Genomic DNA, 56,545 nt, shown 5'->3' with positions numbered 1-56,545 from the left:
GCGTGGCAGCCCTAAGCTTCGGAGGTCCCGCCGGTCAGATCGCGGTCATGCACCGCATCATCGTCGAGGAGAAGCGCTGGATCGGCGAGAACCGCTTTCTTCAGGCGTTGAACTATTGCCACCTTCTGCCGGGGCCAGAGGCGCAGCAGCTCGCCATCTATATCGGCTGGCTTCTGCACAAGACAAAGGGCGGCTTGGTCGCAGGCATTCTGTTCGTAATTCCCGGTCTTATAGCCATCATGGCGCTGAGCTGGATCTACGCCATTTTCGGCAACGTTGGAGCGGTTCAGGCCCTGTTCTTCGGGCTGAAGGCAGCCGTGCTGGCGATCGTCGCCGAAGCCGTGCTCCGGATCGGCCGGCGCGCCCTGAAGAACAGCGTCCTGAGAGGACTGGCTGCGGCAGCCTTCGTGGCGCTGGCATTCTTCCACATCCCATTCCCGCTGGTCGTTTTTGCCGCCGCCATCATCGGCTACCTCGGCAATCGAGCCGGATGGGCGGCATTCGCACCAGGCGGAAGCCATGCCAAAGTCGGTGGGAAACAGGTCGCCGATGCTGACACCGCCCTTGGCGAGGAAACGCCTGCGCACGCACGGCCCTCGATAGGATGGTCTCTCAAGGTCGCCGGGGTCTGCCTGTTGCTATGGCTCGCCCCTACGCTGATTTTGTGGGCGGTGTTCGGATCCGGAAACATCTTCACGGACATCGGCTTCTTCTTTTCGAAGACGGCCGTCGTGTCGTTCGGTGGCGCCTATGCGGTCCTCTCCTACATAGCGCAGCAGGCCGTCGACCACTACGGTTGGCTGAAACCCGGAGAAATGCTCGATGGCCTCGGCATGGCCGAAACCACGCCGGGACCGTTGATCATGGTCACCCAGTTCGTTGGCTTCATGGGCGCCTATCGCGCACCCGGTTCGCTCAATCCCTTGCTTGCCGCCACGCTCGGCGGATTGCTGACCACTTGGGTGACATTCGTCCCTTGCTTCCTTTGGATCTTTCTCGGTGCGCCGTTCATCGAAAGCCTGAGAAGCAACAAGGCATTGTCGGCAGCGCTTTCAGCCATCACGGCGGCAATCGTCGGGGTGATCCTGAACCTGGCGGCGTGGTTCGCGCTCCACGTTCTGTTTTCTCAAGCATACCCAATCCATGGGTTTGGGATCAGCTTCGACGCGCCAGTCCTGAGTTCCTTGAACATCGCCTCCTTCGTGCTGACGCTCGGTGCGATGATCGCGGTGTTCCGTTTCAAGGTCGGTATGCTCACGGTGCTCGCCGCCTGCTCGACCCTTGGGCTCGTCTATGGCGTCGTCATGGGATGGGTCTAACGATCAAGGGCGGGAAAGCAGTCTCCTCGAACATCAGGAACGATTGAACCTCATGACATCGGCGCAAGGCATCCGCCCCGCCACATATCTGTTTGCGGCGCGGGCGTTACGCGACTTCAGCGATGGCTTCGTGGCAATCCTGTTGCCGGTCTATCTGCTCGCCCTGGGATTCTCGCCATTGCAGGTCGGCGTCATCGCCACGGCGTCCCTCTTCGGCTCGGCACTCCTGACGATCGTCATCGGATTCCTTGGCGCGCGCCACGATCTGCGCAATCTCCTCTTGGCCGCCGCCACTCTGATGGTTGCGACCGGCGTGCTCATGTCCATGATAAGCGATTATGCGCTGCTGCTGGTGGTCGCGTTTGCCGGGACGATCAATCCTTCGGCCGGCAGTGTGAGCATCTTTGTCCCGATCGAGCATGCGGTGCTGGTCCGTGAAACGACCAATGTCGATCGGACGGGAATGTTTGCCCGCTACAGCCTGATCGGAGCACTTGCCAGTGCCGTCGGCGCGCTCGCCGCGGCCCTGCCCGACCTGATGATCCGAGTAGGACTTGTGCAACTGACCGCCATCAAGCTGATGTTCGTGCTGTACGCGATCATCGGCATCCTGGGTGGGCTTCTGTACGCTCGCATACCGCGCCGTCCCGCACGTCAAGAAGCCAGCGGATCGTCCGCACTTGGACCCTCGCGTGGCATCGTGTTGAAACTCGCAGCGCTCTTCAGTCTCGACGCCTTTGCGGGCGGTTTCGCCGTTCAGTCGCTCCTTGCGCTATGGCTGTTCGAGCGATTCAGCCTGTCGCTCTCGCAAGCCGGGATATTTTTCTTCTGGTCGGGCGTGCTGTCGGCATTCTCATTTCCCGTCGCTGCATGGCTGTCGAAACGGGTCGGGCTCATCAACACCATGGTGTTCACCCATATTCCCTCCAGCATTGCCCTGGCGCTCGCTGCATTCGCGCCCACCTTGCCGCTGGCGCTGACCCTGCTTCTTATCCGGGCGGCACTCTCGCAAATGGACGTACCGACGCGCTCATCCTATGTGATGGCGGTCGTGACAGAGGCCGAACGCGCTGCAGCAGCGAGCTTCACGTCCGTGCCGCGAAGCCTCGCCGCGGCTGCAAGCCCCGCTCTGGCAGGCGCACTCTACGCCGCATCTCATCGCTCCTGGCCGCTGCTCATCTGTGCGGTGTTGAAGGTGACCTACGACCTGTTGCTGCTGCTTCAGTTCCGACGACACAAGCCACCCGAAGAGTGCTGAGTTAGCAATAGCGGTAACAGGATCTCAGGAACGAGCTGTCGTGCCTGAGACCGCTTTCGAGCATGCCAAGGTTCGCACCCTGAGGGCTCGCTCCGTCCTGTCGGCGATCTGGGTTACGCTCGGCGAGCCGGTAAAGGAATGAGGCGTTCGGGTGTCTAACCCGCGCCGTGAACCATCTGTCCACGGCGCGAGAACTTCAGCGGTAGAAAAGATATTTGATCAGCGCCGCAACTGCGAGAACGGCGAGGATGACCCCGAGGAGACCCACAAGGCCCATCCCCCAGACCATACCGATACCCATCATATCACTCATTTTCGACGTCTCCTTTCATTCAGCCGCCTCAAGTCTGTCTTTGTCCTCGTCAGCGGACGGGCGGGAGAAGGATGCAGATGGTAGCCGCCATCCCTTGACCAGACCGTAGACGGCTGGGATGACGATCAACGTCAGCAGCGTCGACGACACCATGCCGCCGATCATCGGTACGGCGATGCGCTGCATGATTTCCGAGCCGGTGCCCGTTCGCCAAAGAATCGGCACAAGCCCCGCCATTATGGCGACGACCGTCATCATCTTCGGTCTGACACGCTCGACGGCACCGACCATGATCGCACTGTTGAGATCCAACCTGGTGAATGCACGCTCTTCCCTTTCGCAGGCCTCGCGCTGCTCCTTCATCGCGTGATCGAGGTAGATCAGCATGATCACGCCGGTCTCGGCCGCCACACCCGCCAGAGCTATGAAGCCGACGGCAACCGCCACGGAAGCATTAAAGCCCATCCACCACATCAGCCAGATGCCGCCTACTAGCGCGAACGGCAGCGACAGCATGACGATCATTGTTTCGGTCAGAGCCTTGAAGTTCAGGTAGAGCAGCAGGAAGATCAGCGCCAGCGTCAGCGGCACAACGACAGCCAGTCGCGCTTCGGCACGTTCGAGATATTCGAACTGGCCGCTCCAGGCGACGGAATAGCCGGGTGGCATCTGTACCGATTTCGCTACCGCCTGCTGCGCTTCGGCGACATAGCCGCCGAGATCACGGCCCGCTATGTCGACATAGACATAGACTGCAAGCTGGCCGTTTTCGGTTCGGATCGTCGTTGCCCCGCGGGTCAGCTTCACATCCGCGACCTCTCCGAGAGGAACGGTGCCGCCGCCGGGCAGAGAGATCTGAACGTCCCTGGCAATCGCCTGCGGATCGCTTCTGAGCGCTCTCGGGTAGCGGATAGCCACGCCATAGCGCTCGCGCCCTTCCACCGTTGACGTTACGACCTCTGAACCGAGCGCCATTCCGATGACGCTTTGCACGTCGTTGACCGTTAACCCATAGCGACCGAGCGCAACGCGGTTTGGAACGATATCGAGGTAATATCCTCCGATCACCCGTTCGGCATATGCACTTGATGTTCCCGGAATCCCCTTCAACACGCCCTCGATCTGACGAGCGATCTTTTCCATTTCGCCGAGATCGGTGCCGTAGACCTTGACGCCGACAGGTGTTCGAATGCCCGTCGATAACATGTCGATGCGGCCGCGTATCGGCATCGTCCAGGCGTTGGACACGCCGGGGAATTGCAGCGCGGAATCCATCTCCTGCTTCAGGCTGTTGATCGTTACGCCCGGCCGCCATTCTGATTTCGGTTTCAGCGTGATGATTGTCTCGAACATCTCCGTCGGCGCGGGGTCTGTTGCCGTCAGGGCGCGACCCGCCTTGCCGAAGACAGTCTGAACTTCCGGGAAAGACTTGATGATGCGATCCTGAGTCTGCATCAGCTCGCCCGCCTTGGTGACCGAGATGCCGGGCAAGGTGGTCGGCATGTACATTAGCGTGCCCTCGTCAAGATTGGGCATGAACTCGCTGCCGATGTGCTGCGCCGGCCACAGGGTAACCGCCAAGATCGCCAAGGCCGCGACAATGGTCAGCGTCTTGGCTCGGAGGACGCCCGAGATGATCGGGCGGTAGATCCAGATCAGAATGCGGTTCACCGGGTTCTTCTGTTCGGGCACGATATGCCCACGGATGAAGAGCACCATCAGCGCCGGCACCAATGTCACCGACAGCAGCGCTGCCGCAGCCATAGAAAAGGTCTTGGTGAAGGCGAGCGGACCGAACAGGCGGCCTTCCTGCGATTCCAGCGTGAATATCGGCAGGAACGACACCGTGATGATCAGGAGGCTGAAGAAGAGCGCCGGCCCGACTTCGCTTGCCGCCTCGACCAGGATTTCCACTCGCGGCTTGTCGGGTGGCGCACGTTCGAGATGCTTGTGGGCGTTCTCGATCATGACGATGGCCGCGTCGATCATCGCGCCGATGGCGATAGCGATGCCGCCGAGGCTCATGATGTTCGCGCCGAGGCCAAGCAGCCGCATGGCGATGAAGGCTATCAGGATGCCGACGGGCAGCATGATGATGGCGACCAAGGCGCTACGAACATGCAGAAGGAAAGCGATGGTCACGAGCGCCACAACGATGGATTCCTCGACCAAGGTGCCCTTGAGCGTCTCGATGGCGGCTTCGATCAGGGTCGAACGATCATAGACGGGTATGATGTCCGTGCCGGGCGGCAGGCTGCCCTTGATTTGCTCCATGCTCTTCTTGGCATTGTCGATGACAGTCAATGCATTTGCGCCGAAACGCTGCAGCACAATGCCGCCCGCCACTTCGCCCTCGCCGTTCAGCTCGGTGATACCACGCCGTTCGTCCGGGACGAGTTCCACCCTGGCGACGTCGCCAAGACGCAGCGGCACGCCATTCTGGCTCTTCAAGACAATGTTCTCGATATCGGGAATGCCCTTGAGATAGCCTCGTCCCCGCACCATGAACTCGAATTCCGACAGCTCGATCGTACGCCCGCCGACGTCGGTATTGCTGGCGCGAACCGCGTTGGCGAGATCGTTCAGCGACACACCCTGGGCCTTGAGGCGAGCAGGATCGACCACGATGGAATACTGCTTGACGAAGCCGCCGACACTCGCGACCTCGGCCACGCCCTCGGACTTCGACACGCCAAACCGCACGACCCAGTCCTGCGGCGATCGCAATTCGGCAAGCGACAGCTCCTTAGCAACAAGCGCGTATTCGTAGACCCAGCCGACGCCCGTCGCATCAGGCCCAAGCGTGGGTGTGACGCCCTGTGGCAGGCGGCTTGAGGCCGCATTCAGATACTCCAGCACGCGGCTGCGCGCCCAATAGGGATCGGTACCGTCATCGAAGATCACGTAGACGAAGGAAACGCCGAAGAAGGAGAAGCCACGCACGACCTTCGACTTCGGCACCGTCAGCATCGACGTCGTCAATGGGTAGGTAACCTGGTCTTCGACCACCTGCGGAGCCTGTCCGGGATACTCGGTGTAGACGATGACCTGGACGTCGGAGAGATCGGGAATGGCGTCGAGCGGCAACGAACGCAGCGCGTAGATGCCACCCGCCACCGCGAGCGCGGCTCCGACAAATATCAGAACGAGGTTATGGGCGGACCAGGAGATGACGCGTGAGATCATGGCTTGGCCTCCTCAGTCATGGCGCTGAGCGCCGAATTGAGATTGCTCTCGGCATCCAGCAGGAAATTGGCGGAGACGACGACCTTGTCGCCAGCGGCGATACCGCGGCGAATTTCGGTAAGGTCGTCGCCGCGCATGCCAAGTTTAACGTCCTTCGGCTCGAACCGACCCTCACTCTTGTCGACGAAGACAACCTGGCGGTCTCCCGTGTCAATGATCGCGCTGTTGGGCACCGCGACCACCGGCCCTTGAATTCCGGCCTCGATCTCGACATCCGCGTACATGTTGGCCAGCAGCACGCCGTCCGGATTGGGAAGCTCGATGCGGACCCTGGTCGTACGCGTCTGCATGTTCACGTCCGGATAGACAAGATCGACCGTGCCTTCGAACGTCCTGCCGGGCAGACTGCGGATCTTGACCTCTGCCGGGGCGCCGATGCGCACCGACGCGAGGTCGTATTCCGGAACATCGGCGACTACCCAGACATTGGAGATATCGGCAATACGGAACAGGACATCGCCGGGTTTTGCCATCATGCCGGCCGTTGCAACTCGCTCGAGGACAACGCCGTCGCGCGGCGACGTGTAGGTCATACTCGCCGGCACCTGACGTGTCTTGGAGATGGTGTCGATAACCTCTTGCGGGACGCCGAGGTTCCTCAGCCTAAGCGCAGGGCCTGCATCGTCGCTGCTGCGACTGGCCGCATATTCCGAAGCTGCGGTGGCGATATCCTTCGAGTAGAACCGGAAGAGCTTCTCTCCCTTGGCGATGCGATCCCCCGTCGTGACACTAGCGACCTCATCGAGGAATGAATCCGTTCGCATCGAGATGATGCTGACGCGGCGTTCGTCGAGGACGATTGTGCCAGGGATCTGTACTTTACGGCCGACGCCTGCCATTCCGGCAATGACCGTCTTCACGCCTGTGCGTTGCAGCTTGCCGAGCGAGACCTTGACGGTGGAGGAGCCGGCTTGTTCTCCTTCATAGACAGCAATGTAGTCCATCCCCATCGAGTCCTTCTTCGGCAGCTTCGACGTGTCGGGAAGCCCCATCGGATTGCGATAATAGAGAATGCGGCCCTTGTGGGAGGGAACGGGAAGCGCGGCATCGGTCGTCTTCGTCGACGAGGAGGCATTCTCCTTGTCATCGAAGCTCACATCTTCACTGGCACGCACTGAGACGAATGGACGACCGTCGTTCGCGTCTCTCGGACCCGACGAGAACTGCGGAAGGCCATCCGGATGACGGTAATAGATGATCGCGCCCACGGGCACGGCCTTCTGTGCGATAGGCGTGGCAAACGCCTTCTCGGCCGGACCGATGCCGAGAATGGAGCCCAGGTTGTTCGTGCCAGCCCAATAGCCTCCCCCGCCGAGCAATACGGCGAGGAAGAGCGTGGCTGCCACACGCGATGGCAAGTTCAAGGGGTCGCCTTCAGGACGATTTCGCCCTGCACGGTATCCGGCTCACCCTGCACCTTGGCGGCAAGCTTGAAGCGCCAGCCACCAGCCATCGTGAAGTCGGTCTTGAAAGCGTAGACGCCCGGCTCCGTCGAAGATGAGGTCTCGACAGGGGTGGTCATCATCTCCATGCCTTCGGGGGCCATGTCCATGCGGGTCGTGAAGACGACGGCGTCGGGAACGGGCTTGCCTGTCCGCTTGTCAACGAGGCGGACAAGGAATAGCGATCCTTGGCCTTGCTTGACATTGGGCGAAACCGGCTGGAACTCGTAGTCCCGCGAACTTGCGAGGGATACGGTCGCGGAGCCGGCAACCAGAATCCCGGCGAGGAGCATCGCTCCTCCGGAAAGAGAAAGCTTGGTCATGATTAAGATCTCATCGGGACGGATCTTCGCGATCACGTCCTTGGGTCAATGTTGATTGCCTGCGGGTTTGTGCGAACGCGTTCAAGCGTCCGGCAAACGCCGCGGCATGCTTCAGTATTGAGCTATTGAGATCAGGCTTTGGGAGGACGGGCCGGAGGCTCGAGAAGAGCCGATGTCAGTTGTGCTGCAGGTAAAAGGTCGTAGCGATGTGATCGCCAGACTTCTGAGAGTGACAACGAACCGTTGTGCGAAGTGTTTGCGGAAAAGGATGTCGTGCACAATAGAGCCAGGAGACAGCCTTTGAAGCAATCGGGCTTGAGGGGTTGCTTCTGCGGGCAACATGGCATCTTCTCTGCCATATTCATGGCGTTGCTCATCGCAGCCATCGTGTTTGGAGCGGGTAAAGCCATTGCGCTGCCTGCGAGCCCAATGCTCATCGGCCCGATGAGGACGGCGAGCATGGCAACGCACAGGAACAGACGACGGATGGTCCACGCGAGCTTCATTCTTAGAGCTTTGCCACGCCGCATGGCGATTTGGAAGTGCTTCACGGAGATGTGTTGGGACCGCCCTACCGCGGTGAAAGCCGTTAATCAACCTCTGCCGCCGGCGGAGTTGATCGTAAGCGTTTGACCTTGGGAACCGACATTCCACTCAATCGACCGAGCTTTCCGACGAGCGCGACAAATGCCAGCTCTTAGACGGATTCGAGCCGCGAACACCGCAGTTACCCAATGCCGTTTGCCGTAGATCACTGCAGCGTCAAATGTGAAAGTCATGAAAGGGCGTTTCCTCATCGCTCTATTCTCGTTAGGACATCACACTTTTGAAAAGGGCGCGGCGTCGTGATGGGCGCACAGCATCAGAGCTTCTCAAGTATTTTTCGGTTAACTCGCATTACCTTCAAACAAAATGAAATATATTCAAAATGTAACGTCAGCAATAAAGTGAAAAATATGTATACATCGTCATGAGAAATGCCACAAAACATCGTAGAGTTATATTGTTATTTTATATCCTCCAATTTACTTCACTGAACAATTGAAAGATTGGCAATAATAGGCTGAGCACCTCTTTTAATCGTAAATTGCGAATCCTGCCATAAGCGCAACACTGAAGCCCTTGACGGAATGTTATCGATAACATAGCCTCCTTCATCGAAGCTTTGGGAGGAGCGGAATGGACAACGGAAAGCTGCTCGAATTTTCCGACATCACCAAGGAATTTGGCGGAACGCGCGCGCTGTCGAACGTATCGCTCGACTTGCAGCGTGGCGAAATCCTGGCATTGCTCGGAGAGAATGGCGCCGGCAAATCGACACTCATCAAGACCTTGGCCGGGATCTACAAGCCGGATGGCGGGCAGATCCTGTTCCGCGGCAAACCCTATCATCACCGCCCGCCGCAACCCAACCAGCGTCAGCCGGTCGCCTTCATCCATCAGGATCTTGGGCTGATCGAGTGGATGACCGTAGGTGAAAATGTCGGGCTTGCGCAAGGCTATTCCCTGCGCGGCCGGCTGATCGACTGGCGCGCGACCGAGCGGCGCACCGCAGAAGCCCTCAAACTCGTCGGCTGCGACTTCGATCCATCGACCCGCGTCCAGGAACTTACCCGCACCGAAAAGTCGCTTGTTGCGATCGCCCGCGCACTCGCCGTCGAGGCGGACGTTCTGGTCCTTGACGAGCCGACCGCCAGCCTACCCGCCGACGAAGTCGAGAAGCTGTTTGCTGCCATTCGTCCGCTGAAAGCGCGCGGCGTCGCCATGATCTATGTCTCGCATCGGTTAGACGAGATCTTTCGCATAGCCGACCGTGTCGCGGTTCTGCGTGACGGCCAGTTGGTAGGCCAGAAGCCTGTTTCCGAGACAACGCCCGATGAGCTCATCCGCATGATCGTCGGACGCAAGGCTGATCAGCTGTTCGTCAAGGCGGAGAAAAGCGCGGGGCCTGCGATCGTGTCGGTGAGGGAGCTTTCCTGCCGCGGCGCCGGACCGGTGTCCTTCGATATCCGGCAGGGCGAGTTGCTCGGTCTTGTCGGCTTGCGAGGCGCCGGCCAGGAACTGATCGGGCGCGCCTTGTTCGGCTGCGAGCCGTCGCAGGGAAGCGTGCAATTGAATGGGGCCGAGCCCGACCTTTCCAGCACGGTTGCAGCGATGACCTCCGGGATCGGGCTGATCGCCAGAGACCGGACCGAAGAGTCCGTCGCCATGTCGCTCAGCCTGCGCGAAAATACCTTCCTCAATCCAGGCGCGTCAGGGCGCAGCCTGTTCTCCTTCCTGTCGCCACGCCGGGAAGCGGAAATGGCCTATTCCCTCGGCAGCAGGGTCGGCCTCAGGCCGAATGACCAGAGTCTTGCCATCGAGGCGCTGTCGGGCGGCAATCAGCAGAAGGTCGTTGTGGGACGCTGGCTGGCGACAGGCCGCAAATTGCTGATCGCCGAAGACCCGACCGCCGGTGTCGACGTCGGTGCCAAGGCCGACATCTATCGGCTTATCGCCGAGGCCGTTGAAGCGGGCCTCGCCGTCCTCGTCGTCTCCACCGATTTCGAGGAAATCGCCCATATCTGCCATCGTGCCCTCGTGTTTTCGCGCGGAAGGATCGTGCGCGAGCTCGCGGGCGCCGACCTGACGACGCCGGCGGTCATCGCCGCCGCATCTGCATCCGAAGCGGCCTGAACCGGAGAGGAATATCATGCAATCGATCGAATCCAACGCACTCGAGCCGACCCGCGCCGAGCTTGCGACCATGAGCTTCGGCCAGAAGATCCAGCGCCTGCTGCCGGTCTATGGCCTCGTCATCCTGACCGTTTTCCTGATCCAGCTGTTTTCCATTCTGCTGCCGCAGACGTTCCCGACAATGCTCAACCTGCGTTCGATCATTTCGGACAAGACGATCATCGCCATCCTGTCGCTGGCGGCGATGATCCCGATGGCAGCCGGCCGCATCGATCTGACGATCGGCTATGGCATCGTGCTCTGGCATGTGCTTGCGATCAGCCTGCAGACGATGTTCGGGCTGCCCTGGCCTATCGCCGTGCTGATCGTGATCGCCCTAGGCGCGCTGACCGGCTTCCTGAACGGCCTTCTGGTGGAGATCGCCAAGATCGACAGCTTCATCGCAACACTTGGCACCGGCACGGTCCTTTATGCGATCGCACTCTGGCATACGGGTGGCCGTCAGGTGGTCGGCATGCTGCCGCAAGGATTTTACGCGCTGAATGGCACCATGGTCTTCGGCCTACCGATCACCGGCATCTATGTTCTGGCACTTGCCTTCGTCATGTGGATTGTCCTCGAATATCTGCCGATCGGCCGTTACATCTATGCGATCGGCGCCAACCCGAAGGCTGCGGCCCTGAACGGCATCCCCGTCCGCCGCTTCGTCATCGGCGCCTTCGTCACCTCGGGCACTCTTGCCGCCATCGCCGGCGTCCTGCTTGCCTCCAAGCTGCGCATCGGCCAGGCAAGCGTCGGGCTTGAATATCTTCTGCCCGCTCTGGTCGGCGCGTTCCTCGGATCGACCACCATCAAGCCGGGCCGCGTCAACGTCTGGGGCACGATGATCGGCGTCATCATCCTCGCCGTCGGCATTGCCGGCATCCAGCAGTTCGGCGGCTCCTTCTATGTCGAGCCTCTGTTCAACGGCGTCACGTTGCTGGTCGCCATCGGCATTGCCGGCTATGCGCAGCGCCGCCGCAGCCACGCCGGGCGCATGGCTCCTGCGCAAGCATCGCAGCTCGCCGCCAAGCCGGCGGAAAAATGAAAATCATCTGAGTTCAAGCGTTCAAAGGGAGGAGAAGACATGAACCGTAGACAATTCCTGCAAGCCACGACCACGGTGCTGGTGCTGTGTGCCAGCCAGGCCTATGCCGATCCGATGGCGGATGCAAAGGCCGTCGCCGACAAATATGCGACGCCGGTCACCAAATGGGACGGCCCGACGACCGGCCCGAAAGCGCAGGCCGGCAAGACCATCGTCGTCCTGGCGGCCGACCTCAAGAATGGCGGCATTCTCGGCGTCAGCAACGGTGTCGAGGAAGCGGCAAAGGCGATCGGCTGGCAGGTGAAGGTTCTCGATGGTGCGGGTTCCATCGGCGGACGCACGGCCGCTTTCGGCCAGGCCATGGCGCTGCAGCCAGCCGGCATCATCATCGACGGCTTCGATGCCGTCGAGCAGGGGCCTGCGCTGGAGCAGGCAAAAGCCGCCAAGATCCCATTGGTCGCCTGGCATGCCGGCCCGGTCATCGGTCCCGATGACAAGAATGGCCTTTTCGCCAATGTCAGCACCGACGCCATGGAAGTCTCGAAAGCGGCTGCCGACTGGGCATTCGTCGATGCCAAGGGCAAGCCGGGCGTCATCATCTTCACCGACTCTACCTATGCGATCGCCATCGCCAAGGCCGACAAGATGAAGCAGGAGATCGAACGGCTTGGCGGCAAGGTGCTCGAATATGTCGATACTCCGATCGCCGAGACATCACAGCGCATGCCGCAGCTAACCACCTCGCTCCTGCAGAAATATGGTGACAGCTGGACGCATTCGCTTGCGATCAACGACCTCTATTTCGACTTCATGGGGCCTTCGCTTGCCTCCGCCGGCAAGGGCGGCACCGATGCGCCGATCAATGTTGCCGCCGGCGACGGTTCACAGTCGGCCTATGAACGCATTCGCGCTGGCCAATATCAGAAGGTGACGGTTGCCGAGCCGCTCAATCTCCAGGGCTGGCAGCTGGTCGACGAACTCAATCGTGCTTTCGCCGGCGAGAAATGGTCCGGCTATCTGTCGCCGCTGCATGTTGTAACGTCCGACAACATCCAGTCCGACGGCGGCCCGAAAAACACTTTCGATCCGGATAACGGCTACAGAGATCAGTATAAGAAGATCTGGGGCAAGTAATCCCGGTAATGGGAAGTGGCGCGGCTTGCAGGCCGCGCCATTTCGCTGAGCTTATATTGAGAGCCGCCGGCTGCTTTCGCGCGCGATCAGCTGCGGTGAAATCTTAACGTCGGCAACAGCCTGCGTATCGTCCAGAATATCGAGGATCAATTGCGCGGTCCGCTCGCCGATTTCCCGCGCGAAAGCGTTGATCGTCGTTAGAGTCGGCACGCAGACCTCGCCGATTTCATAATTGCCAAAGCCGCCAATGGAAAAGCGCTCAGGCACGGAAATTCCGAGCCGACGACATTCCGTCAGTGCACCGTAGGCAGCAAGATCCGAGACGCAGACGACGGCCTCCGTATCCGGATAGAGTTCGATCAGCTTCGCCATGGCATCGGCGCCTTCCCGCATCGAAATCGGCGGCGATCCCGCCGCGATCAGCCTGGATGCATCGAGGCCATGCGCTTGCATTGCCGCGACAAAGCCTAGTCTGCGCTCGCTACCGCGCGAATCCCGCTCGACATCGCCGCCGATGAAGGCGATGCGCCGACAGCCGAGCGCGACGAAATGATCGACCATATCCCGCATGACGGCCCTGTTGGAAAAGCCGACATAATGGCCGATCGGATCGGCCGGGATGTCCCAGGTCTCTATGACGGGAATGGCCACGGTCTGCAAAAGCCGGCGTGCGCGCTCCGTGTGCACACCGCCAGTCACGACGATCGCCTGGGGCTTCCGGCGAAGCAATTGCTCGATCAACCGCTCCTCTTCTTCGACATTGTAGTTGGTATAGCCAAGCAGGATCTGCATGTCCCGTTTGGACAAGGTATCTGAGAGGCCACCGACCGTATCGGCGAAGTTCGCATTGTTGATGGAAGGGATGGTGACTGCGACAAAGCCGGACTTTTGCGAACGCAGGTTGGAAGCCGTGCTGTCGAACACATAGCCAAGCTCTTCCGCAGTTCTGAGGATAGCTTCGCGGGTCTCCGGGCTGACCAGAGTGTCGGCCTTGAACGCGCGCGACACCGTCATTGGAGAAACCCCCATGACGCGGGCTATATCTGCCATAATAGGCTTTTTTCGATCGTTACTCATTAATGGCCTATGTTATCGTTACCATCAGAGTAATATGCCTCTCCCCTGAATGGCAAGAGGCACTGCCGGCTGTCGCGTTAAACGAGCACGGAGCCTTTACGGCTCCGTGCCGGAAAACATCGTGCGAAACGTCCTATAGCTGGAACTCATGTGCGAGCGTCACATGATGGTGGATGCGCCCCTCGAAAAAGTGCGACAGCACCGCTTCCGTCGCAGCCCGTGCCTCCGTCCGCACCGGGCTTGCAAGGGCTTTTTCCACGGCGGCCATGTCCGGATAATTGACCGCCAAGATCATCGGGAATTCAGGCGCGCCTTCGTCGCGGGCTTCGGCAAAGGTAACCCGTACGTCGAGAGCGCCGGGAAACTGCTTCCATTTCGGCAGAATGGTTTCCATGACCGCTGTTCGAAACGCCTCTGCCTGCCCTTCCCTGACCTTGCCTTCGAATAATGCGTATCGGGTAATCATCCGGCGATCTCCTTGTTCGGCCCTTTGAAGAATTCCATCAATGCCGCCTGATCTTCACCGCCGAGCCCGGAGGCCGTCAGCATGCGGTGGATCTCGGTGCAGACCGCTGTCAACGGCATTGCGGTATTGGTACGGCGGGCGAGATCCTGAGCCCCGTTCAGATCCTTGACCATGTTGTCGATCCGGCCGGTCCGGCGATAATCCTTGGTCACGTAGCGCGGCATATATTCCTGCAGAATGGCGCTATCGGCCCTCCCACCCTTCAGCGCCTGCGGGATTTTGGCGGCGTCAACGCCGGCATCGAGCGCCAGTTGCGTTGCTTCGGCGACCGCGAGAAAGTTCAATGCGCAGAGAACCTGATTGATGAGCTTCGTGGTCTGGCCCGCACCGACAGGGCCCATATGCGTGTAGTTCGATGCCACATGGCGCAGGACCTGATGTGCGTCCAAGACATCCTGTTCGCTGCCGCCGGCCATCAGGGTCAATTGCCCGATCAGGGCCTTCGGCGCGCCGCCGGAAAGCGGGCTGTCCACCCAGCGCAGTCCTTTCTCAGCCGCTTCCGCGGCAAGCGCCTTGGTCGCGTCAGGATCGATCGACGACATGTCGATGATCAGCGTACCCGACCTTGCGCCCGCGGCAACGCCTTCTGGTCCGAATATCGCGGCATGGACAATCCGAGGCGAATTGAGACTCAAGATGACGACATCGGAAACGGCGGCCGCGGCGGCCGCACTGACAGCTGCCGTGGCACCTTTTGCGGTGAGTGCGGCCAGTTTGTCCTTGTCGAGGTCGAAAACCGTCAGCTGATTGCCGGTCTCGACCAGCCGGGTGCCGATCGCTCCACCCATTGCACCGGCGCCGATCAGCGCCACCTTATTGCTCATGATTGCGTCTCCTCCAAACTTTCGATGATGGCCGCAACGACCGCATCCAGCGACCGATCAATATCGACGATGATTGCCTGTTCGTCAGTGCCGGGCGGCTCAAGCGCTGCAAATTGACTGTCGAGCAATGCGGGCGGCATGAAATGATCCAGCCTCGTCTGCAAACGTCTCAGGATAGTTTCCCTCGCGCCGGCGAGATGAATGAAGGAAACCGGCGCGCCGACGACCTCGCGGATCCGGTCGCGATAGCTGCGCTTCAACGCCGAACATCCAATCAGCATCGTATCATCCGCCAAAGCCAGGCATTGACCGATCTTGTCGAGCCAGGGCCACCGATCGGTATCGATCAGCGGAATGCCGGCGCTCATCTTGGCGACATTGGCCGCAGGATGAAGATCATCTCCGTCGACATAGGTGCCGCCAAGACGTGCCGCGAGCGCCGTGCCAACCGATGATTTACCGCAGCCGCTGACACCCATGACGACGAAGCGACGCGGCTCGGCGCCATCAGAGGGAGGCTGTGATGCCGCCGTCGACATAGAGCACATGACCGTTGACAAAGGAGGAGGCATCGGAGGCGAGGAAGATGCAGGCGCCGACCAGTTCTTCGACCTGCCCCCAGCGGCCGGCTGGCGTACGCTTCTCGAGCCATGCCGAGAAATCGGCATCGGCAACGAGCGCTGCATTCAATGGTGTATCGAAATAGCCGGGCGCAATGGCGTTGCATTGCAGCCCGTATTTGGCCCAATCCGTCGCCATGCCCTTGGTGAGATTGCCGACAGCGCCCTTGGTTGCCGTATAGGGCGCGATCGAAGGCCTAGCCAACGCCGTCTGCACGCTTGCAATGTTGATGATCTTGCCTGCCCCGCGCTTGATCATGTGGCGCGCGACGGCCTGGCCGACATTGAAGACGCTCGAAATGTTCGTCCGTAGCAGCCGTTCGAAGGCATCGGCGGGGAAGTCCTCGAGCGGCGCGCGAAATTGCATGCCGGCGTTGTTGACGAGAATATCGATCGCGCCCGTTTCAGCCTCGAAAGCATCGACGGCGCGCTGCGCGGCGTCATGATCGGTGGCGTCGAATGGCAGGACATATGCTCTGCCTTCAAGGCCTTCAGCCGCCCTGGCAAGCTTTGCCTCATCGCGGCCGTTGAGTATCAATTCCGCGCCCGCAGCCGCCAGTCCCCTGGCAAGCGCAAGCCCGATGCCCTGGGAAGAACCCGTCACCAGGGCGCGCCGCCCTTTCAGATCGAAAAGACCAAGAGACATCGTTTCCTCCGTTTTTTATCTCGACAATGATTGCCTCCCTTGTTTATGTTATCGATAACATTTGATGTCAAGAGAGGACGTAAAAGATGAACAAGCCACCGATCCTGCAGATTGGACCTTACCCGCAATGGGATCAGGAACCGCTCGACGCGGCGTTTCAGGTTCATCGCTATTTCGAGGCTGCCGACAAGGCAAAACTGCTTGCCGAGGTCGGATCGTCGATCAGGGCCATTGCAACGCGGGGCGAGCTCGGCGCCAACCGGGCCATGATCGAAGCCTGCCCCAAACTGGAAGTCATTTCGGTCTATGGTGTCGGCTTCGACGCTGTCGACCTGCAAGCCTGCCGAGAACGCGGCATCCGTGTCACCAATACCCCCGACGTCCTGACCAATGATGTCGCGGACCTGGGGATTGCCATGATGCTCTGCCTGTCGCGCGGCATGATTGGCGCGGAAACCTGGGTGCGTGACGGCAGCTGGGCGCAAAAGGGTCTTTACCCCCTCAAGCGTCGTGTCTGGGGGCGGCGCGCCGGCGTACTCGGTCTCGGCCGCATCGGCTTCGAAGTCGCCAAACGCCTGAAGGGCTTCGACATGCAGATTGCCTATTCCGATGTCGAGGCAAAGCCTTACGCATCCGACATGACGTTCGTGGCTGATCCGGTCGAGCTGGCTAAACAATCGGATTTCCTGTTCGTGACGCTCGCCGCTTCGGCCGCAACCCGGCATATTGTCGGTCATGAGGTGATCGAGGCGCTCGGGCCGGAAGGCATGCTGATCAACATATCCCGCGCTTCCAACATCGATGAAGAAGCATTGCTGGAGGCGCTGGAGACAGGCAAGCTCGGATCGGCGGCGCTTGACGTCTTCGAAGGCGAACCGAAGCTTAATCCGCGCTTCCTGGCGCTCGACAATGTGCTCCTGCAGCCCCACCATGCCTCGGGCACGATCGAGACGCGCAAGGCCATGGGTCAGCTCGTGCGCGACAATCTCACTGCCCATTTCGCCGGCCAGGCTCTGCCGACACCCGTTCTTTGAGGAGGAAGACATGAAAGCCATCGTCGCTCACGCCGCCAAGGATGTGCGGATCGAGGATCGTCCGGAGGAAGAACCGGGTGCGGGAGAAGTGAAGCTGAAGCTCGCGACCGGCGGAGTCTGCGGCAGCGATCTGCATTACTACAATCACGGCGGCTTCGGCACGGTGCGCCTGAAGGAGCCGATGATCCTTGGGCATGAGGTCAGCGCGACCGTCATCGCCCTCGGCCCCGGCGTGGAAAGCCTCGAGGTCGGGCAGCTCGTTGCCGTTTCCCCTTCCCGCCCCTGTCGGACCTGCCGCTACTGCCTGCAGGGATTGCCCAATCAATGCCTCAACATGCGCTTCTATGGCAGCGCCATGCCCTTCCCGCATATTCAGGGTGCATTTCGCGAGACGCTCGTCGCCGACGCCATCCAATGCGTGCCCGCCGACGGCCTGACCCCGGGCGAAGCAGCGATGGCAGAACCCCTGGCGGTTACCCTGCATGCAACCAGACGCGCGGGCGAGATGCTCGGCAAGCGCGTTCTCGTAACCGGCTGCGGCCCGATCGGTGTCCTGTCGATCCTGGCGGCACGCCGGGCGGGTGCCGCCGAGATCGTGGCCACCGATCTTTCCGATTTCACACTGTTGCTTGCCAAGACGGCGGGCGCCGACAGGATCATCAACACCAAGAATGAGCCCGAAGCCCTTGCCGCCTATTCCGCAGATAAGGGTACTTTCGACGTGCTCTATGAATGCTCCGGCGCAGCCGCAGCGCTGGTCGGCGGCATTGCCGCACTTCGCCCGCGCGGCATCATCGTACAGCTCGGCCTCGGCGGCGACATGAGCCTGCCGATGATGGCGATCACCGCCAAGGAACTGGAACTGCGCGGCTCGTTCCGCTTCCACGAGGAATTTGCCGTCGGTGTCGACCTGATGCGCAAGCGCCTCATCGATGTGCGGCCGCTTATAACGCATACCGTGCCGCTTGCCGATGCCATCAGCGCCTTCGAAATCGCCTCGGATCGAAGCAAGGCCATGAAGGCGCAAATTGTCTTCGCCTGATCCCGCGCGAGCATGTGTGAAATCCGCCCGTCGCAAGACAGGCGGATTTCACACGAGATAATATCTAGTCGAGATCCGCGCCAATCGCCTTAAGGGCAGCGCGTGCCACCTGTTCGTCCTGTTCGCCGGAACCCGATCCCACACCGATACCGCCAACAAGCACGCCTGAAACACGGATCGGCAGGCCGCCACGCAACCCTGTCGCATCCCCTTTCGTTGCTGCTGCCAAGAGCAGCCTGGCATGCTCAGGCAAGGAATGGCTCGGCGCGCCGATGGAAGCAGCCGTTTGCGCCTTGGCAAGCGCGCTCTTCAGCGACTGGAAACGCGAACCTCGCATGCGGAAGGAACCAAGCGTTACCCCGCTCTGATCCACGATGACAATGCATTGCGGTTGCCGCATTTCCGATGCCGCGGAGATAGCAGCGGTCAGCAACGTCATCACGCCTTCGTCGCTCAGGACACTTGATGTCAGAATATGGTTCATACACTATCCTCCCCGCTTGCGGACTCATCCGAATATGTTATCGATAACACGTCTATCGGACGATGTAACCTTATGGGAGGTGTTGTCACAATGTCGTTCTTCGAGATCATGGATCCCGCTTTCGGGAAGTTCGTCCTCGGCAACGCTCCCGTCAAACAGATTGCCACTGGCTTCGATTGGGTGGAGGGGCCGGTCTGGTTCGGGGATCTGAATTGTCTGCTCTTCTCCGACATCCCCAACAATCGCATCATGCGCTGGATACCCGGTATCGGCACCAGCATCTTCCGCGAGCCTTCCAATTTTTCCAATGGCCATACCCGCGACCGGCAGGGCCGCCTTGTCAGCTGCGAGCATGGCGGCAGGCGTGTGACGCGCACCGAATTCGACGGATCGATCACGGTCATCGCAGACAGCTTTCAGGGCAAGCGTCTGAATTCGCCCAACGACGTCATCGTTGCTTCCGACGGTGCCATCTGGTTCAGCGACCCTCATTATGGCATCGCGACGGACTATGAAGGTCACAGAGGCGAGCAGGAGCTGCCGTGCAATGTCTACCGTGTCGACACTTCAGGCAGGATCTCCGCCGTCCTGACTGATTTCAATTGCCCAAACGGGCTCGCATTCAGCCCGGACGAGAAGAAGCTCTATGTCGCCGACACCGGCCGCATGCACGCCAGCGATCCGCAGCACATCCGCGTTTTCAATGTCGGCGAAAACTGGCGCCTATCCGGCGGTGAGGTATTCCATGTGATCTCGCCTGGTTGCGCCGATGGCATGCGGCTCGACAGCGACGGCAATCTCTGGTCGTCTGCAGCCGATGGCGTTCATTGCATCGCGCCCGACGGCCATCTCATGGGCAAAATCCTCGTGCCCGAAACCGTCTCCAACCTCTGCTTCGGCGGTCGTGGCAAGCACAGGCTCTTCATGACGGCGACCACGAGCGTCTACGCGATCTCACTGAACCGGAGCGGCGCACTCTGACAAAGGGCTCGCCACCAGGCCGCGAATATGGCCGAAGCAATCGCGATACAACTTGAAAGCGATGACCTGAAAAGTCGTCAGCCGGCCACGATTAGACCTTTGGCCTTCAATACGGGTTCAAGTTTGCTAACTTCTATCACCGTCTTACCTTGCTTATAGGCTTCGATATAACCTGCTTCGGCATCTTCACGGGCCTGCGAAAGCCGAGCTACCTCTTGCGCTTCCTCCCTGCGAACGACAACGAGACCATCCGCGTCTCCGACGACGATATCGCCTGGATTGATGATCTCTCCGCCGACGATGATCTGATCGTTGACCGCCGCGATCGTCTCCTTGACCGTGCCTTTAATGCAGACGCTGAGCGAGAAGACTGGAAACCCGAGCTCTCTCAACTGAAGCGTGTCGCGGACGCCAGTATCGGTCACCAATCCGCCGATGCCCTTGGCAAGGCACGCATTGCCCAGAACATCGCCGAATGAGCCCGCTTCCTCGTATTCGCCGGCGGACACGACGATGATGTCGCCCGGCTTGGCGTAGTTTATCGCAAGCTGCAGCATGATGTTGTCGCGCGGCGCGCACTTCACCGTGAACGCCGGCCCGCAAAGCTTCATGCGATAGTCCACGGGCTTCAGGCGCGAGGAAAGTGCGCCGCGGCGACCCTGGGCCTCATGGATCGTTGCAGGAGAGAATTTGGAGAGCGCATCGATGTCTGCTTTGCTCGGTCGCTCGGTGATATCTTTGATGTGGGTCATGGAAACTTCTCATGGTTAGGCCGGCGGCGCGCATACCGCCGCCGGAAATCAACAACGTTGTTCGGATGGATAATTGATCTGGCGCTGGAATGCGGCGTTAGGGAATTGGGTCGAATTTCAATTCCGAGATCGGTACGACCTTTTCGTTACGCGTCATTTTGTATTCGGTGTTCGGACCGAGCCATTTTTCCCAGATCTTGTTGATCTCGCCTGCGTCGTCGAGCTTGTGCAGGACTGCGTTGATCTTTGCGGTCAGCGCAGGCTGGTCCTTTTGCATGCCGATACCGACGGGCTCCAAAAGCATGGGCTCATCGATCATGCGCATTTGCTTGCCCTTCGTCTTCGACTCGTTGACAAGCAGCGTCGTCGTCATCGTATTGGCCACCAGGCCGCGCGCCTTTCCCTGTTGAACGGCAAGATAAGCGGACCCGGTATCCTGGAAGGTCAGCGGATCGGATTTGTTGAGCTTGATCGCCAGCTCTGAGGTCGAGCCCTTGGTCGAGGCAAGACGTTTGCCTTCGAAATCGGCCTTCTTCTTACCGGTGTCATCGGCGGGAACAATGAGCATTTCCTTGGCAACATAATAGGGATCGCTGAACTGGATCTGCTCAGCGCGGCTCAGCGTGTAAGCAAGGTTGGCGACAGTGATGTCGACGCGGCCAAGCTTGACCTCGGGAACGCGCGCTTCGACCGAGATCGGCTTGATCTCGGCTTTCACGCCAAGTTCGTTTGCAATCGCCTTGCATAGATCGACGTCAAACCCAACCATTTCGCGGGTCTTCGGATCAGGTGAGGAGAACGGCGGCACGTCGGCATAGGTCGCGCAGCGGAGTGTCTTTGCCGACATGATCGTATCGAGCTGATCTGCCTTGGCCGGCAGGGCAATGGCGACGCCGGAAAGCGCCAATGTCACGGTGAAGCATTTCCAGTTCATAGCTGTTCTCCTTGGTATTGATTTAAAATGCTTAGTGGCGCAGATCGGAAAGAAAGCGCTGCGCTCTGGGATGACGTGGATTTTTGAAGAACTCCTCCGGGGGAGCAGTCTCCAGAATCTCGCCGGCGTCGATGAACCAAATCCGGTCGGCGACATCGCGGGCAAAGCCCATTTCATGCGTGACACAGAGCATGGTCATTCCTTCGGCTGCCAGGCTTTTCATGACGCTGAGCACTTCGCCCACCATTTCGGGGTCAAGTGCGCTCGTCGGTTCGTCGAAGAGCATGACGGGCGGCTCCATGGCGAGCGCACGGGCGATTGCCACGCGTTGCTGCTGACCACCGGAAAGCTGACCGGGATAGGAATTCGCCTTGTCGGCAAGACCAACGCGATGAAGCAGTGCAATGGCTTTCTCGCGCGCCACCTTTGCTGATACGCCCTTGACCCGGATCGGCGACATGGAAACGTTGTCGACAACCGACAAATGGGGAAACAGGTTGAAATTCTGAAAAACGAACCCGATCCGGCTGCGCAGCCGATTGAGCTCGGCAGCGCCCATCGGGGCATGAATATTCTTTCCTTCGAAGCTTATCGAACCGCTATTGATCTCCTCCAGCCGGTTGACCGTGCGGATCAGGGTTGACTTGCCGGAACCGGACGGCCCGCAAATAACGACCACCTCGCCGCGGCTGACATCGGCATTGATGTTGTTCAACACCGGGTAATGACCGTAACTCTTGCAGACGTCTAGAAGACGTATCTCCTGAGCGTCCTGCTGCCCGAAAACTGGGATGCTCATAGCTGCTCCGTAAAAGTTTTGAGGGGAACGACATCCGTGCGAAGGCGAGCTTTGCTTGGCCCTGCACGTCGGCGAGCAATTCGCTTTTCAACGCTGTTGGCGATGTAGGTCAGGCTCCAGCAAAGGAGATAGTAGACCACGGCGAGGATGAAGAAGACCTGGAAAGGCTGCGAGAGAAGTTGGTTGTTCACCTGGCTTGCCGCAAAGGTCAGATCCGGCACATTGATGACGTAACCGAGCGTTGTGTCCTTGATCGTCGAGACGAAAGTCGAGATCATGCTGGGGATCATATTGTAGAGCGCCTGCGGCAAGATCACGAAGCGCATCGCTCCGATGTAACTGTGGCCGAGAGCCCGGGCGGCGTCCATTTGCCCTTGACCGAGTGAAACGATGCCCGCCCGTACGACCTCGCTGAGAAACGCCCCTTCATAAATCACGAGCGTTACCAGCATGATCAGGAAGCTCGGCACATCAGCGCCGGTCCAAAGCGGAACGAGAAAGTAGGACCAAAGGATCAACATCAGAAGCGGAACGCCGCGTGTGAGGTAGACCAGGCCGGTTACCGGCCATCTCAGAACCGCCCATTTGGAAAGGCGCGCCATGGCGAGCAGGATACTGACAGGGAATGCGAGCAAGATCGCGAGTACAGAAAGGATAAGCGTATTGGCAAGGCCACCCAGAGGGCCGTTGGGATACTGGCCGATGAGCAACAGAAGCCAATAATCATGGATGATTTTGATGATGTCTTGGATCACTCGCGCGCCCTCCGCACCGGATCCGAGCGCACGGAGAGATACGCACCCAAAGCCATGATGATGAGCGAGAAGAACAGATAAATCACGGTGCCGATCAGATAGATTTCAAAAGTGCGGAAACTGACGTTGTCGATTTCCTTTATCGCATGCGTAAGCTCAGACGCACCGACGACAATGGCGAGACTGCTGTTTTTGAAAAGAGACACACTGTGATTGATCAGCGGCGGCAGCGCATTACGCAGGCCCTGCGGCATGATCACGAAACGCATTGCCGAGAGATAGCCATGCCCGAGCGCTTTGGCAGCCTCCATCTGGCCGGGACTGACGGAGCGCAAGCCGGACCGCAAGTCCTCGCTGAAATAGGCTGCCTGGCACAATCCAAGTCCGATGACCGCGAATATGGCTTCGGCATTATGGTTGGCGAGCCAGTCGGTGATGCCTTGCGGCATCAACGAATAGATCCCGAAATACCATAGCATGAGCTGCACAAGCGTCGGAACATTGCGGTGATAGGAGACGTAAGCTTTTACGATGGGGTCGCCAACACGAAGTGGCGACATCCGAAGTGCAAAAAGCAAGATGGCGAGCGTCATGGCAAGCAGCCAGGAGCCGAGATAGATGACAAAAGTCATCTCGATGCCCTGCAGGAGCATCGCCCGATAGTCCGGATTGGTCAGGATGGCGGAAAGATCGAACCCGCTCACCGCTTCGCACCTTCCGCATCATATGTGGCGGCAGGCGTCTCAGGTTTCGCCGTCTGCAGGCCGCCCATCACCTGCAATGTCGGGGTGATCTCCATGTGGCCGATATTGACCGCGACTGGCGCTGAAATCGCAAAGGCGATCGCATCGGCGATATCGGTGGCCTGTGGCAGCTCAAATCCATCGATGAAGCGTTCGCGCACACTGGGGTCACTGCCATGGACGTGGTTGAAAATATCGGTGGCGACGCGGCCAGGGCAGATTTCGGTTACGCGGACGCGCTTGCCGAATGCGTCGATGCGCAGCTGGTTCGACAGCATCGCAACGCCGGCCTTGACGGCATGATAGGTAGAGTTGCCGCCGAAATTGTAGTTACCGGCAATCGAGGAGATGTTGATGACATGTCCGCGGTCGCGGGCCACCATTCCGGGCACGATCAGACGGCAGATGTGCAGAACGGCGCGGAGATTGACGTCGATGAGGAGATCGATGTCCTCTTCGTCCGCCTGGAGGAATTTCTTCGGCCGGTCGACGCCGGCATTGTTCACAAGAATGTCGAACTGAACGCGGCTTGCGAGATCGGCGATGGCTGCACGATCCGTCACGTCGACAACGTGCGCGATGCATCCTGTACGCTCGGCCAATTCCTGCAAGGCACCAGCGCTGCGGGCGATCGCATGCACTTCGATGTCCTCGCGGCAAAGCCGCTCCACTACCGCAGCACCGATACCGGATGAAGCGCCGGTGACCAGCGCGGTCTTGTAGTCGGAGAATGGCATTCTGATCCCCTTTTTGTTGGTGTGGACATTAGCGGAGCTTCAACTGCTTGCCTAAGACCGATTACTTTTGGAGTAATAAGCAAGTTTTATGGAGGCTGGTCGGCCACGAGCGCGCGGGCTTTTACTGCGGGCGATTGCACCTTTTTTGCAAAAGTCCGCATGGCTTTCCGACATCGGCCCTCGTTGCAAAACGGATGCGCGTCTGCAAACATGCGCCGCAAAGACAGAACAGCGCCGAATGCCATGGATATCAGACGCTTCAAATCCTTCATCGCCATCGTCGATAGCGGCAGCATTACGCGGGCTGCCGATATCCTGCACCTGGCCCAGCCGGCACTGAGCCAGCAATTGGCGGCGCTCGAGGAGCATTTCGGTCAGAAGCTCCTGATCCGAAGCCAGCAGGGCGTCAGCATGACCGATGCCGGACACGCGGTCTACCGGCACGCGCAGATCATTCTCCGTCAGATGGAACAGGCACAGGCAGATGCTGCGGCGGCCGGCAATTCGCTTGCGGGGCGCGTTTCAGTCGGCCTTGTGCCTTTCAGCAGCGCCGCCACGCTTTCCGTCGATCTCCTGGCGGAGACAAGGAAGAGGCACCCAGGGATTCTCCTTCATCTGACTGAGAGCGTCGGTCAGACCTATAGCCAGATGATCATGAACGGCCGGCTGGAAATGGCGCTGATCCACGGTATCGGACCGATCAAGGGCGTAAGGTTCGAACCGATCCTCAGAGAGGAATTCTACTTCGTTGCCCATCGCAATTTGGCAATCGATTCGGACCCGAAGCCCCTGCCGGTCAGCGCGCTGGATGGCATGCCTATGTTGTTGCCTCCGGCTTACAATTTCGTACGCCGGGCCGTCGATGCCGCCTTCACGCGCAGCCGGATCAATCTCAAGGTCGTGGCCGAAGTCGAAATCGTGCGAACCCTGGCGCGCGCAGTCGGCGCCGGACTTGGTGCCACCATCATGCCAAAGGCGATCGCCGATCGCATCGTATCGGAATCGAGCGACCCTCTCGTCTGCCGGCTCGTCTCGCCGCGGATCGAGGAAACGCTTTCGCTTTGCACGTCCGATCAGAATTCACTGTCGGAGCCGGCATTTGCCGTCAAGGACATCCTCGTCGAACTGACCGAGCAGCTGAAATTCTAGGGTTCTGGAGTGTTCTCGACGCCCGCCGGTCCGCAAATCGGGCCGGCGGGCGCGGTCATCTGTCAACGCATATCGTGGCAGAACTGGGCGATACGGGCGCAGCCCTCGCCAAGCATTTCCATGCTTGTTGCATAGGAGATGCGGAAATAGGGGCTCATCCCATAGGCGGCACCCTGTACCGTAGCAACGTGGTGCTCATCCACGAGCGCCATGACGAAATCGACGTCCGTCTCGATCTTGCATCCACCCTTGGTGGTCTTACCGATCAGGCCGGACATATTGGGATAGATGTAGAAGGCGCCCTCGGGCTTGTGGCAGCGCAATCCTTCAATCTTCGACAACTGCTCGAGAACGAAATCACGCCTTTCCCTGTAGATCGCCGCCCGCTCCTTCAGAAGATCCTGCGGACCATCCAGCGCAGCAATCGCCGCCGCCTGCGTCACCGTCGTGATGCCGCCGCTGTTCTGACCGTTAACGTTGCTGATAGCGGCGATCAATTCCTTCGATCCGCTGGCGCAATATCCCAAGCGCCAGCCCGTCATGGCATAGGCCTTGGAGACGCCGTTCATCGTCAGGACGCGATCATAAAGCCTGGGTTCGGCATCGGCGATCGTGCAGAATTCGAACCCGTCATAGACCAGGTGCTCATAGATATCGTCGGTCAGGATCCAGACATGCGGATGGCGCAACATGACTTCAGCGATCGCGGCCATTTCCGCGCGCGAGCAGGCTGCACCCGTCGGATTGCTCGGGAAGTTCAGGATAAGCCACTTGGTACGCGGCGTAATCGCGGCTTCAAGGTCCTCGGGACGCAGCTTGAATCCAGCCTGCTCGAAGCAAGAGACGGCGACTGGGACGCCGCCGGCAAATTTGACGATGTCGGCGTAGCTGACCCACGACGGCGTGGGAATGACGACCTCGTCACCGGGATTGCAGGTGGCAAGCATCGCATTGAAGATCACCTGCTTGCCGCCGCCTGAAACGACGATCTGGCTTGCATCGTAATCGAGGTTGTTGTCGCGCTTGAACTTTCTGCTGATCGCAGCCTTCAGCGCCGGCGTGCCGTCCATCGGCGGATATTTGGTATCGCCGGCGAGCGCTGCAGCATGAGCTGCCTCGATCGCATGACCGGGCGTCGGGAAGTCCGGCTCCCCGGACGAAAGGCTGACGACCTTGATGCCCTTGGCGGCCAGTTCCCTGGCGCGCTGCGTCATGGCGGCGGAAGCGGATATGGAAACATTCTTGAGGCGATTGGCTATGGAAGGCATTGGCGTCATCTTTCGGTGGAAATGGAAAATTTGGTTGCCCGGGACAATCAGGATGCAAGCTCGGCTGCAGCCGCAAGCGTGGCGCCGGAAGCCTCGATTTCGCTGCGGATGATCCGGGCAAGCTCCAGCGAACCGGGTGTATCACTGTGCACTAGGATCGACCTGGCAGGCATTTCAAGCGTGGTGCCATCGATGGCCTCGACGGTACCGTCTGTCAGGAAACGACGTACCCGCGCCCGGACCGCAGCCTCGTCCTTGACCAGCGCGCCCGGCACGCCGCGGGCGACGAGCTTGCCGCCGGCATCATAGGCGCGGTCGGCCAGAAATAGCGCCAGCGTCTTAAGTTTCGCGCGCTTTGCCGCCTTTTCGATTTCGCTGCCGGCTGTCACGAATATCGCGAGACGCGGATCCACAGTGGAAATCGCATCCATCATCAGATCGGCGAGCACGGCATCACGATCGACCATGTTGCCCATGGCCGCATGAAAGCTGAAATGTCCAACAGTCATGCCTTCGCTTTTGGCGATCGCGATCAATGCGCCGAGCTGGTAAAGCATCTGCTGTCGAAGTTCATCCGGCTGGAACGGCATCTCGCGCCGGCCGAACCCGGAGCGATCCGGCAGGCCCGGATGTGCGCCGATCCCCACGCCGTATTCCTTCGCGAGACGCACCATGCGCGCCATCGTGTCCGGATCACCGCCATGAAAACCGCAGGCGATGTTGGCCGACGAAACGATCTTCATCATCGCTTCGTCATCGCACAGCCGATAAGGACCGAAACCTTCGCCCATGTCGGAATTCAGATCGATCTTCACCGCATCCTCCTCTTCACCTATTCACTTGCCGCTAGGTCATCGCTTTCAAAGCGCGCTTGACCATTTGCGAGGTCTTCCTGACATCCTCAACATAGCGGGCAACAGCCTGTTCAATCGCGCGGGCCTCGGCGTGCGTGGAGCGCACAAATCGCAACCGGCTCCCGATCCGAGCCTGGCCGAGCCGCCACAGATCGCATTCGATGACACCGGCGATCTTGGGATAACCGCCCGCAGTGTTGGCATCGCTCATTTGAATGATCGGCTCGCCGCTGGGCGGGACCTGGATCACGCCGGGCACCACGCCATGGGAGCGCATCTCGACCGTCGCTGTCGGTTTGATCGGTTCGCCGGACAGACGATAACCGGTGCGGTCGCTGCTCGACGATATCCTCCAGGTCTGGCTCCAGAAAGCCTCGCCATCGGCGGCGAACAGCTCATGTTCGCCAGCGGCTATCGCGCGGATCGGCAGCGCGCCGTCGATGGGACCCGGGAAGGCATCACGCAGAGCTACAGCCGGCTCGATGACCGCAATGCCGCTTGCCGGCGGGGGGAGCACATCAGAAGGCGTGCCGAATTCAATTCTATCGCCCTTGATGAGCGGCCGACCGGCATTTCCGCCAAAGCCGCCACGCAGGGAAGTGCTACGCGAGCCCATGAGGATCGGGACATCCAGCCCTCCACGAAACACGATATAGGCGCGGGCCAATCTCGGCGGCTGTCGGAGCTCCAGGATCTGACCCGGCTCGGCGACATGGATACACCATGGAAGCAGTTCCCGACCGCCGAGCATCGGATGGCCGTCCGTACCCGTGACGCCAAAGACGCCACCGGTCTCGAACCGCAGTTTGAACGGAAAGGTCTGAACCTCTATTGCGGCCGCGTCGTCGTCATTGCCGACGAGGATATTGCCGATCTTCACCGCAAGGGGATCCATCGCGCCACTGGCTGAGACGCCGATATCGCGATAGCCGGGACGGCCGAGATCCTGGACGGTGTTGAATGGGCCTGTTTCGACGATCTCGATCATAGCTCGATCCTTGCCGGCAGAAAGCGCACGGTATCGCCGGGTGCCATCAGGGCCGGCGTCGCAGAGGTCGGATCGAACATCTGCAGTTCCGCATGGCCGAGGGAATTCCACCCGTTCGGACCCGTCAGCATCGCAACGCCTGTCTGCATTCCGCCGATCGTCACGCTGCCCTTCTCCATCCGCAATGAAGGAACGGTCTTGCGAGGCATGTAGATGCGCGGATCGAGCCCGTGCAGGTAGCCGAAACCGGGGGCACTTCCCAATGCAAAGACGCGATAACTTGCCTCGTGGTGAATGCGCACCACCTCGCGGTCGCTCAATCCGCAAAAGTCGCAGATAGCAGGAAGATCGATTGCATAAGCGCCGCCGTAGTGAACGGGGATTTCGATGATCTTCCCCGCCAGGTCGAGGCTTTCAGCATTGTTCCATGCTTCGAGGAGCCGGCCCGCAACGATTTCAGGATCATCTGGCGTCTCCTTGAAGATCGCCAGGAGATTGGTCATGCCGGGGATCACTTCCGCGATATCAGCCCAACCCTTTACCCTTTGCGCCAGGGCCCAAATCCATCGCTGCGCAGGGAGATCGAATTCACCCGGCGCTTCGAGCAGGAAGGATCTAGCTCCGATGCAGGAAACTCGTGCCCGGCCCTTTGCAGCGGGAACGATTTCGCGCGACGACGCGAGAGTGTTCGATGTTGCAATCATGATATCGGCTCGATTTCGAACAGGGGATCACCAAATCCGGTGAGCGCATCGGGCTCCACCAATAGCTTGGTCAGCAAGCCGGACCGGCCGGCAAGGATGGGAAGCAGAACGGAATCGATGCGGATGAAGCCGATCACGTCCTCGCCGGTAACAGTGCGAGGCAGGCGCTCGACTTCATCGGAACCCGAAGTGTGCAACGGATAGAAATGACCTGCCATCGGCGCTTTGACCGTTGTCGCCGGCGTCACGGCTAAGCCCGGCTGCGCGTTTCCCGTGAGACTGATTTGGGCGCCCGCCTCCTTCGAAACCACGATGCGCAGATTGCCGTCGGGTCTCGAGATTTCCAGACCGTCCACGCCTGCTGCTGTCAATGCATCGGCCAGGAATGCGATGGTCGTTAGATCGGTGAAGTCGATCGCGCTCATGCCGCCCTCCGATGCTTGAGCCACTGCTCCAGATAGTGGATGTCCGTCCCACCGCGGACGAAGCCTTCGTCGTCGAACAATGCGCGCAGCAATGGCAGGTTGGTGGAAATCCCTTCTATTCGGGTGGCGGCAAGCGCGTCGCGCATTTCTGCCATCGCTTCCGCACGATTGGGCGCGTGGACGATGAGCTTGGCGATCAGCGAGTCATAATAGGGCGAAACCCGATAGCCGGCATGGATATGGGTATCGACGCGGATGCCCGGCCCTTCCGGCAGGGCAAGATCGGAGATCGTGCCTGCCGAAGGCAGGAAGCTTTCGGGATCCTCGGCATTGATACGGCATTCGAACGAGTGGCCGGTACAGGTCACATCGCCCTGCGCCGTTTCCAGGGTAAGTCCTTGAGCGACCTGTATCTGTGCCTGAACAATATCGATGCCGCTGGTCATCTCGGTCACGGGATGCTCGACCTGCAGGCGTGTGTTCATTTCGATGAAATAGAACGCGCCATTCTCGTAAAGGAACTCGAAAGTCCCGACACCACGATAGCCGATTTGCCTGCAAGCTTCGACGCAGGCCATACTGACGGGTTTGATCGTTTCTGAGGGAATCCCAGGTGCCGGCGCCTCCTCGACGACCTTCTGATGCCGGCGCTGCATGGAACAATCGCGATGCCCAAGCCAGATGGCGTTGCCGTGGATATCGCAGAGCACCTGAATCTCAATATGGCGTGGATGTTGGAGGAACTTCTCCATGTAGAGCGCTGGAGAACCGAAAGCCTGACGGGCCTCCTCACGCGTCAAAGCGATGGCCTCGTGCAGTTGGCCTGCCTCGGGAACCACTCGCATCCCTCTTCCGCCTCCGCCGCCTGCGGCCTTTATGATCACGGGATAGCCGATCTCCTGCGCAATGCGTTCGACGGAAGCCGGATCATCCGGAAGCGACGTGTCTGGGCCGGGCACACAAGGTACACCGGCAAGGATCATCGCCCGTTTTGCCGCTATCTTGTCGCCCATGGTCGCAATCGAGGAAGCTTCAGGACCAATGAAAACAAGGCCAGCCTTCTCGACGGCTTCAGAGAAAGCGGCGTTCTCCGACAGAAACCCGTAGCCGGGATGGACCGCACCAGCTCCAGTCAAATGTGCAGCAAGCAAGATCGCATCCTGATTGAGATAACTGCTGGCTGCATTCGAGGGTCCGATGCATAGAAAGCTGTCGGCTGTCTTGCCATAGGGCGCCTGCTTGTCCGCTTCGGAGCAGATCGCGACCGTCTTCAGGCCAAGTTCGCGGCAGGCACGCTGAATTCGTGCAGCAATCTCGCCCCGATTGGCAATCAGAACCGTATCGAAACGCCGTGCCGCCAGGTCTGCCTTGTCGAGAGGTTCCACCATCACGCGATCTCCGCGAGCATGTCGCCCGTCTCGACTTCGCCGCCATCCACGTCGGTAAGGCGCATAATGCGACCGGCCTGCGGCGCGGCGACCTTGTTGAAGACCTTCATCGCTTCGATGATGAAAAGGGTCTGCCCTTCCTCCACCACATCGCCGATCTTAACGAAAGGTGCCTGCCCCGGCGCCGGTGCGCGATGCAGGACGCCGAAGATCGGCGCCTTTACGGTGATGATCGAAGCCTGGGTATCTGCCGAGGCGTCGCGACTGCATTTGGCAGGACTAGCTGGCGACCTCTCGAGCGCTTTCGCCGAAGCGATCGGAGCAGCCTTACCCGGCGTACAGAAAATTCGAACTGTAACGTCTTTTTCCGTTACCGTAAGTTCGGTAACGTTCGATCGTCCAACAAAATCGATCAGCGTTTTTATCTTCGACAGGTCCATGCGAGCACTCGGTATTTCGGAGTACCTCGCGCAATCCAATTCATGACGACTGCGTTTGGCTGACTTTCTCCGTACACGATGACTCTCGCGATGGGGTCAGAAGAACTTTTGATGACGCAGGTCAGCAGCCGATGGGATAGCTGAGCCCAAAAGGGTCTTGGTCGATTTCTGCCGACCAGAATCGGGCTCTTCAATTGCTGGGCCACCTTTCAGGGGCGCAGCGAATTGAAGTTTGATGTCATAGGCTCTTCCGTCCCCCCGGTTCCGGTGAGCAGCTCGAAGCGGCAGGCCTCGATCAGCCTGCGTTGCCGCCATCTGCAAGCGGAACGAACAGACCGAGCTTCACGTCTCGCAATACGACGTTCGTATGCATGCGCCGGATCTGAGGATTCTCCGCCATGATCACGGCGGCAATGTCGTCATAGTGCTCGACATCCCGAGCGGTGACGATCGCGACAAGGTCGACGGCACCTGTGACATAGTAGACTTGCTGGATATGATCCTGCTTTTCTGCCCAAAGGCGAAACTTGGCAAGAGCATCGTAGTTGTCCCGCTCGATCTCCATGCCGACGATGAACACCATCGGGGTGCCGGTCGCCTTGCGGTCCACGACCGCGATTTCCGCCCTGATGATACCGTCTTCGCGCAGCCGCTTCAGGCGCCGTTGCACAGCGGATGTCGAAAGGCCGACCTCCTCGGCTATCGCCTCGGCAGTGAGCTGACAATTTCGCTGGACGATATCGAGAATATCGCGATCAAAACGATCCAGATTTTCCATCCCCATTCCTCTGACCGGCTGGCGAAATTACGTGACGACATCTCTATTCTATCATAAAAGATGCAAATGGAATACATTTTTGCGTTTTTTATGCAAAATAATCTGAAATTGCGCGCAAATTCCGCTCTTCTTCGCGATATTCTCCGCAAATTGTTTTCTAGTGGAATTGGGTATGACAGAGCTGTCCTCCCAGGCGCTCTGTGTGGAAGATCTTCACAAGAGCTTTGGGTCACAACAGGTTCTCAAGGGCGTTTCAACCACGGCCAATCAAGGGGACGTGATTTCGATCATCGGCTCGTCCGGGTCCGGAAAGAGCACGTTTCTGCGTTGCATAAACCTGCTTGAGATGCCCGATCGAGGACGGATCGTTGTCAACGGTGAGGAGGTCGCCCTGAGGCGGGGATGCCAGGGACAGATGCAGCCGAAGAGTTGGCGGCAGATCGAGCGGATGCGCAGCGGGCTGGGAATGGTGTTCCAGAGCTTCAATCTCTGGGCGCACATGACCGTTCTTGAAAACATCATCGAGGCGCCGGTGCATGTCTTGGGCGTCCCCCGTCGCGAGGCAATCGAGAAGGCACAGGCTCTTCTTGGCAAGGTCGGTCTCTACGACAAGCGCGATGCCTATCCGGCCTTTCTTTCCGGAGGTCAGCAGCAGAGAGCAGCGATTGCTCGCGCGCTTTGCATCGATCCGGCCGTGATGCTTTTCGACGAGCCGACATCGGCGCTCGACCCTGAACTGGTCGGTGAAGTGCTCAAGGTCATCCGCGACCTCGCCGAGGAAGGCCGAACCATGCTGCTGGTCACGCATGAGATGCGCTTTGCCCGCGATGTCTCGAACCATGTTCTCTTCTTGCATCAGGGACGCATCGAGGAGGAAGGGCCGCCCGCGCAGGTCTTTGACGCTCCGCTCAGCACTCGCTGCCGTGAATTCACCGGCATGCTGTCGGCCTGATCCTCCCTCCATTCACAGACAACAACCCCAGGAGAACCCTTATATGAGACTAATTTCCACTTTGCTTGCCGGGCTTGCCTTCACGCTCTCTTCCATGACGGCACAGGCAGAAGTTCGTTTCGGCATCATGAACGAATCCTATCCGCCATTCTTCGCCAAGGACGCTTCCGGCAAGTGGCAAGGTTGGGAAATCGATATGATGAATGCCGTTTGCGAGCAGATGAAGGAAAAGTGCTCGATCGTTGAACTCTCCTGGGATGGCCTCATCCCGGCACTTCAGAGCAAGAAGTTCGATGTGATCTGGTCATCGATGTCGAATACCGCCGAGCGCTCGAAAGTCATCGATTTCACCGACAAATATTACAATACGCCCAGCACGCTGATCGGCCCGAAGGACCAGAAGCCCGGCGCGACCGCAGACGATGTCAAGGGCAAAACCATCGGCATCCAAGTATCGACCATTCAGTCGGAATACTACAAGAAGTACTTTGCCAAGGTCGCGGAAGAGAAGACCTACCAGACGCTCGACGAGGCGTTTCAGGATCTTGCCGCTGGTCGCATCGACTATGTCTTTGGTGATTCACTTGCTCTCGATGCCTTCCTGAAAAGCGATGGCGGCAAGGATTGCTGCGCTAAGATGGGCGACGTGGCCGACGACAAGGAAATCCTCGGAGCGGGCGTTTCCGGCGGCCTTCGCAAGGAAGACACCGAGCTCAAGGCAAAGCTCAACGCAGCGATCACCGCGGTGCGCGCCAGCGGCAAATACGACGAAATCAGCAAGAAGTATTTCAATTTCGATATCTACGGCGCCAAGTAAGAAATCGCGACGATGGCGATCTCCCAACAAGGCATTCTGGACCTGCTCTCCCCCTATCCGCCGGGATGGGGTGGAGTGCTCTTGACCGGAGCCGCCTCCACGGTCGCCATCTCCGCCGGCGCTTTTCTGATAGGTCTTCTGCTTGGTACGGGCGGTGCACTGGGCAAGCTTTCCGGCATTAGGCCGCTCCGCCTTCTGCTCGAACTCTACACCACCGCGATCCGCGCCATCCCTGAGTTGATCTTGATCGTCGGGCTCTATTATGCGGGGACGGATGGCCTCAATCGGCTCCTTGCCGCGCTCAATCTGCCGGCGTTCGAATTGAACGGCTTTGCGGTCGCAGTCGCCGTGCTCGGTTTCGTTCAGGGCGCTTATATGACGGAAGTGCTGCGCGGGGCGATCCTTGCGATCCCGATTGGCCAGATCGAGGCGGCAAAGGCTTTCGGCATGGGGCCGCGTCTGCGTTTCCGCCGCATCATCCTTCCCGCCCTGTTGCCAAACGCCCTACCGGGCCTCGCCAATCTATGGATGTCGGTCACCAAGGACAGCGCTCTCGTCGCCGTCGTCGGCTATCAGGAACTGGCTCTCGCCACGCGTCTCGCCGGCGCGAGCACCAAGCACTACTTCATCTTTTTCCTGGCATCCGCCCTCATCTATCTCGCTCTCACACTCGTCTCTAATGCCATGTTTAATCTGGTCGAGCGTCGGGTACGGCGCGGCCAACCGAAGCCTGCGTGAGGAGTGTTGACATGACCTTCTCATGGATAACCTCCTATTGGCCGCTTCTGTTGACGGGAGCCGTGCAAACGCTGTCGCTGCTTGCGATTTCGGTCGTCTTCGGTTTCATCATCGCAATCGGCCTTGCCTTCGCCCAGGTCAGCGGCGGCCCGTTTCTGCGAACTCTTGCTCGCGGCTATTGCACTTTCTTCCGAGGCACGCCGCTGCTGATACAGCTCTGGCTGCTCTATTACGGTGTCGGTTCTTTTTTGCCGATGATCCCTGGTATCCGTCAGAGCCTGTTCTGGCCGATCTTGCGCGAGGGCTTCTTCTTTGCAGCCGTCAGCTTCACGCTGAACTACGCAGCTTACGAGGCGGAGGTTTTGCGTGGCGCATTGCTTGCCGTCCCGAAAGGCGAGCTGGAGGCAGGCCGCGCATTCGGCATGCGACCGTTCACGCTGATCAGGCGCATCTGGCTGCCGCGTGCCATTCGCATCGCATTGCCGACGATCGGCGGCGAAATCGTCATGCAGCTGAAGGCGACACCGCTCGCCTTCACCGTCACGGTGATGGATCTCTACGCCGTTGCCACCAAGGTGCGCCAGGACACGCTGCTCGTCTACGAGCCGCTGATCGTCGTCACCGTCTTCTATCTCATTCTCACCGCCATCGTCGCACGAGCCTTCCGCTTTCTGGAAGCGCAGGTGCCGGCGCGGCGTTAATCACAGCACGAAGGGGAGATCAGACCTCTCCGCAGATCCGAACTATTCTGGAGATCCCATTCATGAGCAAACTTTTGATCCTCGATGGCGGCATGAGCCGCGAGCTCCTACGGCTCGGAGCCGAACTGAAGCAGCCGGAATGGTCGGCCCTCGCCCTGATCAATTCGCCCGATATTGTCCGAAAGGTTCATGACGAATTTATCGCCGCCGGCTCTGACGTCATTACGACGAATAGCTATGCACTGGTACCGTTCCATATTGGCGAGGCGCGATTCCGGAAGGAAGGGGCTGCCCTGATCGCACGCTCGGGGCAGTTGGCCCGCGACGCTGCTGATGCGTGCAAGGATCGGAAGGTTCTGGTCGCCGGTTCGCTGCCACCCATCTTCGGTTCCTACGAGCCGCAGAATTTCGATCCGTCGCGGGTGCAGGACTATCTCAAGGTCCTGGTGGAAAACCTCGATCCCTATGTCGATGTCTGGCTCGGCGAAACCCTTAGCCTGATTGCCGAAGGGCAAGCCGTTCGCACCGCCGTCGCCGAAACCGACAAGCCATTCTGGATCTCCTTCACGCTGGCGGATGATGCTGCGCAAAAGAATGGCGCCTCTCGCAAGCTCCGCTCCGGCGAGTCCGTCGAGGATGCGGCTCTATGGGCCGCCTCGTCCGCCGCCGACGCACTCCTGTTCAATTGCAGCAAGCCGGAAGTCATGCGGGAGGCCGTCGATACAGCAGCGGAGGTTTTCAAGCGGGGCGGCTACGATCTACAGATCGGCGTCTATGCCAATGCCTTCGAGGGAGAACAAGGCGAGTCCGCCGCCAACGAAGGCCTTCATGCAACCCGACAGGATCTGAACGACGACGCCTATTCACGCTTCGCCTGCTCATGGGTCGATGCTGGCGCGACGATGGTCGGCGGTTGCTGCGGGATTGGCGCTGGGCATATTCATCGGTTGAAGAAGGCTCTCCTGCGTCCTCAAGGAGCGTAGGAGAGCCTCGCACAAACACCGGTCCGGAAGGCGGTTGACCCCAAGGATGGTTCTTTGGGACCCGAACGATCAGGCAGCCTTGGAGGCGGCACCCGCAGTCCTGTAGGCTATCAGATCCTCGATCGTGATAAGATGAAGGCCATGCCGCTCGGCGAAGGTTTCGAGTTCGGGCAGACGGGCCATGGTGCCGTCGTCGTTCGCCACTTCGCAGATGACACCAGAAGGCGAAAGGCCGGCGAGCCTGGCAAGATCCACGGCCGCTTCCGTATGCCCGGGGCGAGACAAAACGCCATTTGGATGCGCGCGAAGAGGAAAGATATGACCGGGCCGGGCAAACTCTTCCGGGCGCGAGCCATCCCTGACCAGAGCCTGAACCGTCGCCGCCCTGTCGGCGGCGGATATTCCGGTCGTGGTTCCCGGGATGTAGTCGACTGAAACGGTGAAGGCGGTCTTCAGGACTTCCGTGTTGCGCGGCACCATCAACGGGATGTCGAGTTCGTCAAGCCTTTCACCTTCCATCGGAACGCAGATCAGACCACGCGCGTGGTTCATCATGAATGCGATCGCCTGTGGTGTGACCGCTTCCGAGGCAATCACGAGATCGCCTTCGTTTTCGCGGTCGCGATCATCGACAACAACCACGATCTCGCCCCGCGCAATCGCTGCGATCGCATCTTCAATTTTCGAAATTGCCATTTTCCTGCCTTTCAAGGGTTGCCGTTCAGAACGGCGCACATGGCCTGTCAAAGCCACCATTTTCCCTTGGGCGAACAAGCATGTGAACGCCACCACGAAGCAGCATCTCCTGCGTTGCCCTCTTCCATCCGGACTATGACCGTCGGCTCCGGCATCTCACCGGATCTGCTGACCCTTCGCAGATTGCGAAGGCGCTCGCGGGCTCCGAGTTGCCTCGATACCGCCGGTGGGGAATTACACCCCGCCCTGAGAACATCTCTAAGATAGATGAGGATCATCTCGTTCCGCAAGAGGTTGATGGACCTTCGGCTTTCGAGAATTCGGCTTTCCGTGTGAAAACACAGTTCCTCTTTGTTGAACGAAGCTAGGACATGATCAAACCACCATCGACATTGATGGTCTGTCCAGTGATATAGGCCGCATCGTTGCTGGCAAGAAAAGTGACGAGACCTGCGACGTCTTCACCCGACCCGGCCCGTTTCATCGGAATGCCTTCGACCCATTCCTTCATAAGCTCGCCGGGACCGTAATTACCCAGCAGCCTGCCCCATGCCTGGTCGTTATAGGCCCACATGTCGGTTTCGATGATGCCGGGGCAAAAGGCGTTCACGGTAATGCCCTCGATCGCAACTTCTTTCGCAAGGCTCTGGGTAATGCCGACGACGCCCATCTTCGATGCCGCATAATGCGGCGTGTAGATGAAGCCATCACGCGCCTGGCCGGAGGCTGTATTGATGATGCGGCCACCGCGACCATGCTTGCGCATGCGGGCAATTGCCTCCTGGGCACAGAGGAAGACGCCCTTGGTATTGACGGCCATGACTTTGTCCCATTCGCCCTCTGTCATATCCTCGACGCGGGCAATGGTGATGACGCCGGCATTCTGAATAGAAACATCGATGGCGCCGAACGCCGTCTCGGCAGCCTCATAGAGACCCTGCACGCTGGTCTTGTCCGTCACGTCGCCGACGAAAGAAATCGCCTTTCCGCCATCGGCCCTGATCTGCTCGGCGACCGCATGGACGGAATCCTCGTTGGCGGAGACCACAAGATTGGCACCCTCTCGCGCAAACCGTTTGGCGATCGCAGCGCCGATGCCGCGGCTCGCGCCGGTGATGACGACGGTCTTGTTTTCGAAGCGTTGCATTCCCTGTTCCTTTTGCGGCTACGGCCAGGCGGGCGCGGTTCAAGGGCCGATCATCCTGCCTGCTATTTGCGACTTCAAACGGCGGCCAAGATGATCTCGGCGAACTCCGATGCCTTCAGGGACGCCCCTCCGACCAGAGCGCCATCGACGTTGGAAACGCCGAAGATCACCTTTGCGTTCGACACCTTGACCGAACCTCCATAGAGGATCCTGACACGATACCCGTCTTCCCCCAGCCGCTCTTCGAGCGTCTGCCGGATGGATGAATGCACCTCCTCGATCTGTTCGAGGCTCGGAACCAGTCCGGTTCCGATCGCCCAAACCGGTTCGTAGGCGATTGCCATGTTCGAACTGGTCGCCGTGTCGGGAGTTGATCCTTCGAGCTGGGCGCGAACGACATCGATCGCTCTTCCCTCATCCCGTTCTGCACGCGTCTCCCCGATACAAATGATGCTCGTCAGACCTGCCTTGTGGACCGCGGCGGCCTTGCCCGCGACTGCGGCATCCATTTCCTTGTAGGCGGAGCGGCGTTCGGAATGCCCGAGGATCACGAAGCGCGCGCCGATTTCGGCGAGCATCTCTGCGGAGACGTCTCCAGTGTAGGCACCTGAGGTCTGCGCATGGCAATCCTGTGCGCCGACGGCGATCGCCGCGCCTTTGGTACACTCAACGGCCTTCTCGACTAGCGTGAAGGGCGGGCAGACGACGATGTCGGGCGCCGCCTCGCCTGTTAGTCCCTTCAGCGCCTCGATCTCAGCCAGGGAGGAAGCGAGACCGTTCATTTTCCAGTTGCCTACGATCAGCTTGCGCATGACATCACCAGCAGCAGAAGCCTCCGTCGACGAGCAGATCGACGCCCGTCACGAAGCTTGCGGCATTGGATAGCAGGAAGACGGCGGGACCGACCATCTCGTCGACACCAGCCATGCGCTGCATCGGCGTCTGCTCCTCAAAGAGCTTCGTCTGATGGACCATTTCCGGACGCGTGTTCATCGGCGTCGCCGTATATCCCGGCGAGATGGTGTTGACGCGGATCCCACGGCCGACCCACTCCATCGCCAGCGATTTCGACATATGGATCACGCCGGCCTTGGAAGCGTTGTAATGCGCCTGGCTGAGGCCGCGATTTACGATCACGCCCGACATGGAGGCGATGTTGACGATCGATCCGCGTCCATTTTTCAACATGGCGCGTGCTTCCGCCTGGCAGGACAGGAAGACGCCTTTCAGGTTGATGTCCATCAACGTCTGGTATTGGTCCTCCTCCATCTCCTCCGCGGGGTTGGCGTTGGCGATACCGGCGGCGTTGACGGCAAGTGTCAGCGCACCGAGTTCCGCCTCGGTGCGTGCAACCGCCTCCTCGAGAGAAGACCTGCTGGTGACGTCAGCCGCAATCTGGATGGAGCGACGGCCGGCCGTCTTGATATGCAAGGCCGTATTCGCCAGGCCATCGTCCGAGCGACGATCAAGAAGCGCGACCTCGGCTCCACACTGCGCGAGGCCGATTGCGATACGCTGCCCAATTCCGCTTCCAGCTCCGGTCACGAGGGCGACCTCTCCGCTGAGATCGAAAAGCCTCGGGGCATTTAGAGTGATGTCGGACACCGCTCTTCCTTTCTGTTTGTCTAGATTGTCGCCAGTTCCATGACCGAGACGTCGTTGGCCTCGTCACGGTTCAAAATACCTGCCTGCTTGCCCTGGGCGAGCACCAGAATGCGGTTCGACACGCCGAGAACCTCCTCGAGATCGGAGCTGACGACAATGACCGCCACCCCCTGTTTCGCGAGGTTTACGATGATGTCGTAGATGCTCGCGCGGGCGCCGACGTCGATGCCTCGGGTCGGTTCGTCGAGCACCACGACCTTGGGATCACGCATCAGCCACTTTGCGATGACGACCTTTTGCTGGTTGCCGCCCGACAGGTCCGAGGCAAATTGCTCGGCGCGACCTTTGACGCCGAACCTCGCCACCGCCTTCTCGGCGAAGGCACGCTTGACGCGCGAGGTGATCCAGCGCCCGCCGAGCTTGTCGAGATTGGCGTAGATGATGTTCTCGCTGATGCGATGGCCGACGACGAGGCCCTGCTCCTTGCGGTCCTCGGGCACCATCACGATGCCCTTTGCGATCGCATCCGCCGGATCGCGAAGCTTGAGTTCCTCGCCTTCCAGCTTGATCGAGCCAGCGCTGATCGGATCGGCACCGGCAATAGCGCGGACAAGTTCCGTGCGGCCGGCACCAACCAGTCCGGCGATGCCGAGGATTTCACCTGCACGAACGTCGAACGTCACGTCCCGGAAGGAGTCGTCAGGCGAAGTCAGTGCGCTGACCTGCAGCACCGGACGATTAGTCGGCTCCGGAAGAGCCGGGAACATCCGGTCCAGCGAGCGGCCGACCATGCTCTCGACGATCGTGCGAACGGGTGTCGCACTGTCGGCAAACTCCTGGACGCGCTCGCCGTCGCGCAGAACGACGATGCGATCGGTGATCTGCCTGATCTCCTCCATGCGATGGGAAATGTAGATGATGCCGACGCCTTCGGAGCGAAGCTTCCTCACCTGCTCGAACAAGGCTTCCGTCTCCGCACCGCCGAGTGCGGCAGTCGGTTCGTCGAGGATCAGCAGCTTGGCATTGAGCGCCAGCGCCTTGGCGATTTCGATGAGCTGTTGATTGGCTGTCGACAGGCCCGCAACCTTGCGCGTCGCCGGAATATGCAGGTTCAGGCGAGCGAGCTGCTCCTGCGCACGCCGGACCATCTGGGGGCGATCAACGGCCCCATTCTTCATCGGCCATCGCCCGATGAAGACATTCTCGGCAATCGAAAGATGTGGCAGGAGCTGCAATTCCTGATGGATCAGGACGACGCCCTTGTCGATCGCGTCGCGCGGAGTGGCCGGGGCATAAGGCTGCCCCAGCCATGTCATCGTTCCTTCGGAGGGCGTGCGTGACCCAGCGACAATGCCCGACAACGTGGACTTGCCGGCCCCGTTCTCGCCGAGAAGCGCGACCACTTCACCGGGATAGACATCCAGGCTGACATTCTTCAGCACCTGAAGCGATCCATAGCGCTTGGATATGCTCCTCAGGGAAAGAACGGGCTCGGTCACGGCACACCTCCTCAAGATTTCGGCACGATTACGGATGGTTGGCGATGAAGCCGGCCACGTTTTCCTTGGTCGTCAGCGTGGCGTCCATGAGCTGCACTGGAGCCACCTTCTCACCAGCAACCAGCTTGACGGCATTGGCGACCGCGTCGCGGCCCATTTTCTGCGTCTGCTGTGTCGCGGTGACGTCGAAGACACCCTTGCTCAGCGCTTCCAGAGCGGCCGTATCGCCATCGAAGCCGCCGACCACGATCTTCTGGGATGGGTTTGCAACCTTGATCGCCTGTGCGGCGCCAAGTGCAAGCGCATCTGCCTGAGCAAACACGATCGATACATCCTGGTTTGCTTGCAGCATGTTCTGCATGATCTGGAAACCCTCGTCCTGGGCCCAGATGTTGGAATATTGCTCGGCAACCACCTTCACGCCGGGATTGGCCTTCAACGATTCAGCGCAGCCCTTGCTGCGGTCAACTTCGGGCGTAGTGCCCTTCTGGCCGTGGATGATCACCATCTTGCCCTTGCCGCCGGCTTGCTTGAGAATGTGGTCGCAAACGGCCTTGGCGGATGCGACGGAATCCGTGGCAAGGAAGGTGTCGCCCGGCGCGCCCTCGGCGTTACGGTCGACATTCACGACTGGAACGCCGGCATTCTTGGCGAGCTTGACGGGGACACTCGCGGCCGCTGCGCCCGCGGGGATGTAGATCAAGGCGTCGATGTTCTGGGTCAAAAGGTCCTGGATCTGGTTGACCTGGGTCGGACCGTCGCCCTTGGCATCCACGGTCACCACCTGGATGCCGCGCTTCTTGGCTTCATCCTCGACGGACTGCTTGATCTGGTTGAAGAAGTTTGCCTGCAGGTTTGCGACGGCAAGACCGATCTTCTTGGCCTCTTTCGCTTGAACGGAACCCAGCGACATCGCCAGCACGGCGGCCGAGGCCAGAAGAATACGCGCAAGTTTCATTTTATTTCCTCCTTTTTGCAGTGAACCCTTGGGTACATCCTCCCCCTCGGGCAGGTGATCCGCTCCAAACCTTTCGGAGAGGACCTGGTGGAGGTCCGCCAGGCGGACCTGAATGTCAGGCCCGCCGCCTGCGGATCGTTTCAGCACCGACCGCAAGCACGATGACGATGCCGATGATGACCTGCTGCAGGAATGGCGAGACGTTGAGCAAGTTAAGGCCGTTGCGCAGGACGCCGATGATCAAGACACCGATGAGCGTGCCGCCGATACCGCCGGATCCACCCGACAGCGAGGTTCCCCCGATGACGACGGCCGCAATCGTGTCGAGTTCGTATCCAAAGCCGCTGGACGGCTGAACAGAGTCTAGACGCGCCGCCAGCACGATACCGGCCAGACCGGCAAGCACCGCGCTTGCGACATAGACGGCGATTGTCACGAGCTGGACATTGATGCCGGCCAGGCGAGCAACTTCCGGATTGCCGCCCACGGCATAGAGCATACGACCCTCAGAGCGAAAATGCAGGAACACCCAAGCCACGGCGACAACCGCCAGCATCAGGAAGACCGTCGCCGTCAGCACGCCGAAATGGCGATCGATCGCAAGCATCATGAACCAATCGGGGAATCCGACGATCTGCTGTCCGTCCGTGATCATGTTTGCGACGCCGCGTGCTGCTGACATCATCGCCAATGTCGCGATGAAGGCCGGAACCCGGAACAAGGTGACGAGAAGTCCGACGATCAGCCCGCTGACCGCGGAGGCGACCAGCGCCACGGCAATCCCCGTGACAAGCGGCAGACCGGCGATATTTGCCGTCCAGCCCATGACCATCATGGCGAGCGCGAGGACCGACCCTACTGAAAGGTCGATGCCGCCAATCAAGATGACGAAGGTCATGCCCACGGCCATGATCCCGAGCACGGTGATCTGGTCGAGAATGTTGAGGCCGTTGCGGAGCGAAAGAAACGCATCAGTGCTGAAGCTCAGGAAAACACAAAGGGCCAGCAATCCGACGAGCGGTCCGGTAGCGCCGGCGAGCTTGCTCAACCATGTCACGGATGGACGGCTCTGTTCATTGACGTCGATCGCCACCATCATTCCTCCCTGGAGCCCGAGGCCAGCAGCCAATGTCTGGGCACTGATTTTTCAAGATAGAATATTTATTCACATATGCTGGAAAATTCATTACCAACTCGCTTTGATGCTGTCAACCGGGTCTTTTCACCCTGTTTTGGCAACAAGTCGCCTATAGGGGCTTGACTAACTATCTTTTACTGCAAAAATATAAATACATGAATATTTATTCACGAGGAAACGATGGAGCCTTCCGAACTTGAACGTGTTGCTCGTCAGATACGTCTGCGAGATCTCCAGGCAGTCTACGAGGCAGGTGCCGGACACATTGGCGGTGAGATGTCCGTGATCGACCTCCTGACCGCGCTGTACTTCCGTGTGCTGCGTATCTGGCCGGACCAACCGAAACATCCTGATCGGGACAGGTTTGTGCTTTCGAAGGGACATACCGCATGTGCGCTCTATGTCACTTTGGCGAAACGCGGCTTCATTCCGGAAGAAGAAATATCGACATTCCTGAAGCCGCATTCGCGGCTCAATGGCCACCCCAATTGCAACAAGGTGCCGGGCATCGAAACCAACACCGGCCCTTTGGGGCACGGCCTGCCAGTGGCGGTCGGCATGGCCAAGGCGGCGAAACTGTCAGGCGCCGGCTACCACACTTATGTGATCACCGGCGATGGCGAGATGCAGGAGGGCTCCAATTGGGAAGCGATCATGGCAGCAGCACAGTTCCGGCTGGACAACCTTACCCTGATTGTCGACCATAACCGGTTCCAGCAGGGGGCGGCGCTTTCGGATACGAACGATATCGCGCCGCTTCGTCCGAAGCTCGAAGCTTTTGGCTGGGAGGTTAGCGAAATCGACGGCAACAACATGCGCGAGGTCGTCCCGGCACTCGAGCTTCGAAGCGACCGCCCCCATTGCATCGTGGCCCATACCAACAAGGGACACGGGATCTCTTTCATGCAGGACCGTGTCGACTGGCATCACAAGGTTCCGAGCAAGGAACAGTATGAAGTCGCATTGGCAGAATTGTCGGAGACGCTCTAATGAACGCGCCAGTGAATGCACCCAAGCTCCATGACTGCCGAGACGCCTTCGCATCGACGCTCGAGCGCCTCGCCGCCGAGAACGAAACGATCGTCGCGGTCTGCAACGATTCGGTCGGATCTTCGAAGCTCGGCGGCTTCAAGTCCAAGTTTCCCGACCGTCTGGTCAATGTCGGCATCGCCGAGCAGAACATGGTCGGCGTCGGCGCGGGCCTCGCCAATGGCGGACGCCTTCCCTATGTCTGTGGCGCCTCGCCGTTCCTCACAGGCAGATCGCTGGAGCAGATCAAAGCGGACATCTCCTACTCAAATGCCAACGTCAAGCTCGTCGGCATTTCGTCGGGCATGGCCTATGGCGAGCTCGGCCCGACCCATCACTCGATCGAGGATTTCGCCTGGACGCGCGTTCTGCCGAACCTTCCCGTGATCGCGCCATGCGACCGCATCGAGACGGCGGCAGCGGTGGAATGGGCAGCGACCTACAACGGCCCCTGCTTCCTCCGCCTGTCGCGGGTCGGCGTGCCAGACCTTCTGCCGGAGGGCCACAAGTTCGAACTTGGAAAGGCCAATCTGCTGCGTGAAGGTTCAGATGTCACACTCATCGCGAACGGCACTCTGACCCATCGCATGATGAAGGCAGCCGACATTCTCGCCCAACATGGCATAAGGGCCAGGGTGCTCAATCTCGCCACCGTCCGCCCGATCGACGAGGGTGCCGTCATTGCGGCCGCCAAGGAAACCGGCGCGATCGTGACGGCGGAAGAGCATTCGATCTTCGGCGGGCTGGGATCGGCCGTGGCCGAGGTCGTCGTCGACAACGCTCCGGTCCCGATGACGCGCCTCGGCGTTCCCGGCATCTACGCGCCAACCGGCTCGGCCGAGTTCCTGCTCGACGAATTCGGCATGGCTCCGTCAGCCATTGCAGACGCCGCGCAAGCGCTTATCAAGCGCAAATAGACAAACAGCACGCGTTCGAGCCGGGGCGGGTTGCCGCCCCGGCCTTGTCATCAGTGGAGGATATGATGCGGGCCATTCTGGCAATCGACCAGGGGACCACCAATTCCAAGGCAGTCCTGATCTCTGAAAGCGGAGACATCATTGCCAGAGGCTCGGCTCCAGTAGGCATCTCCTATCCAGAGCCCGGCTGGGTCGAACAGGATCCCGGCCGGATCTATGCATCCGTCTGCGAAGCGATCGCGCTATGCCTGCAAAACGCGCCCGGCTCGACGATCGAAGCGGTGGCAATCTCCAACCAGCGGGAATCGGTCACCGTCTGGGATGCCGAAACGGGCAAGGCGCTTGGACCTGTGCTCAGCTGGCAATGCAGGCGCACGGCGCCGGATTGCGAGCGCCTCATCGCCGGTGGGCATTCGGAGCGCGTCGAGGCGCTTACCGGCCTCCCCCTCGATCCGATGTTTCCAGGCCCGAAGTTCCGATGGCTTCTTGACCGGGCCGCGCATGGGCGACGGGTCCGCATCGGTACGATCGATAGCTGGCTCATTCATCGCCTTACCGGCGGCCGCAAGCATGTATGCGACGCCTCGAATGCAGCGCGAAGCCAACTGTTCGACCTCGAGGCTCAAACCTGGAGCGAGGAGCTGGGCGCGATTTTCGGGGTCGATATCCGGCTCCTTCCCGAAGTGCTCGACAGCTCCGCAGACTTTGGAACCACGCATGGCCTTGCCGGTATTCCAGACGGCACGCCGATCAGATCAGCCATCGGGGACAGCCATGCGGCCTTGTTCGGCCACGGAGCCTTCAACCCGGGCGATGGCAAGGCGACCTTCGGAACCGGGTCCTCGGTCATGACCACCCTTCCGCGTTTCATTGCGCCGCGCAATGGCATTACCACCACCGTCGCCTGGCGCATCGCCGGTCAACCGACCTTCGCGTTCGAAGGCAACATCCTTGTTTGCGCTGCGAGCCTACCGTGGATGGCTGGCATTCTGGGTCTTCCGGATGTTGCGTCCCTTGTCGACCTTGCGGCAACTGCCGAGCCGGGCGGCCCCGGATTCGTACCCGCCTTCGTCGGGCTGGGTGCGCCCTACTGGAATTCCGACGCGCGCGCGCTCTTCTCGCAGATCAATTTCAGCACCACCCGCGCGCAGATGGCGCGCTCGGTGACCGACTCGATCGCCTTGCAGGTTCATGACGTGATCACGGCGATGCGGACACAGAGCGGCGGCGAACTCGGCACGCTTTACGTGGATGGCGGGCCGAGCCGGAGCCGCTTCCTGATGCAATGCGTATCGAACCTCGTGCAGCACGCCATCATCCAGTGCGAGGCACCGGAGGCGTCTGCGCTCGGCGCAGCCTATCTCGCTGGTCTTTCGATCGGGCTGTGGCGGGATCTCGATGCCATCGCAGCGCTTCCGAGAAGCACTGCGGTCATCGAGCCGGAAAATATCGACTATACGGCCCTCCTGAATGGGTGGAATGATGCGCTGGCCCGCTCGACGTTGCGGGCAACTCCGGTTAAAGGTGAATAAAAATTCACTCCGGGATCAACGATGGCTCGCCTTAACGAACTCCGCCTCATCTCAAGAGTTGCCCAGATGTACCACATAGAGGGCAAGCGGCAGGCGGAGATCGCCCAGCACCTTCGCTTATCGCAGGCAACCGTCTCGCGAATGCTGAAGCGGGCCGAGGCAGAAGACATCGTGCGCACAAGCGTCATCCCGCCCGTTGGCACCTACAGCGACCTCGAAGGAGCGCTGCGCGAGAAGTACGGTCTCCCCGAAGCCATCGTCGTCGAATGCACCGAGGACCGGGACGGAGCCATCATGGCCCGGATCGGCGAAGCTGCCGCGCATCTTCTGGAGGTTACGCTTGCGCCCGGCGAGATCATCGGTGTATCGAGCTGGAGCCAGACGATCTTCAGGATGGTTGAAAATATTCATCCCCAGAAGAGCGCCCAGGCAAAGTATGTCGTTCAGACACTTGGCGGCATGGGCGACCCGTCGGTCCAGACGCATGCCACCCAGCTGACCACTCGCCTCGCACGACTGACCGGCGCAGAGCCGAAGCTTCTTCCGGTGCAGGGTGTTACGACCTCGCGCGAGGCCAAACTTTTGATGCAAGCGGATCCGTTCGTGCGAGAGACGATGGATCTCTTCGGCAGCATCACGCTCGCCATCGTCGGCATTGGAGCCGTCGAACCATCGGAACTGCTTGCAAGATCCGGCAATATCTTTTCGTCGCGGGAGCTTGCCGACCTGGCTGAGGCTGGCGCTGTCGGCGATATATCGCTGCGTTTTTTCAACAAGGACGGCAAGCCGGTAAAGACGCCGCTTGACGAGCGCGTTATCGGCCTCCCACTTGAGGATCTCCAACGGGTTGATCGGGTCATCGCGCTCGCCGGTGGCGCAAAAAAGACTGCGGCGATCGCCGGTGCCTTGAGGATCGGAGTTATCGACACTTTGATAACGGACAAGTTCAGCGCCGAGCGCCTGGTCGAGTCATAAAGTCAATGGCTCAAGCCAGGTCTGCTCAGGCAATCAGGCGGCGAGCATTGCGCTGACCAACCGAGCTGACCGCGGCGCCAGGGTCAACCAGACCGGCAACCCGTAGCCGATCTTGCATCGGACAAAGGTAGAAGCCATGCGCTGTCAGACAGACCGGCCGCTCGATCGGCAGTCCCGGCATGTCACATTCAATATGGTAGCCGCGCTCAGTATCCAGTTGCACGGTCGTCATTGCCGCCGGTGCCCGGACGAATTCCGTACCTGCCCGCCTGACGGCCGAAGACAGGAGGTGCATCACCTCGCCGGGGTCGCTGAGGTTGATGGCTTTGGGAAAGAAAAGATCCCCCTCAAATCCGCTGAGACGCGGCTCAAGCTGCACAACGTCGCTCGGCGAGAGGAGCTCTTGTGACACACTATAGTTGCGACGCTATCTCCTCTGCCGCGCGAGCAACCGCAAATAGGCTGGATGTGGCACCCGCCTCATCGCCTCGTTTCCTTCGCAATGGCACAAGAACGAAAAGAGCGATCTGATTTGAAAATCGGTAGCTGCGTCCGCCCCCCTTACGATGATTATCCATCACCGCCTAGGTCAATTCGTTCGGATTGCGTTCATGTGAACTGGATATGGTGCCAGGAAATAACTGAGCGATCCTTGTGGAAAGGCCATGACTCCCAATCATGCGGCCTTTCAGTCGTCAGGCGTGGTTCTGACGAAGGAGATGATGATGGAATATGATGAAAACTCGAAACTTGAGCGGCGGCAGTATGTTCGAAAGGCAGTTCTGACGATCTTTGCCTGCGCCGCCCTTGCAGCCCTTGGAGCATGGCTTGTCCAGCCTGAAACGGCCTCGGCGAAGCTGCATCTGCCTTCCCCGGATTCAAAGGCATCGGCCGTTTCGCTTTAGGGATCTTCTCGCAAAGACCTGATGGCTAGGCTAGGGTAACCGTCGCTTCCCGCAACGCCAGCCCGTCAACGTGTGCCGTGGCTCGAAGACGCCAGCGATACATTCCGTTCGGCCGTCCAAGTGCTCGGCAGATTTGAGGATATGATCCAGGTCAACGCGATTACGGAGACAAGACCTAGCCATGTCTCCCACGACTGCTGACGAAACGGCAGCGGCCAGCGCGATCGGGAGAGCTTTGGATCAAATGGCATCCGTCAACCCCTTACTTTCGTGAAAGCCATCAGCATTGAGGCAATGGGTCTGGATCAATATCATGATCGCCTCCTCTGTCTTCGCGTCCACTCCACTCACCTACCTTACGTCTGCCAAGTTCCAATTGTCTAGTACTCATATCGACAATATCTAGTAACGGACCCAGCGGCGACTAGCGGAGTTTTCAATTTCAGCTGATTGCGTAGCAAATATTTCTGCAAACGACCCTCATGGCAGAGCCATGCGAATGCGCTTTATGAGATTTGCCTGTCTACGAGCTGCAAACGGCGAGATCGATGGTTCGCCAAGGCGCGCAAGGCATCCGACTGCTGCGGCCCTTCGATCGGATCAAGCACCTGCTGTGCGTGATCCGAAGCCAGCGAGTGCCTGTCCCACCTCACCGACCGGTCCCATCGCAATCCAGATGGCCCTGCCCTGTGCTCCATCAGTCTGGCCATCAAGCGCCGACTATGGTTTCATGGTGCCAGCCTGTTGAAAACATCGTGCTGCAACCGCCAAAGTCAGAAGGCCTTACCTTATGCGTCAGCCCCGCATAGCCGTCATTCTCGACGAAAATACCAGTACGGGCGGAACCCGCTACGAGGCGGGCAAAGGCTATTTTCGCGCCATGCGAGACGCGGGAGGTCTTCCCTTTGGCATCCCATATGTGCCCGAGATCGTCGACATTGTTTTGAATGAGTTCGATGGTCTTGTGTCTGTGGGCGGCCGGTTTGCCTATCCCGACGACTGGTACATCACTGGCGAAGTGTCGAAAGCCCCGCCTTCGGAACGTCTCGACGTCGAAAGGGCAATCGTTGAGGGTTTCCTTAAGCGGGATAAGCCCATTCTCGGCATATGTGCCGGCATGCAGATGCTTGCTTGCCTGAATGGTTGTCGCCTCACGCCGGATCTACGCGCAACCTTTCCGACCGCGGGTGAACATGACAAGCGAGACCATCGTCATCCTGTCGACATTCTCCCGGAATCCCGTTTGGCGGAGATCATCGGCAAACCCCGTATCGAGGTGAATACCTTCCATCGTGAAGCGATTGCGCAGCTGTCAGCCGCCGTGATTGCAAGCGCCCGAGCGGAAGACGGCATCATCGAGGCGATCGAAGTCGTCTCCGCCTCCTTTGCGATCGGCCTTCAATGGCATCAGGAGCAATTTGCGGAGACGGATCACCCGGGAAATGCTGTTTTTCGGAGCTTCGTGGAAGCGGCATCTGGCATCAAGCCGGTCGGTCGGTGAGGTTCGCAGCCTATTGCGATAAAATTGCCGAACCCATTTCTGCCTATCTTTCGCTGCCCGCTGTTTCCAGCATTGTGATTTTCGCGCCGGCAGATGCGACCCTCCGTAAACGCGAAAAATTCCAAAGATGGTGCACCGACTGCCGCCTATGGGAATACGGCCGTCACAGTCACCGACCGATCGATTATCTGGGATATCTGCCGGGTCCGTCGATTGTGGGAGCTTGAAAATCAAACTTCGAGTTCATTGGGCCAGGACTCCAGGGTCCGAACGAATTCGGTAAGCCACGCGTTCGTTTGATGACCGTCGAGAGAGCGGTGATCAATGGTGAGCGACACGTAGGCCATCGGCCGAATTTGGATGGTGTCGGCTCCGTCGACCTCCCGCACAACGACGCGCTTCTCAAGCTTGCCGACACCCAGGATGGCAGACTGCGGCTGATTGATGATGATCGGCGCCGCCAGCAGAGAGCCAGATACACCGTGGTTGGAGATCGTGAACGTTCCACCTTTCAAATCATCAGGTTTCAGCATGTTGCGGCGGGCGCGGCTCGTCAAATCTTGGAGCCGAACGGCTATTTCCTGCAATGAGAGACGCTGCGCTTGACGGATCACCGGGACCACGAGGCCTTTGTCTCCGAGTGCCGCTCCAACCCCGATGTTGACGTCATCGAAAATTTCCAAGCTGTCGTCGTGCCACTGGCTGTTCACTTCCGGAACGACCTTCATGGCAGCAACGCAGGCCGCCACGATATAGGCGGTATAGGAGAGGTTTATCCCCTCCGCCTTCATCGCACCCTTATGAGCTTCGCGATGACGCCTAATGGCGGTGAAATCAGCTTCGAAGACTGCCGTGACCTGTGGCGCGGTAGCTAGCGAGTGTAACATGTGCTTTGCAATCGCGAGCCGCATTGCAGAATGCGGAATTTTCCGAGATGCATCGCTCGTCATGGGTATCGCCGGCTGGACCGACGGAACGGCGGCGCGCTCATTTGGCCTGACGGGTGTCGGTGCTATTACGGGAGAAGGTTCGACGACTGGTTCAGCCCTATTGCGATCGTGAGCCTGATCCATGTCGGCTCTTGTCACGCGGCCGTCTTTGCCGGTCCCCCTGACGGTCGACGGGTCAATGCCATACTCCGCGACTGCGCGGCGCACAGCCGGTGAGTAATGCTCGTTTACCTCATGCGAGCTGATTTTACTTTCGACCGGCGAGGCCGGCGCCGCCGTTTGATCCAACGGATCGATATTGCCGGCTGTCATGCGGCCGAGAACCGAGCCAGGCGTCGCATCATCGCCGTTATTCATGCTGATTTCGGTCAAAATGCCATCGCAGGGAGCAGGAACCTCCTGGGTGACCTTGTCCGTTTCAAGCTCAACCAGAGCGTCGCCTTCCTCAACTCGGTCGCCGATCCGCTTCAGCCAGTTTCTGACGACGGCTTTGGTCCCCTCCTGCTCAATCGGAGCCAGGATATCGATTGCATCGCTCATTCTCAAAACTCCAAAAGCTCGGCAATTCGCTTCGCGATGCGTTCAACAGACGGCACAGCCCAGTCCAGGAGAACAGGATTGTGTGGACTAGGGATATCCGGCATGGTCAGACGAGAGACTGGTGCGTCGAGGTCCATAAAGGCCTTGTCGGCTACCACAGCAGAAATTTCGGCACCGAAACCCGCGGAGCCAAGGTCTTCATGGACGATCAAGCAACGACGGGTCTTTCTGACCGAAGATAGAACTGCGTCCTGATCCCATGGCATCAATGTTCGCAAGTCGATAACGTCAGCAGAGATGCCCTCGGCTGCATCCTCGCAGCGTTGAACCATTGCGCCCCACGTCACGATGGTTATGTCCGAGCCCGTGCGAGTGAACTTCGCCTTCCCGAAAGGAAGCGTGAAATTGTCACCGGGATATGGGCGACGAGCCCAGGCGTGATCGAGCATTGCGCGGTGCTCGAAGAAGATGACCGGATCATTTCCTCGAAGCGACGTGCGGAGCAGGCCGACCGCGTCTTCCGCGTTCGACGGAACTGCCACCTTCCACCCAGGCTGGTGGACGAACGCAACCTCGTTCGTCTGGCTGTGCCACGGGTCGCCGCACTTGAAGAAGCCGCCTGGCATGCGAACGACGATCGGCGCTGCGAACCGATTGTTCGTACGCCAGCGGATCGTGCCGCAATCGTTGATTTGCTCGGTTGCGGGTTCGGCATATTTCCGGAACTGGATTTCAGGAACCGGTACCAAACCGGCGAGTGCCATTCCAACCGCGCGGCCGATGATGCCTTCTTCCGACAGGGAGGTGTCGAAAACGCGCTCGCTACCGAATTTCTCCTGGAGGCCGAGGGTCACCGCGTGAACTCCGCCCTTAGGGCCAATGTCCTCGCCAAAAATGACAACCCGGTCGTTGATCGACATTTCCAAGTCGAGCGTCTTGCGGATCGCTGTCACCATGTTGATCCGGGGTCCGGAAGTCTCTGGGATCTCGGAACCTGCCGGAGGAACGTAACCCGCTCGATACTGTCCACCCATCACCTGCATTTCGCCGTTGAAGAAAACATGGTTCGTCACCGTGGGAGGGTCTGCAACCGGGCGGCCTTCGGCGGCCTCGCGGGCGGTTTCGGCGGCCTCACGAGCTTTACCCTGCGTGTCTTCCCATTCGTCAGCCGTCATTACCGCTGGAACGAGATACTCCTTCAGACGGGGGAGCGGATCACGTTCCCATTCCTGACGAACGATATCTTCGCTTTTGTAAGTTTGAGTGTCCTGGAAGCTATGGCCCTGCAGGCGCGGAACGGTAAGGCGCAGCAATGCTGGCTTACGTTTGTCGCGAACGTAGGTGACGGCTTCCTGAGAGAGGCGTGCTGCCTCTGCAGGGTCACAACCGTCGCCGTCGAAGATTTTGAGGTCTTTCCAGCTTGCCAGGTTCGCAGCGATATTCCCGCCCGGCGTCTGCATCGTGGAAGGAACGGAGATGCCAAAACCGTTGTCCTCAACATAGAATAGCATTGGGAGGGATTGTGTCGTTGCTGCCGTGATGGCCGCCCAGAAGCCGTTGGACGCGACCGATCCGTCACCGCCTAACGCCACGCCGATGTCGCGGTCGTACTCTTTCCGACCCAGCGTCGTCGAATAATATTTCATAGCCTGGGCCCAGCCGGCCGTGGGCGTGTACTGAGCGCCGACGCCACCGCACATTGGCAGCGCGGATGCACCTGAAAGATTCGGATAATTGAAGACCACGCCAATGTCGCGTCCGTCGGAGTACCCGCCAGCACGACCCATTGCGGAGCCAAGGGCGTCGGCAGGGTTCACACCAAGTGAGAGAAGAAGCGGACGGGACCGATAATAACCACAGGTCGCGTCGTGGAGACCCGTCAACTGCATACCCAGAAGGATTTGCGCCATGTCGTGCCCACGGGCCGAAAACTGATAGAGCACCTTCTTTTCCGGTACGAGGCGCTTTTCTTCCATCTCGTCCAAGGCCCGAGAAAGGTGAAGAAAGTAGGCGGCTTTCCGCCAGTCGACCCGGTCGTCCGGCGAGTTCCGCTCGTGACTTTTGACGGCTACCTGATCCATGAAAACCTCCCGGGAATACATCCCACTCAGCCTATTCGAACGCCGAGTTGATTTCCTTTCAATTTCGACGGAAATCGCCTATGGTATGAAACATTCATTTCATATGATATGGGTTTTCTGAATGGAACAAGTCACACTTGATAATGTGGACAAAGCGATACTTCGCGTTTTGCAGGAGCATGGCGACATAAGCCAGGCGCTGTTGGCGGAGAAGGTCGGAGCCTCGTCGGCCTCTTGTTGGCGGAGAATAACGAAGCTGGAAGAGGCAGGAGTGCTGTGTAAAACCGTCCGGCTTGTCGATGCGGACGCGATCGGCAAAGGGCTCAATGTCTTTTGTCAGGTCAGGATGAAGTCCCACGATCCAGGTGCCAGGCATGACTTCGAGTTGTTCATCAATAGCCATCGAGAGGTGCTCGAATGCTACTCGATGTCTGGCGAATGGGATTACGTCATTCGTGCTGTGGTCGGTGATGTTCGTGAGTATGAAGCACTGCTTATGAGAGGGATTTTGACGCATGAAGCGGTGCTAACCTCGTCCTCTCATTTCGCCCTGAAAACGGTAAAATATACCACGGCTCTGCCCATTTGACCGGGCCGCAGCCCCTCCAAAAATAGACGCGGACAAGCTGTGCCGCTCAGATAAAACAGGAATCGACGGCGAGATGCCGGTCGGTGTTTTCTGCTGATGATATTGCGATAGGCGATCGAACTAACTTCGAAATGCTCGATCAGAGGAGCCCAATTTTTCGTCCCTCGATCTCCGGAGATGGAAATGTTTGCCGAAAGATCGACAGAAGTTCTCGGCAATCATCTCGATGCTCGAGCCGGTCCTTCGCCAACGGGCAGTCTTGTATCGTTTGTCCAGATCGTGCGGGAGTACGTGCTTTGAAGAAAGGACCCGCCAGCTTGACGCGGGCGGGCCTTCTTGAGCAGCTTATCTGCCTGCCATCATTGGGCGTCGCGGATGGTCAACGCCGGGTTATGGGCGAAGAAGTTATGCGGCTCGATGTGGATGGTCTTCCATTCGGTCGACATCACCGGCCAGTCCTCCATGCGGGGGATATGGTGGAAACCGGCGGTGAACCAGGTCACGATGTCCTTGCCCATCAGCGGCTTGTTCGCCTTGACCCATTCCGGCAACGTGTCTGAACCGTCGCTCTGCATGGCGAATTTGCCACCGGCATACTGCTGGTCCGGGTCATACACCGTGTTCCAGACCGAATATTCGATATAGGCGTTGCGCTTCATCGGCGGGTCCTTGGCAAAATCGAAGGGACCGTAGGCCACATCGCCATGATGGATCATCCAGCCCGGCTCCTGACCGAGATAGCCCTTGCGGGACGGATCGGAGATCATGAAGTAGCGCGGCTTCATCGCCGAAAGCTGGTAGCGAGCTTCCATCTCGGTCTTCGGCATCGTGTGCTGCACCTCCCACATCGACCGGCGCGGGTTCTTCGGATCGACCTTGGAGGGCACGATATCCATGGTGCCGAAGTGGTTGACCGGCTGGTCGACGTCGAAGTCGATGCGGAAGTTGAAGTAGTGATCGTGGTTGGCGGCCACCAGGTTCGGGGCGATCAGCGTACCGTGCGCGGTGTCTGCCGCCGCCGTCGCGTCGTCCATCGAGGTCGAGGCCACACCCTTCACGGCATCGAGGCCGGTCGCGCCGATCATGATGCGGATCTGGCCGTCCTGCTGCAGCCGATAGTCCATCAGATAATCGTAGTTGCCGACTTCCGATGCTGTGCGCACGACCAGCTCCGTCGCCGGGCGGCCTTCGGCCGGAAGCGGCTTGTCGGGCGTCTGGGCGAAGACTTCGAAGTGACGCCAGGCCGGGTCGCCGATCGAGCGCTCGAAGATGCAGATCGCATTCGGGATCGTCAGCGGGTTGCCCTTGTCGTCTGCGATGGTCGCCGGCAGAAAGGTGGCGTAGCTCGGGCAGTCAACGCCAGCGCGCAGCGGGCTCAGGAACAGGCCGAAACCATACTCTCCGCTATCCATATAGGTGCGCCAGTACCAGCCCTCGGTCGGGTCCATGTAAGGCACGAAGACTTCCGACAGGTGCGACTGGTAGATGACCGAACGCCACGTATCGCCGTCCTTGACGTCGAGATTGGAAAGCACCAGACCCGGGC

55 protein-coding genes and 1 riboswitch (2 of these 56 cut by a window edge) are annotated in these 56,545 nt (G+C 59.5%); of the genes, 21 read left to right on the top strand and 34 right to left on the bottom strand.

Going from position 1 to position 56,545, the window contains the following annotated elements; translation table 11 throughout:
- Both chrA and QD409_RS02165 read left to right on the top strand, forming a co-directional pair.
- Nucleotides 1-1,319, top strand: the 3' portion of a protein-coding gene (gene chrA / locus QD409_RS02170; RefSeq protein WP_430761799.1) for a chromate efflux transporter. The gene continues 97 nt to the left of window position 1, outside the view; the window shows 1,319 of its 1,416 coding nt (coding positions 98-1,416); its start codon lies beyond the left edge, outside the window; its stop codon occupies nt 1,317-1,319.
- Nucleotides 1,320-1,371: 52 nt separating this feature from the next.
- Nucleotides 1,372-2,577: an MFS transporter gene (locus QD409_RS02165; RefSeq protein WP_430761798.1), complete on the top strand. Its 1,206-nt coding sequence runs from the start codon at nt 1,372-1,374 to the stop codon at nt 2,575-2,577.
- Between the two features lie 328 nt (nt 2,578-2,905).
- On the opposite strand, the gene QD409_RS02160 is transcribed toward QD409_RS02165, so the two are convergent.
- The 3 genes from QD409_RS02160 to QD409_RS02150 are packed head-to-tail and all read right to left on the bottom strand — an operon-like array spanning nt 2,906 to nt 7,901.
- Nucleotides 2,906-6,076, bottom strand: coding sequence for an efflux RND transporter permease subunit (locus QD409_RS02160; RefSeq protein ID WP_430761797.1), 3,171 nt, complete (start codon nt 6,074-6,076; stop codon nt 2,906-2,908).
- Complete coding sequence (locus QD409_RS02155) at nt 6,073-7,500, bottom strand: efflux RND transporter periplasmic adaptor subunit (RefSeq protein ID WP_430761796.1); 1,428 nt, start codon at nt 7,498-7,500, stop codon at nt 6,073-6,075. Before QD409_RS02155 ends, QD409_RS02160 begins: the two co-directional genes overlap by 4 nt.
- Nucleotides 7,497-7,901: a FixH family protein gene (locus QD409_RS02150; RefSeq protein ID WP_430761795.1), complete on the bottom strand. Its 405-nt coding sequence runs from the start codon at nt 7,899-7,901 to the stop codon at nt 7,497-7,499. The genes QD409_RS02155 and QD409_RS02150 overlap by 4 nt, the downstream gene beginning before the upstream one ends.
- A gap of 1,179 nt (nt 7,902-9,080) precedes the next feature.
- Here QD409_RS02150 and QD409_RS02145 point away from each other — a divergent pair.
- The 3 genes from QD409_RS02145 to QD409_RS02135 are packed head-to-tail and all read left to right on the top strand — an operon-like array spanning nt 9,081 to nt 12,798.
- Nucleotides 9,081-10,577 carry a sugar ABC transporter ATP-binding protein gene (locus tag QD409_RS02145; RefSeq protein WP_430761794.1) on the top strand — a complete coding sequence of 499 codons (1,497 nt, stop codon included), beginning with the start codon at nt 9,081-9,083 and terminating at the stop codon, nt 10,575-10,577.
- Nucleotides 10,578-10,593: 16 nt separating this feature from the next.
- Nucleotides 10,594-11,664, top strand: a complete 1,071-nt coding sequence (locus QD409_RS02140) for an ABC transporter permease (RefSeq protein ID WP_430761793.1) — start codon at nt 10,594-10,596, stop codon at nt 11,662-11,664.
- A gap of 39 nt (nt 11,665-11,703) precedes the next feature.
- Nucleotides 11,704-12,798, top strand: coding sequence for an ABC transporter substrate-binding protein (locus QD409_RS02135; protein WP_430761792.1), 1,095 nt, complete (start codon nt 11,704-11,706; stop codon nt 12,796-12,798).
- Nucleotides 12,799-12,849: 51 nt separating this feature from the next.
- Here the strand turns inward: QD409_RS02135 and QD409_RS02130 are convergent, their stop codons facing one another.
- The 5 genes from QD409_RS02130 to QD409_RS02110 all read right to left on the bottom strand — a co-directional run bounded on the left by QD409_RS02130 (nt 12,850) and on the right by QD409_RS02110 (nt 16,491).
- A complete protein-coding gene (locus QD409_RS02130; protein ID WP_430761791.1) occupies nt 12,850-13,875 on the bottom strand; it encodes a LacI family DNA-binding transcriptional regulator in 1,026 nt (341 codons plus the stop codon).
- Between the two features lie 133 nt (nt 13,876-14,008).
- Nucleotides 14,009-14,341, bottom strand: coding sequence for a hypothetical protein (locus QD409_RS02125; protein WP_430761790.1), 333 nt, complete (start codon nt 14,339-14,341; stop codon nt 14,009-14,011).
- Entirely contained in the window at nt 14,338-15,225 is an 888-nt protein-coding gene (locus QD409_RS02120) for an NAD(P)-dependent oxidoreductase (protein WP_430761789.1), read from the bottom strand. The genes QD409_RS02125 and QD409_RS02120 overlap by 4 nt, the downstream gene beginning before the upstream one ends.
- Nucleotides 15,222-15,764 carry a gluconokinase gene (locus tag QD409_RS02115; RefSeq protein WP_430761788.1) on the bottom strand — a complete coding sequence of 181 codons (543 nt, stop codon included), beginning with the start codon at nt 15,762-15,764 and terminating at the stop codon, nt 15,222-15,224. Before QD409_RS02115 ends, QD409_RS02120 begins: the two co-directional genes overlap by 4 nt.
- Nucleotides 15,733-16,491, bottom strand: coding sequence for an SDR family oxidoreductase (locus QD409_RS02110; RefSeq protein ID WP_430761787.1), 759 nt, complete (start codon nt 16,489-16,491; stop codon nt 15,733-15,735). The genes QD409_RS02115 and QD409_RS02110 overlap by 32 nt, the downstream gene beginning before the upstream one ends.
- Before the next feature lie 86 nt (nt 16,492-16,577).
- On the opposite strand from QD409_RS02110, the gene QD409_RS02105 reads away from it, so the two are divergent.
- Both QD409_RS02105 and QD409_RS02100 read left to right on the top strand, forming a co-directional pair.
- Nucleotides 16,578-17,525, top strand: coding sequence for a 2-hydroxyacid dehydrogenase (locus tag QD409_RS02105; protein ID WP_430761786.1), 948 nt, complete (start codon nt 16,578-16,580; stop codon nt 17,523-17,525).
- Between the two features lie 10 nt (nt 17,526-17,535).
- Nucleotides 17,536-18,567 (top strand): L-idonate 5-dehydrogenase, encoded by a 1,032-nt coding sequence (locus QD409_RS02100; RefSeq protein WP_430761785.1) that lies wholly within the window; start codon nt 17,536-17,538, stop codon nt 18,565-18,567.
- A 64-nt stretch (nt 18,568-18,631) separates the two neighbouring features.
- Here the strand turns inward: QD409_RS02100 and QD409_RS02095 are convergent, their stop codons facing one another.
- Nucleotides 18,632-19,051: a GlcG/HbpS family heme-binding protein gene (locus QD409_RS02095; RefSeq protein ID WP_430761784.1), complete on the bottom strand. Its 420-nt coding sequence runs from the start codon at nt 19,049-19,051 to the stop codon at nt 18,632-18,634.
- 90 nt (nt 19,052-19,141) lie between these two features.
- Between QD409_RS02095 and QD409_RS02090 the strand changes: the two genes are divergently transcribed.
- The gene (locus tag QD409_RS02090; protein ID WP_430761783.1) at nt 19,142-20,032 is read left to right on the top strand and encodes an SMP-30/gluconolactonase/LRE family protein; all 891 of its coding nucleotides are present in this window, start codon (nt 19,142-19,144) and stop codon (nt 20,030-20,032) included.
- A 77-nt stretch (nt 20,033-20,109) separates the two neighbouring features.
- Here the strand turns inward: QD409_RS02090 and QD409_RS02085 are convergent, their stop codons facing one another.
- From QD409_RS02085 to QD409_RS02060, 6 genes are all read right to left on the bottom strand, one after another.
- Nucleotides 20,110-20,784 (bottom strand): 4-carboxy-4-hydroxy-2-oxoadipate aldolase/oxaloacetate decarboxylase, encoded by a 675-nt coding sequence (locus tag QD409_RS02085; protein ID WP_430761782.1) that lies wholly within the window; start codon nt 20,782-20,784, stop codon nt 20,110-20,112.
- 97 nt (nt 20,785-20,881) lie between these two features.
- Complete coding sequence (locus QD409_RS02080) at nt 20,882-21,718, bottom strand: ABC transporter substrate-binding protein (RefSeq protein ID WP_430761781.1); 837 nt, start codon at nt 21,716-21,718, stop codon at nt 20,882-20,884.
- Nucleotides 21,719-21,749: 31 nt separating this feature from the next.
- Nucleotides 21,750-22,517 (bottom strand): amino acid ABC transporter ATP-binding protein, encoded by a 768-nt coding sequence (locus tag QD409_RS02075; RefSeq protein ID WP_092843940.1) that lies wholly within the window; start codon nt 22,515-22,517, stop codon nt 21,750-21,752.
- Nucleotides 22,514-23,272: an amino acid ABC transporter permease gene (locus QD409_RS02070; protein WP_430761780.1), complete on the bottom strand. Its 759-nt coding sequence runs from the start codon at nt 23,270-23,272 to the stop codon at nt 22,514-22,516. The genes QD409_RS02075 and QD409_RS02070 overlap by 4 nt, the downstream gene beginning before the upstream one ends.
- On the bottom strand, nt 23,269-23,976 hold the full coding sequence (locus QD409_RS02065) for an amino acid ABC transporter permease (protein WP_430761779.1): 708 nt from the start codon (nt 23,974-23,976) through the stop codon (nt 23,269-23,271). The genes QD409_RS02070 and QD409_RS02065 overlap by 4 nt, the downstream gene beginning before the upstream one ends.
- Entirely contained in the window at nt 23,973-24,752 is a 780-nt protein-coding gene (locus QD409_RS02060; protein ID WP_430761778.1) for an SDR family oxidoreductase, read from the bottom strand. The genes QD409_RS02065 and QD409_RS02060 overlap by 4 nt, the downstream gene beginning before the upstream one ends.
- A gap of 243 nt (nt 24,753-24,995) precedes the next feature.
- On the opposite strand from QD409_RS02060, the gene nac reads away from it, so the two are divergent.
- Nucleotides 24,996-25,901, top strand: a complete 906-nt coding sequence (gene nac, locus QD409_RS02055) for a nitrogen assimilation transcriptional regulator NAC (RefSeq protein ID WP_430761777.1) — start codon at nt 24,996-24,998, stop codon at nt 25,899-25,901.
- 62 nt (nt 25,902-25,963) lie between these two features.
- Here nac and QD409_RS02050 read toward each other — a convergent pair whose 3' ends face one another.
- From QD409_RS02050 to QD409_RS02015, 8 genes are all read right to left on the bottom strand, one after another.
- Nucleotides 25,964-27,169 carry a pyridoxal phosphate-dependent aminotransferase gene (locus tag QD409_RS02050; RefSeq protein ID WP_430761776.1) on the bottom strand — a complete coding sequence of 402 codons (1,206 nt, stop codon included), beginning with the start codon at nt 27,167-27,169 and terminating at the stop codon, nt 25,964-25,966.
- A 47-nt stretch (nt 27,170-27,216) separates the two neighbouring features.
- Nucleotides 27,217-27,984, bottom strand: a complete 768-nt coding sequence (locus tag QD409_RS02045; RefSeq protein ID WP_430761775.1) for a 5-oxoprolinase subunit PxpA — start codon at nt 27,982-27,984, stop codon at nt 27,217-27,219.
- Between the two features lie 31 nt (nt 27,985-28,015).
- Nucleotides 28,016-29,011 carry a biotin-dependent carboxyltransferase family protein gene (locus QD409_RS02040; protein ID WP_430761774.1) on the bottom strand — a complete coding sequence of 332 codons (996 nt, stop codon included), beginning with the start codon at nt 29,009-29,011 and terminating at the stop codon, nt 28,016-28,018.
- Nucleotides 29,008-29,715, bottom strand: a complete 708-nt coding sequence (pxpB, locus tag QD409_RS02035; RefSeq protein ID WP_430761773.1) for a 5-oxoprolinase subunit PxpB — start codon at nt 29,713-29,715, stop codon at nt 29,008-29,010. The genes QD409_RS02040 and pxpB overlap by 4 nt, the downstream gene beginning before the upstream one ends.
- A complete protein-coding gene (locus QD409_RS02030) occupies nt 29,712-30,140 on the bottom strand; it encodes an acetyl-CoA carboxylase (RefSeq protein ID WP_430761772.1) in 429 nt (142 codons plus the stop codon). Before QD409_RS02030 ends, pxpB begins: the two co-directional genes overlap by 4 nt.
- Nucleotides 30,137-31,528 (bottom strand): acetyl-CoA carboxylase biotin carboxylase subunit, encoded by a 1,392-nt coding sequence (locus QD409_RS02025; protein ID WP_430761771.1) that lies wholly within the window; start codon nt 31,526-31,528, stop codon nt 30,137-30,139. The genes QD409_RS02030 and QD409_RS02025 overlap by 4 nt, the downstream gene beginning before the upstream one ends.
- The gene (locus QD409_RS02020) at nt 31,528-31,968 is read right to left on the bottom strand and encodes an acetyl-CoA carboxylase biotin carboxyl carrier protein (RefSeq protein WP_430761770.1); all 441 of its coding nucleotides are present in this window, start codon (nt 31,966-31,968) and stop codon (nt 31,528-31,530) included. Before QD409_RS02020 ends, QD409_RS02025 begins: the two co-directional genes overlap by 1 nt.
- A gap of 295 nt (nt 31,969-32,263) precedes the next feature.
- Nucleotides 32,264-32,746, bottom strand: a complete 483-nt coding sequence (locus tag QD409_RS02015) for an Lrp/AsnC family transcriptional regulator (RefSeq protein WP_092843951.1) — start codon at nt 32,744-32,746, stop codon at nt 32,264-32,266.
- A 172-nt stretch (nt 32,747-32,918) separates the two neighbouring features.
- Here QD409_RS02015 and QD409_RS02010 point away from each other — a divergent pair, with 172 nt between their 5' ends.
- The 5 genes from QD409_RS02010 (at nt 32,919) to QD409_RS01990 (ending at nt 36,937) form a co-directional block, all read left to right on the top strand.
- Nucleotides 32,919-33,698, top strand: a complete 780-nt coding sequence (locus tag QD409_RS02010; protein WP_430761769.1) for an ABC transporter ATP-binding protein — start codon at nt 32,919-32,921, stop codon at nt 33,696-33,698.
- Nucleotides 33,699-33,741: 43 nt separating this feature from the next.
- Nucleotides 33,742-34,515, top strand: coding sequence for a transporter substrate-binding domain-containing protein (locus tag QD409_RS02005; protein ID WP_430761768.1), 774 nt, complete (start codon nt 33,742-33,744; stop codon nt 34,513-34,515).
- 12 nt (nt 34,516-34,527) lie between these two features.
- On the top strand, nt 34,528-35,253 hold the full coding sequence (locus tag QD409_RS02000) for an ABC transporter permease (protein ID WP_430761767.1): 726 nt from the start codon (nt 34,528-34,530) through the stop codon (nt 35,251-35,253).
- Between the two features lie 11 nt (nt 35,254-35,264).
- A complete protein-coding gene (locus tag QD409_RS01995) occupies nt 35,265-35,954 on the top strand; it encodes an ABC transporter permease (protein ID WP_430761766.1) in 690 nt (229 codons plus the stop codon).
- Nucleotides 35,955-36,016: 62 nt separating this feature from the next.
- Complete coding sequence (locus QD409_RS01990; RefSeq protein ID WP_430761765.1) at nt 36,017-36,937, top strand: homocysteine S-methyltransferase family protein; 921 nt, start codon at nt 36,017-36,019, stop codon at nt 36,935-36,937.
- 69 nt (nt 36,938-37,006) lie between these two features.
- On the opposite strand, the gene ribB is transcribed toward QD409_RS01990, so the two are convergent.
- The 7 genes from ribB to QD409_RS01955 all read right to left on the bottom strand — a co-directional run bounded on the left by ribB (nt 37,007) and on the right by QD409_RS01955 (nt 43,938).
- Entirely contained in the window at nt 37,007-37,633 is a 627-nt protein-coding gene (gene ribB, locus QD409_RS01985) for a 3,4-dihydroxy-2-butanone-4-phosphate synthase (protein ID WP_430761764.1), read from the bottom strand.
- Between the two features lie 112 nt (nt 37,634-37,745).
- Nucleotides 37,746-37,891, bottom strand: a riboswitch (FMN riboswitch).
- Between the two features lie 106 nt (nt 37,892-37,997).
- Nucleotides 37,998-38,780, bottom strand: a complete 783-nt coding sequence (locus tag QD409_RS01980) for an SDR family oxidoreductase (RefSeq protein ID WP_430761763.1) — start codon at nt 38,778-38,780, stop codon at nt 37,998-38,000.
- A 74-nt stretch (nt 38,781-38,854) separates the two neighbouring features.
- Complete coding sequence (gene tpiA, locus QD409_RS01975; RefSeq protein ID WP_430761762.1) at nt 38,855-39,592, bottom strand: triose-phosphate isomerase; 738 nt, start codon at nt 39,590-39,592, stop codon at nt 38,855-38,857.
- A 4-nt stretch (nt 39,593-39,596) separates the two neighbouring features.
- Complete coding sequence (locus tag QD409_RS01970; RefSeq protein WP_430761761.1) at nt 39,597-40,385, bottom strand: SDR family oxidoreductase; 789 nt, start codon at nt 40,383-40,385, stop codon at nt 39,597-39,599.
- A gap of 20 nt (nt 40,386-40,405) precedes the next feature.
- On the bottom strand, nt 40,406-41,884 hold the full coding sequence (locus QD409_RS01965) for a sugar ABC transporter ATP-binding protein (RefSeq protein ID WP_430761760.1): 1,479 nt from the start codon (nt 41,882-41,884) through the stop codon (nt 40,406-40,408).
- A 28-nt stretch (nt 41,885-41,912) separates the two neighbouring features.
- Entirely contained in the window at nt 41,913-42,842 is a 930-nt protein-coding gene (locus tag QD409_RS01960) for a sugar ABC transporter substrate-binding protein (RefSeq protein WP_092843962.1), read from the bottom strand.
- Nucleotides 42,843-42,957: 115 nt separating this feature from the next.
- Nucleotides 42,958-43,938 (bottom strand): ABC transporter permease, encoded by a 981-nt coding sequence (locus tag QD409_RS01955; protein ID WP_430761759.1) that lies wholly within the window; start codon nt 43,936-43,938, stop codon nt 42,958-42,960.
- A 222-nt stretch (nt 43,939-44,160) separates the two neighbouring features.
- On the opposite strand from QD409_RS01955, the gene QD409_RS01950 reads away from it, so the two are divergent.
- The 4 genes from QD409_RS01950 (at nt 44,161) to QD409_RS01935 (ending at nt 48,433) form a co-directional block, all read left to right on the top strand.
- Nucleotides 44,161-44,970, top strand: a complete 810-nt coding sequence (locus tag QD409_RS01950; RefSeq protein ID WP_430761758.1) for a transketolase — start codon at nt 44,161-44,163, stop codon at nt 44,968-44,970.
- Nucleotides 44,970-45,926, top strand: coding sequence for a transketolase family protein (locus QD409_RS01945; protein WP_430761757.1), 957 nt, complete (start codon nt 44,970-44,972; stop codon nt 45,924-45,926). The genes QD409_RS01950 and QD409_RS01945 overlap by 1 nt, the downstream gene beginning before the upstream one ends.
- Before the next feature lie 65 nt (nt 45,927-45,991).
- Nucleotides 45,992-47,458, top strand: a complete 1,467-nt coding sequence (locus tag QD409_RS01940) for an FGGY family carbohydrate kinase (RefSeq protein WP_430761756.1) — start codon at nt 45,992-45,994, stop codon at nt 47,456-47,458.
- Between the two features lie 21 nt (nt 47,459-47,479).
- Nucleotides 47,480-48,433, top strand: a complete 954-nt coding sequence (locus QD409_RS01935) for a sugar-binding transcriptional regulator (RefSeq protein WP_430761755.1) — start codon at nt 47,480-47,482, stop codon at nt 48,431-48,433.
- A gap of 25 nt (nt 48,434-48,458) precedes the next feature.
- Here the strand turns inward: QD409_RS01935 and QD409_RS01930 are convergent, their stop codons facing one another.
- Nucleotides 48,459-48,845: a hypothetical protein gene (locus tag QD409_RS01930; protein ID WP_430761754.1), complete on the bottom strand. Its 387-nt coding sequence runs from the start codon at nt 48,843-48,845 to the stop codon at nt 48,459-48,461.
- A gap of 253 nt (nt 48,846-49,098) precedes the next feature.
- Between QD409_RS01930 and QD409_RS01925 the strand changes: the two genes are divergently transcribed.
- Together QD409_RS01925 and QD409_RS01920 are read left to right on the top strand one after the other, a co-directional pair.
- On the top strand, nt 49,099-49,338 hold the full coding sequence (locus tag QD409_RS01925) for a hypothetical protein (RefSeq protein ID WP_430761753.1): 240 nt from the start codon (nt 49,099-49,101) through the stop codon (nt 49,336-49,338).
- Nucleotides 49,339-50,128: 790 nt separating this feature from the next.
- Complete coding sequence (locus QD409_RS01920; RefSeq protein WP_430761752.1) at nt 50,129-50,839, top strand: gamma-glutamyl-gamma-aminobutyrate hydrolase family protein; 711 nt, start codon at nt 50,129-50,131, stop codon at nt 50,837-50,839.
- Between the two features lie 230 nt (nt 50,840-51,069).
- On the opposite strand, the gene QD409_RS01915 is transcribed toward QD409_RS01920, so the two are convergent.
- Both QD409_RS01915 and QD409_RS01910 read right to left on the bottom strand, forming a co-directional pair.
- The gene (locus tag QD409_RS01915; RefSeq protein WP_430761751.1) at nt 51,070-52,329 is read right to left on the bottom strand and encodes a dihydrolipoamide acetyltransferase family protein; all 1,260 of its coding nucleotides are present in this window, start codon (nt 52,327-52,329) and stop codon (nt 51,070-51,072) included.
- Nucleotides 52,330-52,331: 2 nt separating this feature from the next.
- Entirely contained in the window at nt 52,332-54,410 is a 2,079-nt protein-coding gene (locus tag QD409_RS01910; protein ID WP_430761750.1) for a transketolase C-terminal domain-containing protein, read from the bottom strand.
- A 121-nt stretch (nt 54,411-54,531) separates the two neighbouring features.
- Here QD409_RS01910 and QD409_RS01905 point away from each other — a divergent pair, with 121 nt between their 5' ends.
- Nucleotides 54,532-54,999: an Lrp/AsnC family transcriptional regulator gene (locus QD409_RS01905; protein ID WP_430761749.1), complete on the top strand. Its 468-nt coding sequence runs from the start codon at nt 54,532-54,534 to the stop codon at nt 54,997-54,999.
- Nucleotides 55,000-55,358: 359 nt separating this feature from the next.
- On the opposite strand, the gene QD409_RS01900 is transcribed toward QD409_RS01905, so the two are convergent.
- Nucleotides 55,359-56,545, bottom strand: partial view of a tyramine oxidase gene (locus QD409_RS01900; RefSeq protein WP_430761748.1) — the 3' portion only. Its footprint extends 796 nt past the window's final position; 1,187 of the gene's 1,983 nt are visible here — the last part of the coding sequence; its start codon lies off the right edge, out of view; it ends in the stop codon at nt 55,359-55,361.

Source organism: Rhizobium sp. BR 315 (assembly GCF_050577975.1).
In the GTDB taxonomy this organism is placed as follows: Bacteria; Pseudomonadota; Alphaproteobacteria; order Rhizobiales; family Rhizobiaceae; genus Rhizobium; species Rhizobium miluonense.
This window is presented reverse-complemented; position numbering and strand designations above follow the sequence as displayed.

Bases quoted from the DNA above. Each gene is read 5' to 3' on its own strand.
- QD409_RS02165 (WP_430761798.1), top strand. From the start codon at position 1,372: ATGACATCGGCGCAAGGCATCCGCCCCGCCACATATCTGTTTGCGGCG.
- QD409_RS02160 (WP_430761797.1), bottom strand. From the start codon at position 6,076: ATGATCTCACGCGTCATCTCCTGGTCCGCCCATAACCTCGTTCTGATA.
- QD409_RS02150 (WP_430761795.1), bottom strand. From the start codon at position 7,901: ATGACCAAGCTTTCTCTTTCCGGAGGAGCGATGCTCCTCGCCGGGATT.
- QD409_RS02145 (WP_430761794.1), top strand. From the start codon at position 9,081: ATGGACAACGGAAAGCTGCTCGAATTTTCCGACATCACCAAGGAATTT.
- QD409_RS02140 (WP_430761793.1), top strand. From the start codon at position 10,594: ATGCAATCGATCGAATCCAACGCACTCGAGCCGACCCGCGCCGAGCTT.
- QD409_RS02135 (WP_430761792.1), top strand. From the start codon at position 11,704: ATGAACCGTAGACAATTCCTGCAAGCCACGACCACGGTGCTGGTGCTG.
- QD409_RS02130 (WP_430761791.1), bottom strand. From the start codon at position 13,875: ATGAGTAACGATCGAAAAAAGCCTATTATGGCAGATATAGCCCGCGTC.
- QD409_RS02125 (WP_430761790.1), bottom strand. From the start codon at position 14,341: ATGATTACCCGATACGCATTATTCGAAGGCAAGGTCAGGGAAGGGCAG.
- QD409_RS02120 (WP_430761789.1), bottom strand. From the start codon at position 15,225: ATGAGCAATAAGGTGGCGCTGATCGGCGCCGGTGCAATGGGTGGAGCG.
- QD409_RS02115 (WP_430761788.1), bottom strand. From the start codon at position 15,764: ATGTCGACGGCGGCATCACAGCCTCCCTCTGATGGCGCCGAGCCGCGT.
- QD409_RS02110 (WP_430761787.1), bottom strand. From the start codon at position 16,491: ATGTCTCTTGGTCTTTTCGATCTGAAAGGGCGGCGCGCCCTGGTGACG.
- QD409_RS02105 (WP_430761786.1), top strand. From the start codon at position 16,578: ATGAACAAGCCACCGATCCTGCAGATTGGACCTTACCCGCAATGGGAT.
- QD409_RS02100 (WP_430761785.1), top strand. From the start codon at position 17,536: ATGAAAGCCATCGTCGCTCACGCCGCCAAGGATGTGCGGATCGAGGAT.
- QD409_RS02095 (WP_430761784.1), bottom strand. From the start codon at position 19,051: ATGAACCATATTCTGACATCAAGTGTCCTGAGCGACGAAGGCGTGATG.
- QD409_RS02090 (WP_430761783.1), top strand. From the start codon at position 19,142: ATGTCGTTCTTCGAGATCATGGATCCCGCTTTCGGGAAGTTCGTCCTC.
- QD409_RS02085 (WP_430761782.1), bottom strand. From the start codon at position 20,784: ATGACCCACATCAAAGATATCACCGAGCGACCGAGCAAAGCAGACATC.
- QD409_RS02080 (WP_430761781.1), bottom strand. From the start codon at position 21,718: ATGAACTGGAAATGCTTCACCGTGACATTGGCGCTTTCCGGCGTCGCC.
- QD409_RS02075 (WP_092843940.1), bottom strand. From the start codon at position 22,517: ATGAGCATCCCAGTTTTCGGGCAGCAGGACGCTCAGGAGATACGTCTT.
- QD409_RS02060 (WP_430761778.1), bottom strand. From the start codon at position 24,752: ATGCCATTCTCCGACTACAAGACCGCGCTGGTCACCGGCGCTTCATCC.
- nac (WP_430761777.1), top strand. From the start codon at position 24,996: ATGGATATCAGACGCTTCAAATCCTTCATCGCCATCGTCGATAGCGGC.
- QD409_RS02050 (WP_430761776.1), bottom strand. From the start codon at position 27,169: ATGCCTTCCATAGCCAATCGCCTCAAGAATGTTTCCATATCCGCTTCC.
- QD409_RS02040 (WP_430761774.1), bottom strand. From the start codon at position 29,011: ATGATCGAGATCGTCGAAACAGGCCCATTCAACACCGTCCAGGATCTC.
- pxpB (WP_430761773.1), bottom strand. From the start codon at position 29,715: ATGATTGCAACATCGAACACTCTCGCGTCGTCGCGCGAAATCGTTCCC.
- QD409_RS02030 (WP_430761772.1), bottom strand. From the start codon at position 30,140: ATGAGCGCGATCGACTTCACCGATCTAACGACCATCGCATTCCTGGCC.
- QD409_RS02025 (WP_430761771.1), bottom strand. From the start codon at position 31,528: ATGGTGGAACCTCTCGACAAGGCAGACCTGGCGGCACGGCGTTTCGAT.
- QD409_RS02020 (WP_430761770.1), bottom strand. From the start codon at position 31,968: ATGGACCTGTCGAAGATAAAAACGCTGATCGATTTTGTTGGACGATCG.
- QD409_RS02015 (WP_092843951.1), bottom strand. From the start codon at position 32,746: ATGGAAAATCTGGATCGTTTTGATCGCGATATTCTCGATATCGTCCAG.
- QD409_RS02010 (WP_430761769.1), top strand. From the start codon at position 32,919: ATGACAGAGCTGTCCTCCCAGGCGCTCTGTGTGGAAGATCTTCACAAG.
- QD409_RS02005 (WP_430761768.1), top strand. From the start codon at position 33,742: ATGAGACTAATTTCCACTTTGCTTGCCGGGCTTGCCTTCACGCTCTCT.
- QD409_RS02000 (WP_430761767.1), top strand. From the start codon at position 34,528: ATGGCGATCTCCCAACAAGGCATTCTGGACCTGCTCTCCCCCTATCCG.
- QD409_RS01995 (WP_430761766.1), top strand. From the start codon at position 35,265: ATGACCTTCTCATGGATAACCTCCTATTGGCCGCTTCTGTTGACGGGA.
- QD409_RS01990 (WP_430761765.1), top strand. From the start codon at position 36,017: ATGAGCAAACTTTTGATCCTCGATGGCGGCATGAGCCGCGAGCTCCTA.
- ribB (WP_430761764.1), bottom strand. From the start codon at position 37,633: ATGGCAATTTCGAAAATTGAAGATGCGATCGCAGCGATTGCGCGGGGC.
- QD409_RS01980 (WP_430761763.1), bottom strand. From the start codon at position 38,780: ATGCAACGCTTCGAAAACAAGACCGTCGTCATCACCGGCGCGAGCCGC.
- tpiA (WP_430761762.1), bottom strand. From the start codon at position 39,592: ATGCGCAAGCTGATCGTAGGCAACTGGAAAATGAACGGTCTCGCTTCC.
- QD409_RS01960 (WP_092843962.1), bottom strand. From the start codon at position 42,842: ATGAAACTTGCGCGTATTCTTCTGGCCTCGGCCGCCGTGCTGGCGATG.
- QD409_RS01955 (WP_430761759.1), bottom strand. From the start codon at position 43,938: ATGGTGGCGATCGACGTCAATGAACAGAGCCGTCCATCCGTGACATGG.
- QD409_RS01950 (WP_430761758.1), top strand. From the start codon at position 44,161: ATGGAGCCTTCCGAACTTGAACGTGTTGCTCGTCAGATACGTCTGCGA.
- QD409_RS01945 (WP_430761757.1), top strand. From the start codon at position 44,970: ATGAACGCGCCAGTGAATGCACCCAAGCTCCATGACTGCCGAGACGCC.
- QD409_RS01940 (WP_430761756.1), top strand. From the start codon at position 45,992: ATGCGGGCCATTCTGGCAATCGACCAGGGGACCACCAATTCCAAGGCA.
- QD409_RS01935 (WP_430761755.1), top strand. From the start codon at position 47,480: ATGGCTCGCCTTAACGAACTCCGCCTCATCTCAAGAGTTGCCCAGATG.
- QD409_RS01925 (WP_430761753.1), top strand. From the start codon at position 49,099: ATGACTCCCAATCATGCGGCCTTTCAGTCGTCAGGCGTGGTTCTGACG.
- QD409_RS01920 (WP_430761752.1), top strand. From the start codon at position 50,129: ATGCGTCAGCCCCGCATAGCCGTCATTCTCGACGAAAATACCAGTACG.
- QD409_RS01915 (WP_430761751.1), bottom strand. From the start codon at position 52,329: ATGAGCGATGCAATCGATATCCTGGCTCCGATTGAGCAGGAGGGGACC.
- QD409_RS01910 (WP_430761750.1), bottom strand. From the start codon at position 54,410: ATGGATCAGGTAGCCGTCAAAAGTCACGAGCGGAACTCGCCGGACGAC.
- QD409_RS01905 (WP_430761749.1), top strand. From the start codon at position 54,532: ATGGAACAAGTCACACTTGATAATGTGGACAAAGCGATACTTCGCGTT.